A 46,922-nucleotide genomic window follows, 5' to 3' on the forward strand; every position below is an offset into this window, starting at 1 on the left:
GCATCGGTCCGACGGTGTGGGAGGAAGAGGGACCGATGCCGATCGAGAAGAGATCGAAGACGGAGATGGCCACGGTTGCGGACTCCTATGTCTGCTCGTGGGTGGGAAGCGTGGGCAGGAGGGGTGGAGAGGGGTGATCGGGTTGATCGGTGGTGATCTGCGGATTTTGTCCGGCAGCCGAGCTTAACGCGGTGAGGTGAACAGCTTGGCCGCCGGACGGGTCGGGAAGGGGATGCTCAGGCGTGGCTCAGTTCGCGCTCCGGTGCGTCGGCCGCGTCGGCCTCCTCGGCGGGAGCGGCGTCCAGGACCGGGTCCGGGCCCGGCAGGCCCGCGTAGTGGGCCTTGACCCCGGACCGTACGGCCCAGAAGTAGAAGCCCAGGGCCGAGAGGCCCACGAGGGCGATGTCCACACCGCCCGGGATGAGGCCGTGACCGCCGAATTCCTTGCTGCCGAGCGCCGACAGGGTGCCCAGCCACAGCAGGAAGGCGATCATCCACCAGGCCGGGGCGAACTGCCTGGCCAGGTTCTTCTCGCCCTTGCGCTTGAGTACGACGGCCGCGATCGGGGCGGCGACCAGGGTGAGCAGCACCACCTTGCCGGTGTCCGGCCACTTGGACCAGTACAGGGCGCAGGCGGCGAAGGCGAAGGTGATCGGGCACAGGATGCTGGCCGCCGGGAGGCGGAAGGGGCGCGGCAGCTCGGGCTTGGTCTTGCGGAAGACGCCGACCGCGATCGGGCCGATCAGGTACGAGACCACCATCGCGGCGGAGACCACGCTGGCCAGGGCCTCCCAGCTGTGACCCACGGTGACCAGCAGCAGGATCGAGAAGCCGAGGTTCAGCCACATCGCGGGGCGCGCGGTGCCGTACTTGGGGTGGACCTCGCGGATCTTCTTCGGGAAGAAGCCGGTGTCCGCGAGGTTCTGCGCCATGTACGAGGCCGAGGCGACGTTGCCGATGTTGGCACCGGACGGGGAGATGAAGGCGCCGAACTGGAGCATCGTGACGACCCAGTGGAGCATCAGCATCTTGGCGAGGTCGGCGAACGGAGAGGAGAAGTTGATGCCGCTCCAGCCGCCGGCCTCGGCCAGCTTCTCCGGCGGGACACCGCCGATGAAGGCGATCTGCAGGGCCAGGTAGATGACCAGGCCGAGGGAGAGCGCGCCGACCAGGGCGAGCGGGATGGCGCGGCCGGGGTTCTTGGCGGCGCCGCCGAGGTTGACGACGGCCTGGAAGCCGTTGAAGGCGAAGACCACGCCGGAGGTGGTGACGGCGGTCATGACCGCGGACCAGCCGTTGGGCGCGAAGCCGCCGTGGTCGGTGAAGTTGCCCGTGTGGAAGCCGGAGGCGATCAGGGCGATCACGGCGAGCACCGGGATGGCGAACTTGACCAGGGTGAGCAGGTTGTTCGCCTTGGCGAGCAGCGCGACCGACCAGTAGCAGGCCAGCCACAGCGCCACGGTCAGGAACAGCGCCATCGCCATGCCGGAGGTGGTCAGGCCGCCGTTCTCGACCAGGCCCTTGGCCCAGCCGAAGTTCCAGGAGGACATGTACTGCGTACCGGCGATGGACTCGATCGGGATCAGCGCGGCGATGGCGATCCAGACCGCCCAGCCGGTGATGAAGCCCAGCACCGGCCCGTGCGAGATGGTGCCGAAGCGGGCCATCGAGCCGGGCAGCGGGTAGGCCGCGCCCACCTCGGCGTAGGACATGGCGATCATGCCGATGAAGACGGCACCGATGACCCAGGCGATGATCGCCGCCGGTCCCGCGACCGCGGCCGCCTGGCCCGCCCCGAAGAGCCAGCCCGATCCGAAGATCGAGCCGAGCCCGATCATGATCAGGGCGAAGAGACTGAGTCCCTTCTTGTTCGCTGCGCTCATGTCCATGAGGTCTGCTGTCCGTCCTGCCAGGGGGTGCGGTCGTTCCTTATTCGGAGCCTATTTGCCATTTATTGGAAGAATCAGCGGCAATAGGTCGCATCCGCCTGGGGCTTTGGTCATGAAAGGGGCCCGGCCCTGTGCACAACAAGGCCGGGCCCTCCCAAGCCGGTGCCTAGAGCGTCGGGTACAGCGGGAACTTCGCGGCGAGCGCCGAGACGCGCGCCTTCAGGTCCTCCGCGTCGTAGGCGGGCTTCAGCGCCTGCGCGATGATCTCGGCGACCTCGGTGAAGGCCTCGGCGTCGAAACCGCGGGTGGCCAGCGCCGGCGTACCGATCCGCAGACCCGAGGTGACCATCGGCGGCCGCGGGTCGTTCGGGATGGCGTTGCGGTTGACCGTGATGCCGACCTCGTGGAGGCGGTCCTCGGCCTGCTGGCCGTCCAGCTCGGAGTTGCGCAGGTCGACCAGGACCAGGTGCACGTCGGTGCCGCCGGTGAGGACGTCCACGCCCACGGCCTTGACGTCGTCCTGGACCAGGCGGGCGGCGAGGATCTTCGCACCCTCCAGCGTGCGCTCCTGGCGCTCCTTGAACTCGGGCGAGGCCGCCACGAGGAAGGAGACGGCCTTGGCCGCGATCACGTGCTCCAGCGGGCCGCCCTGCTGACCCGGGAAGACCGCGGAGTTGATCTTCTTGGCCAGCTCCTGCGTCGACAGGATGACACCGCCGCGCGGACCGCCGAGGGTCTTGTGCGTGGTGGTGGTCACGACGTGGGCGTGCGGCACCGGGTTCGGGTGCAGACCCGCGGCGACCAGGCCGGCGAAGTGCGCCATGTCGACCATCAGGTACGCGCCGACCTCGTCCGCGATGCGGCGGAAGGCGGCGAAGTCGAGCTGGCGCGGGTAGGCGGACCAGCCCGCGACGATCAGCTGCGGCTTGGACTCCTTGGCGAGGCGCTCGACCTCGGCCATGTCGACCTCGCCGGTCTCGTCGACGTGGTACGGGACCACGTTGTAGAGCTTGCCGGAGAAGTTGATCTTCATGCCGTGGGTCAGGTGACCGCCGTGGGCCAGGTTCAGGCCCATGATCGTGTCGCCCGGCTTGATCAGCGCGAACATCGCGGCCGCGTTCGCCTGCGCACCGGAGTGCGGCTGGACGTTCGCGTGCTCGGCACCGAAGAGCGCCTTGATGCGGTCGATCGCGATCTGCTCGACCACGTCGACGTGCTCACAGCCGCCGTAGTAGCGGCGGCCGGGGTAGCCCTCGGCGTACTTGTTGGTCAGGACCGAGCCCTGGGCCTCCATGACGGCGACCGGAGCGAAGTTCTCCGACGCGATCATTTCCAGGGTGGACTGCTGGCGCACGAGTTCGGCGTCGACGGCGGCGGCGACGTCGGGGTCGAGCTCGTGGAGGGGAGTGTTCAGTACAGACATCAGGGTTCCCTGGGTCAGTTGCCGGCGGTGAGCTTGGCGTACTCGTCCTCGGAGAGCAGGTCGGCCGGCTCCTCCGTGACGCGCACCTTGAAGAGCCAGCCACCCTCGAACGGAGCCGAGTTCACCAGGGCCGGGTCGTCGATGACGTCCTGGTTGGACTCGACGATCTCGCCGGTGACGGGGGAGTACAGGTCGCTGACCGACTTGGTCGACTCCAGCTCGCCGCAGGTCTCGCCCGCGGTCACCGTGTCGCCCACCTCGGGAAGCTGGGCGTAGACGACGTCACCGAGCGCGTTGGCCGCGAACTCCGTGATGCCGACCGTCGAGACGCCGTCCTCGGCGACCGACAGCCACTCGTGCTCCTTGCTGTAACGCAGCTGCTGGGGGTTGCTCATGACCTGATTCTCCTGGATGCGGGGGAGTGGATACGAACGGTGGTCCTGCGGACCGGCGCGACGCGCCGATGAGCAGTGCGGTGCGGTGCGGTGCGGTACGGGGCTACTTCTGCCGCTTGTAGAACGGCAGGGCCACGACCTCGTACGCCTCATGCGTACCGCGAATGTCCACGCCGACGCCGGAGGTGCCGGGCGCGGCGTGCGCCGCGTCGACATAGGCCATCGCGATCGGCTTGCCCAGCGTCGGGGACGGGGCGCCGGAGGTGACCTCGCCGACGACCTGGCCGTCGAAGGTCACGGAGAAGCCGGCGCGCGGAACGCGGCGGCCTTCGGCGATCAGGCCGACCAGCTTGCGCGGCGGGTTGGAGGCGGCGCGCTCGGCGGCGGCCTCCAGGGCGGCGCGGCCGACGAAGTCGCCCTCCTTCTCGAACTTCACGACCCGGCCCAGACCCGCGTCGAACGGGGTGAGGGAGGTGGTCAGCTCGTGCCCGTACAGCGGCATGCCCGCTTCCAGGCGCAGGGTGTCGCGGCAGGACAGGCCGGCCGGGACCAGGCCGACGCCCTCGCCCGCCTTGGTCAGCGCCTGCCACAGCTCCACGGCGTGCTCGGGGGCGACGAACAGCTCGAAGCCGTCCTCGCCGGTGTAGCCGGTACGCGCGATCAGCGCGGGCACCCCGGCGACGGTCCCGGGAAGGCCGGCGTAGTACTTCAGCCCGTCCAGGTCGGCGTCGGTGAGGGAGGCGAGGATGCCGGGGGACTCCGGGCCCTGCACCGCGAGCAGCGCGTACGCGTCGCGGTCGTCGCGGACCTCGGTGTCGAAGCCGGCGGCGCGCTCGGTGATCGCGTCCAGGACGACCTGGGCGTTGGAGGCGTTCGCGACGATCATGTACTCGGTCTCGCCGAGACGGTAGACGATCAGGTCGTCGACGATGCCGCCGTCTTCCCGGCAGATGTGCGTGTAGCGGGCGCGGCCGACGCCGACGGTGGAGATGTTGCCGACCAGGGCGTAGTCCAGGGCCTTGACGGCCTCGGGGCCGGTCAGGGTGATCTCGCCCATGTGGGAGAGGTCGAACAGACCGGCCTTGGTGCGGACGGCGTTGTGCTCGTCGCGCTCGCTGGCGTACCGCAGGGGCATGTCCCAGCCCGCGAAATCGGTCATGGTCGCACCGAGGGAACGGTGCAGCGCATCGAGGGCGGTCAGGCGGGGGGCAGTGCTCATGGGTGTGGCTCCCGGGTCCCAGGGCATGACATGACGAGGAGGAGTTCCTCCCCATCTGTCATCGGAACCTGAGAGGTTCGCCGAGAGTTCCCCCCTTCCAGGGGAAGGCCATCGACTTGCACCTTGGGTGGAACCGTCGCCGGGGCCCTTACGGGCGGTGGCGCGGCTCGCTTTTCAGATCTGCCTCATCCACGCGGTACGGGGCCTGAGAGATTCAAGGGAGGTACTTGCTCCTTCGGCGCCCGGGCACCGCCTTGCGGCGTACCCCGGGACTCTCCCGCGCGGATTCAAGCGGCCGGTATGCAGTTAGGTGTCCAGATGGCGCACATCATTGCACGACGTGCGGCCGAATGGGGGAGGGGGTCCACAAGGGGAGCGGACCCGGAGCGGACCGCAGCGGACCGGGAGCGGAACCGGAGACCCCGGATTACCGTCTCTTTACACTCAGGGGGACAGGGTCCAGGCGACCCGTCGCGGGGGAGGCGAACACTGTGCGGAGATTCGGACTACTGGCGGCGACGAGCACCGGCACCGTCGAGGAGGCGGTGGCAGGGGTGCCGTCCCAGCGCGGCGTCGTACGGGATCCCGCGGCGGGCGGAGCCGCGGGGGAGCCCGCGGCGGTACGGGACCTGCGCGGGGCCGAGGGCCCGCGGCGGCTGCGCTTCGCCGAGGGCGACGTCGTGGTGGTCTCCGGACTGCCCGGCGGCGGCAAGAGCACCCTGATCAAGCGGGCCGCGGAGGGCGGCGGCATCGACTCCCAGGACGCCCGCGAGCGGTGGGAGCGCCGGATGCCGGCCGCCCTGCCCTACGCGGTGTACCGCCCGGCGGTCCGGATCGCGCACTACTGGGGCCTGTGGCGGGTGCTCCGCTCCGGGGCCCCGGCCGTCGTCCACGACTGCGGTACGCAGAGCTGGGTACGGGCGCTGCTGGCCTCGGCCGCCCGGCGGCGCGGCCGCGCGCTGCACCTGGTGCTGCTGGACACCACCCCGGAGGAAGCGCGGGCCGGTCAGGCGGCGCGGGGCCGGGGCGTCTCCGCGTACGCCTTCGCCCGGCACCGGGGCGCGGTGGCCCGGCTGCTGCGCGAGGCCGAGGCGGGCCGCCCGCCGGCCGGCTGCGCGTCGGTGACGCTGCTGGACCGCCCGGCGGCGTCCCGGCTGACCTCGATCGGCTTCCACTAGCGGCGGCGGGCGGCGGCGGCCGGCAGCGGCGGCGGGCCCCCGTGCGGGCGGCCCCCGGCCGCGGTGTCGCAGGCGCCCGTTAACCTCGGGGCGAGACCAAGCGCAAGCGAGCGGAGACGTACATGTGGCCGGGTAACGAGCTGGAGCAGGTGCTCGGGGCGGCGCTCGGGCAGGCGGACGCCGGGGGGCGGATCGTCGAGGTCCTCGGGCGGAGCCACCTGTGGATCCCGCTGCCCGGCGGGGTGAACAGCCTGAGCCTGCCCACCATGGAGATCGACGGCGCCGCGTACGTGCCCGTCTACAGCTCCGAGGAGCAGTTCCGCGCCTGCGCCGGACCCGCCATGGACTTCGCCGTCGCCCCCGCCGTGGACTTCGCCCGGGGCCTGCCCCCGCAGCTCGGCCTCGCGGTCAATCCCGAGGGCTCCGTCGGCGTGCCCCTGCCCCCGCCGGCCGTCGCGGAGCTCTGCCGCGCCGGCCGCGGCCCGCTCGACGGCCCCGCCACCGGGGGCCGGGTCCGGCTCTTCGAGCCCGACTGGCAGGAGGACCCGGTCGAGTTCCTGACCGCCGCCGCGGAGGAGTTCCGGGCGACCGGAGTCGTCGCGGCCGCGCACCGCTGCCTCGCCAGCGTCGAGGGCGGCTCGCCGGAGCTCTACGTCGGCGTCCGAATGGTGGGATGGGAGCCCGGGATGCGAAACGCCCCGATGGAGGCGCTGGGCCGGGCCCTGACCCGCGTACCGCCGCCCTGGCCGGTGCAGTTGATCCTGCTCGACGCCGCGGAAGACCCGGTCGTCGACTTCATCACCACGCGCGTACGCCCCTTCTACCTGCCGTAGTGACGCTTAAGCTGGTGGCCGACACGCGTGGACGACGGGCGGACGAACAGACGAAGAGGGGTACCGGGTGAGTGCGTCAGGCACGGCCGCGGTCGGGCAGGTCGAGCACATGCTGCGCCAGGTGACTCCCGGGCGCTACGAGAGCTACGAGTCCCTCCTGCACGCCCTGGCCGAGGGACGGCTGTGGATGCTCCTCTGGCAGGGGCAGCCCGGTTCCCCCGAGGCGCAGTACGGCGGCATGGAGGTCGAGGGCCTCGGGTACGCGCCCTGCGTGACCTCCCCGCAGGAGCTGGCCGCCAGCGGCTGGAACCGCGGGTACGAGGTGGTCACCGGCCGGGACATCGCCCGCGCCCTCTACCCCGACCGCTGGGGGCTGTGGCTCAATCCGCACGCCCAGGGCGGCGGCGTCGGCCTTCCCTGGGCCGATCTGCGCCGGATCGCCACCGGGCTGGACCGGATGCCGGCCGGCCCGCTGCGGCTGTCCGAGCCCGCCATCGAGCTGCCGCAGTTCTACGGGCTGCTCACGCAGCACGCGCACCGCACGCCCGCCGTCCGCTCGCTGCGCCGCGCCTGGGTGCAGCCCGCCCTGGGGTCCCCGTACCTCGCCGTCGGGCTCGACCTGTACGACGCTTCCGCGCACGCGCTGGAATCCGTACGGGAGATGATGCGCCAGTCGGTCGGCGCGGTCCCCGAGGGAGTGCCCGTCTGCACGGTCGCGCTCGCGGACGAACACGACCCGGTGGCGATGTGGCTGCGGGCGCGGACCCGCCCCTTCTACGACCGCGAGGGACAGGCGCCCGCCTACTGAGACGTCCCGCTCGCCGGGACGTCCCGCTCGTTGAGGCATCCCGCTCGTTGAGACATAGGGGCCAAGCCACCCGAGGCCGCACGGAACAGTCGTTCCGTGCGGCCTTTGCGTTGTCCTGATTTCGACGCTGATGTACGCCCAATAGACATGCTCGTAGGCCGAGTTGGGTGCCATGTCCGATTCCGTACCGAACGGGATGTCTTGCTCCGCTGAGACGACAGTGAAGTCCGGATAACGGGAACTCTGCCCTCAGATCACGGTTGCGCATCCATTCACCTGCGGGTCTGGCGGCTGATCGAGCGCCCGATGAAGACTCCCCACCCAAGAGCGGGTCAGTCCTCCAAGGGCGAGCCCGTCACAGGAACTTCGCCTGTTGTTTCGTACAGCACCATGCGCACCACCAGCACTGCCCGTTCCGCAGCACCTCGCACTCCGAGCGCCACTCCGCACCAACGCCGCCACAGCGGCGGGCATGGGCCGACCCACCCGTCGGCCGAGAGGGGTCCCCACCACGATGACGGCACCACTGCACGACATGAGCGCGGAGACACCCGCACCCGTGTCCGTAGCCGACGTCCCCGCCAAGGCCATCGAAGGCCGCTCACCCGGTCGGATCGCCTGGACGCGGCTCAAGCGCGACAAGGTCGCGCTGACGGGCGGCGTGATCGTGATCCTCCTGATCCTCGTGGCGGTCTTCGCCCCGCTGATCGTGAGCCTGCTGGGCCACCCGCCCAACGAGTTCCACGAGGATCTGCTCGACCCGGAATTCGGCACGCCGCTCGGATCCTTCGGCGGCATCAGCTCCGACTTCCTGCTGGGCGTGGAGCCGACCAACGGTCGCGACGTGTTCAGCCGGATCGTCTACGGCGCCCGCATATCCCTGGTCGTCGCCTTCCTCGCCGCTTTCGTCTCCGTCGTCCTCGGCAGCCTGCTGGGCGCGCTGGCCGGCTTCCTCGGCGGCTGGGTCGACGGCATCATCAGCCGCACCATGGACCTGCTGCTGGCCTTCCCGCAGCTGCTCTTCACCATCTCGCTGGTCTCGGTCGTTCCCAACTCCCTGTGGGGATTCACGGGTTCGGGCGTTCGGATGGGTGTCCTCGTCGTCGTCATCGGCTTCTTCGGCTGGCCGTACATCGGCCGCATCGTGCGGGGCCAGACGATCTCGCTGCGCGAGCGGGAGTACGTCGAGGCCGCGCGCAGCCTCGGCGCCGGCCGCGGCTACATCCTGATCAAGGAGCTCCTGCCGAACCTGATCGCGCCGATCCTCGTCTACACGACGCTGATCATCCCGACCAACATCCTGACGGAGGCGGCCCTCAGCTTCCTCGGCGCCGGTGTCAAGCCGCCCACCGCCTCCTGGGGAAAGATGCTGTCCGACGCCATCCCCATCTACCAGGACGACCCCATGTTCATGGTCGTCCCCGGTATGGCGATCTTCATCACCGTCCTGGCGTTCAACCTCTTCGGGGACGGGCTGCGTGACGCACTCGACCCCAAGGGCAGCTGAACCACTTCAACGATTCACCCACCAACGGAGGTTGAACAACGTGATCCGCAGAAAGAAGGCGCTCGCGATCACCGCGGTGGTCGCTGCCCTGTCGATGTCCGCCGTGGCGTGCAGCAAGGACGAGGCCAAGACCCCGTCCAAGGGCAAGCCGGCCGCCGGCGCCGCCGGCTTCGACGCCGCGACCACCGGTGTCGTGAACCCGTCGACCACCAAGGGCGGAGAGCTCAAGCTCTGGTCCCCCCAGGACGTCGACTACCTCGACCCGGCGCGCGCCTACTACGGCTTCGTCTGGAACCTGCAGCGCCTCTACGTCCGCCAGCTGTTCGCTTACGACAGCAAGCCGGGCGCCGCGGGCACCAAGTTGGTCCCGGACCTCGCCGCGGGCGACCCGGTCCTGAGCAACGACGGCAAGACGTACACCGTCAAGATCAAGGACGGGGTGAAGTTCGAGGACGGTACGCCGATCACCTCGAAGGACTTCAAGTACGGCATCGAGCGCGTCTTCGCGCAGGACGTGCTGTCCGGCGGTCCCACGTACCTGATCGACATCCTCGACCAGGGCCAGAAGTACCCCGGCCCGTACAAGGACACCGACCCGGACAAGATGGGTCTGAAGTCCGTCCAGACGCCGGACGACAAGACGATCGTCTTCAACCTGGCGAGCGCCAACTCCGACTTCAAGTACCTGCTGGCCATGCCCTCCTCCTCCCCGGTCCCCGCCGGCAAGGACACGGGCGCCACCTACACCAACAAGCCGGTCTCCACCGGTCCTTACAAGGTGTCGGAGTTCACGGCGAGCAAGGGCGCGACCTTCGTCCGCAACGAGAACTGGGACCCGAAGACGGACACGATCCGCACGGGCCTGCCGGACAAGGTCTCCTTCACGGTGACGACCAACCCGGACGACATGGACGCGCGTCTGCTCTCCGGTGACATCGACCTCGCGGTCGACGGCACGGGCATGCAGGCGGCCGGCAAGAACAAGGTCCTCAAGGACGAGGCGCTCAAGGCCAACGCGGACAACCCGTTCACGGGCTACATCCGCTACTTCGTCTTCCCGACGACCGTCGCGCCGTTCGACAACATCGAGTGCCGCAAGGCCGTCATCTACGCGGCCGACCCCAAGTCCCTGCAGACCGCTCGCGGCGGCCCGACCAGCGGTGACCTCGGTGCGAACATGCTGCCGCCCGGCATCCCCGGCGCCGACAAGAAGTACGACCCGTTCAACCTGACCAAGGGCGAGCCCCAGATCGAGAAGGCCAAGGAGGCCCTCAAGGCCTGCGGCAAGCCGGACGGGTTCACGACCACCATCGCGGTCCGCAACAACCGTGCCCCCGAGGTGAAGACCGCCGAGTCCCTGCAGGCGGCGCTCGACAAGGTCGGCATCAAGGTCACGATCGACCAGTACGACGGCAAGCTCTCCTCCTCCGTCATCGGCTCGCCCGAGAACGTGAAGAACAAGGGCTACGGCATCATCGTCATGGGCTGGGGCGCCGACTACAACTCCGGTTCGGGCTTCCTGCAGCCGCTGGTCGACGGAAAGTTCATCGCGCCGAACGCCAACAACAACTTCAGCATGATCAACGACCCTGAGATCAACGGGCTGTTCAAGACCGCCGCTGCCGCCGCCACCCCGGAAGCCGCAGCGCCGTTCTACACCCAGATCAACCAGAAGGTCATGGAGAAGGCCCTCTACCTGCCGATCAACTTCGACAAGGCCTTCGTCTACCACAACCCGCGCCTGACCAACGTCTACTTCAACGACTCGATGGGCAAGATCGACCTTGCCACCATCGGCGTCATGAAGTAGTCGCGACCGTCGCGGAGCCCGGGCCGCCCGGCCGAGCCGGGCGGCCCCGGGCCCGCGACCCGTCAGATCCAGCTGGTTCGCCTTCACCGCACATGCGCTAGTCCGAAGGGCAGGTGAAGGCCGCAGGCGGCGACTGCCGTCCCCACAAGGGGCGGTGGGCGCCGGCCCGAGCGGCCGACTGCAGTGCTCGTCTACCTCATACGGCGACTTTTCAACGTCGCCGCAACACTGTTGGTGGTCTCCGCGGTCACCTTCGCCATCTTCTTCGCGGTCCCGAAGCTGACCGGCAGCGACCCGGCGCTCATGTACGCCGGACGCGAGACCAACGCGACCGCCCTGGCGGGCATCCGGGTGAAGATGGGCTTCGACAAGCCCATCTCCGAGCAGTACCTGATCTTCATGAAGGGCATCTTCACCGGGCGGGACTACGACGGCGGCGCCGAGATCACGCACTGCGCGGCGCCGTGCTTCGGCTACTCGTTCAAGACCGAGGTCCCCGTCTGGGACACCATGGTGGACCGCATGCCGGTCACCCTCTCGCTCGCCCTCGGCGCGGCCGTCATCTGGCTGATCGCGGGCGTGGCGACCGGTGTGATCTCGGCGCTCAAGCGCCGCACCGTCGTCGACCGCACCGTCATGATCGGCGCGCTCGCCGGTGTCTCGCTGCCGATCTTCTTCACCGGCATGGTGGCCCCCGCGGTCTTCGTCTACAGCCTCGGCTGGCTGGACGTCTCCAACTACAAACCGCTCACCGAGGATCCGCTGGCCTGGCTCAACGCCCTGATCCTGCCCTGGGTGACCCTGGCCTTCCTCTTCGCCGCCACCTACGCCCGCATCACCCGCGCCACGATGCTGGAGGTGCTCGGCGAGGACTACATCCGCACCGCCCGCGCCAAGGGGCTCAAGGAGGGCGTGGTCATCCGCAAGCACGCCCTGCGCTCCACCCTCACCCCTGTCGTCACGATGTTCGGCCTCGACCTCGGCGGACTCCTCGGCGGCGCGGTGCTCACCGAGACGACCTTCAACTTCCAGGGCCTGGGGACGGCCGCCGTCGCCGCGATCGGCGCGGGCGACCTCCCGGTGATCATGGGCGTCACCCTGCTGGCCGCGCTCTTCGTGGTGCTGGCCAACCTGATCGTGGACCTGCTGTACGCCGTCATCGACCCGCGCGTGAGGCTGACGTGACCGAGAACCACACCACCGACGCCGCCGCCGCATCCGCCTCGGCCCCGCTCTTCGTGCCCGAGCAGGGCGGGGTGCGGGACCGGGCCTTCCTCTCGGTGCGCGACCTCAAGGTGCACTTCCCGACCGACGACGGACTGGTCAAGTCCGTCGACGGGCTCTCCTTCGACCTGGAGCGCGGCAAGACCCTCGGCATCGTCGGCGAGTCCGGCTCCGGCAAGTCCGTGACCTCGCTCGCCATCATGGGCCTGCACCGCACCGGCCAGGCCCGCAACCGCCCGCAGATCTCGGGCGAGGTCGTGCTCGACGGCGAGGACCTCGTCCAGGCCGACGCGGACCACGTCCGCACCTTGCGCGGGCGCAAGATGGCGATGGTCTTCCAGGACCCGCTCTCCGCGATGCACCCGTACTACTCGGTGGGCAAGCAGATCGTCGAGGCCTACCGGACCCACCACGACGTCGACAAGAAGACCGCGCGCAAGCGGGCGGTCGAGATGCTCGACCGCGTGGGCATCCCGGAGCCGCAGCAGCGCGTGGACTCGTACCCGCACGAGTTCTCCGGCGGTATGCGCCAGCGCGCGATGATCGCGATGTCGCTGGTCAACAACCCCGAACTGCTCATCGCCGACGAGCCGACGACCGCCCTGGACGTCACCGTCCAGGCGCAGATCCTGGACCTCATCCGGGACCTGCAGAAGGAGTTCGGCTCCGCGGTCATCATGATCACGCACGACCTCGGCGTGGTCGCCGAAATGGCCGACGACATCCTCGTGATGTACGGAGGCCGGTGCGTCGAGCGCGGCAGCGCCGAGAAGGTCTTCTACGAGCCCCGGCACCCCTACACCTGGGGTCTGCTCGGCTCGATGCCCCGCATCGACCGCGAACAGACCGACCGGCTCATCCCGGTCAAGGGCTCGCCGCCCAGCCTCATCAACATCCCGAGCGGCTGCGCCTTCCACCCGCGCTGCCCGTACGCCGACCTGCCCAAGGGCAACGTCACCCGGACCGTGCGGCCCGAGCTGGCCCTGGTCGACGGGTCCGCGGAGGGGGACGGCCGGCACTGGGCCGCCTGTCACCTGTCCCCGGAGCAGCGGGACCGGATCTGGACCGAAGAGATTGCGCCGAAGCTGTGACCGATATGAAGAAGACGGACACGGTCGCGGTCCCCGCCCAGGCCGTGGACTCCCCGGAGCCGCTGCTGAGGGTGACCGGACTGGTCAAGCACTTCCCGATCACCAAGGGGCTGCTGCGCCGCCAGTCCGGGGCCGTGAAGGCCGTCGACGGCATCGACTTCGACGTCCGGCGCGGTGAGACCCTCGGCATCGTGGGAGAGTCCGGCTGCGGCAAGTCGACCATGGGCCGGCTGATCACCCGGCTGCTCGAACCGACCGGCGGAAAGGTCGAGTTCGAGGGCAAGGACATCACGCACCTGAGCGTGTCGGGCATGCGCCCGCTGCGCCGCGACGTGCAGATGATCTTCCAGGACCCGTACGGCTCGCTGAACCCGCGGCACACGGTCGGCACCATCGTCGGCGCCCCGTTCAAGCTCCAGGGCGTCAAGCCCGAGGGCGGCCTCAAGGCGGAGGTCCAGCGCCTCCTCTCCCTCGTGGGCCTGAACCCGGAGCACTACAACCGCTACCCGCACGAGTTCTCCGGCGGCCAGCGCCAGCGCATCGGCATCGCCCGGGCCCTCGCCCTCAAGCCGAAGCTGGTCGTCGCGGACGAGCCGGTGTCCGCGCTGGACGTGTCGATCCAGGCCCAGGTGGTCAACCTGCTGGACGACCTCCAGGAGGAGCTCGGCCTCACCTACGTGATCATCGCGCACGACCTGTCGGTCATCCGGCACGTCTCGGACCGCATCGCGGTGATGTACCTGGGCAAGATCGTCGAGCTGGCCGACAACAAGTCGTTGTACACGGCGCCGATGCACCCGTACACGACGGCCCTGATGTCGGCGGTCCCGGTCCCGGACCCGCGGCGACGCGGCGCGAAGAGCGGTCGCATCCTGCTCAAGGGCGATGTCCCGTCGCCGATCTCACCGCCGAGCGGCTGCCGGTTCCACACGCGGTGCTGGAAGGCGACGCAGATCTGCACCACGCAGGACCCCCCGCTGGTCGCGCTGAAGACCGGGCACCAGGTGGCCTGCCACCACCCGGAGAACGCCCCCGACCAGGCCCCGGGCGACCCGGCCCTCCCGGGCGCGGCGGAGGCGACGGCGACGCCGACGGACTGACGGACGCCGGCGGGGCAGGATCGGCCCCGCCGGCACCCGTCGCCTCTTCGCGGCGCCGCCGGGCAACATCAGCCCCGCCGGCGTTCGAGGCGCGGGGGTTCGGGGGCGGAGCCCCTGACGGCGGCGCCGCACCCGGCCACGGTCCGCAGCCCCACGGGGTGCAGTCCCGACCTGGCAGGCTCTGCCGCCCGTCGGCGCCGGGGCCGCGCCGCACCCGTCCGGGCACGCCGCAGGCGACCGGCAGAATGTTCCCGTGATCCACGATCTCTTCCCGCCCGGAGTCCAGCACACCCTGGACCTCATGGGCATCTTCGTCTTCGCCACGGCCGGCGCCCTGCTCGCCGTACGCAAGAACTTCGACGTCTTCGGCATCGTCGTCCTCGCGCTCGTCACCGCCCTCGGCGGCGGCCTGTTCCGCGACATCGTCATCGGCGCCACCCCCGCCGCCGCCTTCAGCGATCTCGGGTTCTTCGTCACGCCGCTGGTCGCCGCCGCGTTCGTCTTCTTCCTGCACCCCGAGGTCCAGCGGATCAACCGCGCCATCAACGTCTTCGACGCGGCCGGCCTCGGGCTGTTCTGCGTGACGGGCACGACCAAGGCGTACGAGTACGGCCTCGGCCTCACCGCATCCGCCGCGCTCGGCCTGGCGACCGCCGTCGGCGGGGGCGTGCTGCGCGACGTCCTCGTCAACGAGGTGCCCTCGCTGCTGCGGGACCGCGAGATGTACGCCGTGCCGGCCGTCATCGGCGCCTCGATGGTGGCGCTCTTCATCAGCTTCGACAACCTGAACGCCATCACGACGGGCCTGGCGATCGTCACCACCTTCGTGCTGCGGCTGCTGGCCATCCGCTACCACTGGCGGGCGCCCCTCGCGTGGAACCGCCGCTCGTCGGTGGCGGAGGAGCCGTAGCCCGGGTCGCCTCGCCGCGCCTCGCCTTGCCGCGCCTCGCCCAAAGCAAAGCTACCGCTTAGTAGGTAGTGGGTGTACGGTCGTTCCATGTCACACGCAGCTGCCAAGGCCTCCATCGGCGACAGCGAGTTCGACCGCGACACCACCGTCACCGCCCGTGCGGGCGAGCCCGGGGTGTACGACGCGGACCTCTCCGCCGGGTGGACGATCATCACCGCCGTCAACGGCGGCTACCTCCTGGCCCTCGTCGGCCGCGCCCTGTCGTCGGCCTTGCCGCACCCGGACCCCCTCACGGTCTCCGCTCACTACCTGACCGCGTCGGTCCCCGGCCCCGCCGTGATCCGCACCGAGGTCGTACGTGTCGGCCGCACGCTCTCCACCGGGCAGGCCTCCCTGTTCCAGTTCGACGAGAGCGGCGCCGAGATCGAGCGGATCCGCGTCCTGGCCTCCTACGGAGACCTCGCGGCGCTCCCGGACTCCGTCCACACCACGGCCCTCCCGCCCGTCATCCCCGCCTACGAGGACTGCCTCGGCCCCGAGGCCGGCCCGGCCCCGATCCCCGGCAGCTCGGCGATCGTGGACCGGCTCCGGCTGCGCCTGGACCCGGCGACCGCCGGCTGGGCCGTCGGGCAGCCCTCGGGCAAGGGGGAGATGCGCTCCTGGTTCGAGCTCGCGGACGGCCGCGACGCGGACCCCTTCTCCCTCCTCCTGGCGGTCGACGCGCTCCCGCCGACCTCCTTCGACCTCGGCCTGCTCGGCTGGACCCCGACGGTGGAACTCACCACCCACATCCGCCACCGCCCGGCGCCCGGTCCGCTCCGGGTGTCGATCACCACGCGGAACCTGGCGGGCGGCTTCCTGGAGGAGGACGCGGAGGTCTGGGACTCGGCGGACCGCCTGGTGGCCCAGTCCCGCCAACTGGCGAGGGCTCCGCGCGTGGCGGCCAAGCCCTCCTGACGCACCGGGGACGGAGCGCCCGCCGGCCCCGGCGGGCGATTCCCGGGCCCCGGCGGGGGACCGGGGGTGTGGGGGACTCGTAGAATCGGGGGATCATGGCCTACCTCGACCACGCCGCCACCACCCCGATGCTGCCGGAGGCCGCTGCGGCGATGACCGCGCAGTTCGCCGTGACGGGCAACGCATCCTCCCTGCACGCCGCCGGCCGCCGCGCCCGCCGCACCGTCGAGGAGGCCCGCGAGGCCCTCGCCGACGCGCTCGGGGCCCGTCCGAGCGAGGTGGTCTTCACCGCCGGCGGCACGGAGGCCGACAACCTCGCCGTCAAGGGGCTCTACTGGGCCCGCCGCGACGCCGATCCCGCCCGGACCCGCGTCCTGGCCAGCCCCGTGGAGCACCACGCCGTCCTCGACGCCGTGCACTGGCTCGCCGAACACGAGGGCGCGCAGGTCGAGTACCTGCCCGTGGACCGCCACGGGCGCGTGCACCCCGAGGCCTTCCGCGAGGCGATCGAGCGCAACCCCGCGGACGTCGCCCTCGCCACCGTCATGTGGGCCAACAACGAGATCGGCACGGTCATGCCGATCGCCGAACTGGCCGCCGTCGCACGCGAGTCCGGCATCCCGCTGCACTCCGACGCCGTCCAGGCCTTCGGCCAGCTCGACGTCCGCTTCGGCGACAGCGGACTCGCCGCCATGACCGTGAGCGGCCACAAGGTCGGCGGACCGTACGGGATCGGCGCGCTGCTGCTCGGCCGCGACCAGAGCCCCGTACCCGTCCTGCACGGCGGGGGCCAGGAACGGCACGTCCGCTCCGGCACCCTCGACGTCCCGGCCATCGCCGCCTTCGCGGTGGCCGCCGTCCTCGCCGCCGAGCGGCGCGAACGGTTCGCCACCGAGATCGGCGCCCTGCGCGACCGGCTCGTCGCCGCGGTGCTCCGCGAGGTCCCCGACGCGGTCCTGGGCGGAGACCCGGACGGCCGGCTGCCCGCCAACGCCCACTTCAGCTTCCCCGGCTGTGAGGGGGACTCCCTGCTGCTCCTGCTCGACGCCCAGGGCATCGAGTGCTCCACCGGCTCCGCCTGCACGGCCGGTGTGGCGCAGCCCAGCCACGTGCTGCTGGCCACCGGCACCGACCCGCGCCTGGCCCGGGGGACCCTGCGCTTCTCCCTCGGCCACACCTCCACGCAGGCCGACGTGGACGCGGTCGCCGCCGCCATCGGCCCGGCCGTGGCCCGCGCCCGCACGGCGGGCCTGAGCTAAGACTTGATCCGCAATTCACCAGAGGGTGAGCTGTGGATTGCAGCCGGGGCGGTCATCGGGCTTTCCGGCGTGGTCACGCACGGGGCGTGTCTCATCCGGGGTCGCTCGGTGCCGTCGTCCGGCGGTTCGGTGAGCAGAGGTTCCGCGCTGGGGCGGAACTGCCACGCGACCAGCACCCCGAGGGGTGTTCTGGCACGGTGTGGTTGACTCACGCAGGGCTTCTTGTAGCCCTTCGGAAAACGTGATCTGTGCGTGCCGGGACATGGTGGTGTCCAGGTACGCGGTCTTGGGGTCGTCCACGTCGGTGAGGCGGACGAACGCGGCCAGCGCGGCGGACACAAGGTCGCGCTTGCCTGCGAGGCCGCAGGCGAGGCACTTGTGTTCCCGGTCGCGGAGAGTCTTGTTGACGCGCTCGCCGCACAAGCAGTGCTGCGACAGGGCGGTGGACCAGGTCGAGGCCCTGATCAGCCGTCCGCCCGCAGCCGAGCATTCACGGTCGAGGGCGGCAATGAGCAGGCCAGGTGTGGTCTGGGAGAGGCGCTTGCCCCACAGCCGGTACCAGGTCCGGATGTCGCAGTCTTCCACCACGAGTACGGGGCCGTGGATGGCGATGATCTGCCGGGCCAGGTTCCGGGCGCGCTGGCGGCGGTGTTCGCCCGCGCCGGCTGCGTGTTCGGCCTGGCGGGCACGCGTGTGCCGGTAGGCCGTGGACAACTTGTCCCGGCGGAATGCCTGCTTGGGCACCCCGTCAGACCGGGCAACGCGGGCACCACCGGGCACCGTGACGGTCTTCTCCGGCAGGCCCTTGGCGGCGCGGCGTTCGGCACGTCGGGTCTGTTTCTTCGACGTCCCGTACTGTGCGGTGTTCGTGGCACGTCGGGATCGTTCCAGTGCCCGCGCCCGGCCCCGCATCTTCTTCGCATGCTTCTCCAGCAAGACGCGCTCGGAGTCGGTCAGGACGATCTCGGTTGAGGCCGGGGCGCCCGCGGCGGGGACGAGATTGGCTGGGAAGGAGACGACGGACAGGTTGGAGACGTTGCCGTCCACGCCGCCGATACGGTCCAGCGCGGCGGCCTGGTCCCGCATCTGGCGGACAGCGGGGGCGGCGTAACCAGGGCCGAGGATCATCAGGTGCGCCTCATACATCCAGCCACCCGGCGCAGACGCCTTGCGGCGGCGCACGAGATCGACCTTGTGCCAGCGGCCCGGGTTGGCGAGAAAATGCTCGGCGCGGGCGTACTGGCCGGGGTGCTGCGGCACCCGTACGGGCAGCACCAGGTCACCTGCGCTGGAGTCGGGTCCGCCCGCGAACACGACGGCGAGGGGGCCGGTGTGGTCCCACCACGTGGCCTTCCGCATCAGCGGCTTTCCGGATGGGGAGGTCTTGCCGGTGGGCACACTGCTGGTCGGCAGTGCGGGCTTGGGCATATGGCGGGGCTGCATAAGGGGGTGCTGGCCGCCGTCGGTGTAGACCATGGCGTGACCGTGGAGAGTGCCGACGAGCCGGAAGGTCTCCCACTTCTTCTCGGCGGTGTGGGAGCGGGCGCGGCCGGGGATACGGGTGAAGTCGTGCCAGCGGCCGCTCTTCGGGCGGCCGTGCCGCTGTCCTGTGGCGTCGGGGAACAGGTGCCGCTGGACGCCGTTCCACACCTCGTCGGCCATGTGCATCGCGAGGGCTTTGGAGGCGTGGTGCTTGAGGTGCCCGGCGTCTTCGAGATGGCGGTAAGCGGAGCGTTCCAGGGCTTCGCGGGACAGGCCGAGGCGCTGCCGGACGACCTTCATGCCGTCGCGGTCACGCTCATGCTTCGCAGCCCGCAACGCGTCGACCTTGCTACAGGCGTCGCGCAGCACCGCCCGCTTGATGGTCCACATCGCCCCGTACAGCTTGTTCAGCCGGGCAAGGTCGCCGGGGTCGGTGACGGCCAGCGGCAGCACCATCACCGACACCATCCCGTCATCGGGCTTGGTCCACTTCGGAGCCTTGCTCTTCCCCCGAAACTTCCGCGTCTGGGCAGCCCACATTGCCATCACCCCCCGTCACTAATTAGCTGACCTAAGAAATGCTAGGGGATGATGTGAGCTATGACAAGCGAGGTAGAATGTAGTGCATGGCAGCAATGATTCCTGGATATGCAGACGCACGGCAGGCAGCGGAACAGCTCGGGGTGACGGTCCAGCACGTCTACAACCTCAACAGCAGCCGCGATGATTTCCCCGCCCCGGTCTACGTCGGCCGTACTCCGCTGTGGCCCATCGACCGCCTGAACGCCTGGCGGGAAGCCCACCCGAAACGTGGGGATTAAAGTGACTTATTCCAGAACGGGAAGTAATTGACCTAATGGGTCGTTCTGCCTGTTCGCGTCGAAGATCAACATCATCGGCCTGCGCCCCTGGTCCCTGCCGCGTTAGACCGGCTCCCCGTCAAAGCGTTCCTCGCCCTGGTCGCCCACGTCGCCGTGCTCCTGCCGGCATCAGGGCGAGGGTTCCCATGGGTGCTGCTGGACAACCGGGTCCTCTTGGCGGCCATCGCGTGGCGCACCAACCTCACCCACCGTCAGCTCGCCGACCTCTTCGATATCGGCGTGGCCACCGTGCGCCGCGTCCTAGACCATCTCACGCCGCTGATCGCCGGACTCCTCGAACCACCCGAAGGGCGGCGGTCGGACCTGTGGGTGGTGGACGGAACGCTCATCCCCGTGGAAGACCAGACGATGACCTCCTGCTCCAAGAACTACCGCCGCAGCGTCAACGTCCAGATCGCCTTCCGTGTCCGTGACCGGCGCGTCGTCGCCGTCGGCCGCCTGGCCCGGCAACCGCAACGACATCGTCGTCTTCCGTGCCACCATGGCCCAGCAGGTTGCCGGACATAGCCTCACCATGGGAGACGGCGCATACCGCAACGCCCCCGAGATCACCACCAGCCGGAACAAGAGCAAGCTGTTCGCCAAGCGGCGGGCACGAGCCGAACACGGCATCCCGCCTTGCCCCGCGCCAGCACCGCCGACGCGGCACCGCGATCAACGCCCCGACCCGTGCCGTCGCCGACCTCCACAACCTCAAGATCGACAACCCGTAATTACCGATCAAGTCTTAAGACACGGGCCCCGTCACGAGGGCAGGGCTTCACCGATCATGCGGATGTACCGGTTCCAGTCCCAGTGGCGCCCCGGGTCCGTGTGGTCGGCGCCCGGCACCTCGGAGTGGCCCACGATGTGTTTGCGGTCGGCGGGTATGCGGTACCTCGCGCAGATGCCGGCGGCGAGCCGCGCCGAAGCCTCGTACATCGCGTCCGTGAAATCCTGCGGCCGGTGCACGAACCCGACGTGCTCGATACCGACGCTGCGCTCGTTCATGGAGCGGTTGCCCGCGTGGAAGGCGACGTCGAGCTCGCGCACCATCTGCTCGATGTGGCCGTCCTGGCCGACTATGTAGTGCGCCGACGCCCGGTGGAACGGATTCTTGAAGGCGTCCACCGAGGACTTGAAGCCGCCCTGGGTGACATGGACCACGATCCGGTCCACCCGGTAGTCGGCGGGCCGGTCCGCCATCCGCCAGTTCGCCGGCGAGGCGGACGTCCACCTCGCCCCCGAGTGGTCCAGCGCACCCTCCTGCCGCGGCTTGTTCACCCCGGGTACCAGCCACCAGGCCCGCCCGAGCTCCTCGCGCCCGGCGACCGCCGCCACCCCGAAGATCCCCAGCCCGCCGAAAAGGACCGCCCGGCGGGTCCGCCCGGGCCGTTTGCTCCCCGTACTACCGCCCCTGTCGCCCTTGCTTCCCAAGGTGATCCACCCCCTGCCACCGAGAACGCGCTGTGACCCCGCGCGGTTCCCCCGTACCCTGGACGGTGCTATGACTGAGAACCTGCCGAGCGTCCCCCGCCCCCTCCGCGTCCTGGCCGCCATGTCCGGCGGTGTGGACTCCGCCGTCGCCGCGGCCCGCGCCGTCGAAGCCGGGCACGACGTGACCGGCGTCCACCTCGCCCTCTCCGCGAACCCGCAGTCCTTCCGGACCGGAGCCCGCGGCTGCTGCACGATCGAGGACTCCCGCGACGCCCGCCGCGCCGCCGACGTCATCGGCATCCCGTTCTACGTCTGGGACCTCGCCGAGCGCTTCCGCGAGGACGTCGTCGAGGACTTCATCGCCGAGTACGAGGCCGGGCGCACCCCGAACCCCTGCCTGCGCTGCAACGAGAAGATCAAGTTCGCCGCGCTGCTCGACAAGGCCCTCGCCCTCGGCTTCGACGCCGTCTGCACCGGCCACTACGCCACCGTCGTCCTGAACGAGGACGGCACGCGCGAGCTGCACCGTGCCTCCGACATGGCCAAGGACCAGTCCTACGTCCTCGGCGTGCTCGACGAGAAGCAGCTCGCCCACGCCCTCTTCCCGCTCGGCGACACCCTCACCACCAAGGAAGAGATCCGCGCCGAGGCCGAGGAGCGGGGCCTGGCCGTCGCGAAGAAGCCCGACAGTCACGACATCTGCTTCATCGCCGACGGCGACACCCAGGGCTTCCTGGCGAACCGCCTCGGCAAGGCCGAGGGCGACATCGTCGACGAGGCCACCGGCGAGAAGGTCGGCACCCACGAGGGCGCCTTCGGGTTCACCATCGGCCAGCGCAAGGGCCTGCGGATCGGCCACCCGGCCCCCGACGGCAAGCCGCGCTACGTCCTCGACATCTCCCCGGTGAACAACACCGTCACCGTCGGCCCCGTCGAGGCCCTCGACGTCACCGGCCTCACCGCGATCCGCCCCCGCTGGTGCGGATCCACCGCCGCCGCCCCGGGTACGTACACCGCGCAGCTGCGCGCCCACGGCGGCGAGACGGAGGTCTTCGCCGAGCTGGTGGACGGCGAACTGCGCGTCCGCTTCACCGAGCCCGTCCGCGGTGTGGCCCCCGGCCAGGCGATCGTCCTCTACGACGGCACCCGCGTGGTCGGCTCCGCCACGATCTCCGCGACGACCCGGGCGACGGCGGCCGCCTCCGCCTAGCCGGGCCGCCTTCCCGGTCAGACCACCGTCAGGACGATCTTGCCGGTGGTGCGGCCCCGCTCGCCGATCTCGTGGGCCTTCGCGGCCTCCGCCAGGGGCAGGACCGTGTCGATCAGCGGGCGGAGCTTGCCCTCTGCGACCAGGGCGGCGATCGCCTTCAGGCCCGCGTGGTCCGGCTCGACGAGGGTCCAGCCGGTGCGGAAGCCCTCCGTGCCGGCGGCCGGGACCTCGTCGGGGCCGTTCAGGGTGATCAGGTGACCGCCGGGGCGCAGCACCTTCAGCGAGCGCGTCCCGTAGTCGCCGCCGATGGCGTCGATCACCACGTCGACTTCGGACACCGCGTCCTCGAACGCGGTGGTCCGGTAGTCGATCAGCTCGTCCGCCCCGAGCGAGCGGAGCACCTCGTGCTTGGCGGCGCTGGCCGTGCCGATCACGTACGCCCCGAGCGCCTTGGCGATCTGGACGGCGAAGTGTCCGACGCCCCCGGCCGCCGCGTGTACGAGCACCCGCTGGCCCGGCCGCACGCCGGCGGTGTCGGTCAGCGCCTGCCACGCGGTGAGCGCGGCCAGCGGCAGGGCCGCCGCCTGGACGTGGTCGAGCGTCTCCGGCTTGCGGGCGAAGTGCCGGGCCGTGGCCGTCACGTACTCGGCGTAGCCGCCCGCCTGGACCGGGAACCGCGGCAGGCCGAAGACCTCGTCGCCCGGCTGGAACACCGTCACGCCGGGTCCGACGGCCTCGACCGTGCCGGACACGTCCCAGCCGACGGCCGGGACCGGCCCCCAAGGGATGAGGGCGCCTGAGGCCCGGGTCTTCCAGTCGACGGGGTTCACCCCGGCCGCGTGGACCCGTACCAGGATCTCGCCCATGCCCGGCTCCGGCCGGTCCAGCTCGGTCTCGGTCAGTACCTCGGGCCCGCCCCACTGGCTGACGACGATGGCGCGCATGTGTTTCTCCTCAGGTGTGTCCGGTGTTGCTGCTGGACCAGCTTCGGCTCCGGAGCGAGGCCGCGGTATTGGCCGTACGGCCACCATGTGACAGGATCTGGCCATGCACCGGATCGCCGTACTCGCCCTCGAAGGCGTCCCTCCGTTCGAGCTCGGGATGCCGTCCCGGGTGTTCGGCAACGCCGTGGACGACTCCTGGAAGCCGCTCTACGAGGTGACCGTCTGCACCGTCGACGGGCAGCCCGTGACCAGCGACGCGGGCTTCACGGTCGGGGTCTCGGCGGGGCCCGAGGCCCTCGCGGCCGCCGATACGGTGATCATCCCGCCGGCCAACGTCATGATGGCGCTGGAGCAGGGCGTACCCCTGCCCCGGCCGCTCGCCGACGCCCTCGCCGCGATCCGTCCCGGCACCCGGCTGGTGTCGATCTGCACCGGCACCTACGTGCTCGCCGCCGCCGGCCTGCTCGACGGCCGGCCCGCGACCACGCACTGGATCAAGGCGCCGGCCTTCCAGCGGGCCTTCCCGCGCGTCAAGCTCGACGAGGACGTGCTCTTCGTCGACGACGGGGACATCCTGACCTCCGCCGGGGTCGCCGCCGGCGTGGACCTCTGCCTCTACATGATCCGCCAGGACCACGGCACGGCCGTCGCCAACCGTGCCGCGCGGCTGTGCGTCGTACCGCCGTGGCGGGACGGCGGTCAGGCCCAGTACATCGACCGGCCCGTCCCCGAACCCACCGTCGCCACCACCACCGCCACCCGGGCCTGGGCCCTGGAACGCCTCGCCGAGCCGATCGCCCTGGCCGAGCTGGCCGCCCACGCCCGGATGAGCCTGCGCACCTTCACCCGCCGCTTCCGTGATGAGGTCGGCATGACCCCGGTCCAGTGGCTCACCGGTCAACGCCTCGAAGTCGCCCGCCAGTTGCTTGAGTCCAGCGACCTCCCCGTCGACCTGGTCGCCCACCGCTCCGGCTTCGGCTCCGCGAACTCGCTGCGCCAGCACATGCGTTCCGCACTCGGTATCTCCCCGATTGCCTACCGGCGCACCTTCCAGCCCAACTCCTCTTTCCCTGCGCATCATTGATGCCCCGTCAGGACATCGGCATACTGCGTGGCCCTGCACTCTTCTTCTCAGGGGGAACCACGTGCGCAACCATCACAGCAGGGCGGGGGCGGCGGCCTCGGTCGCGGCGGCCGCCGCCCTCGCGCTCGCGGCGGGGCTGACCACCCCGGCCGCCGCAGCGCCGCCCGGGACCGGCTCGTCGGACACCCCCGGCCGGCGCGAGATCGGCCGCCCGGCCCGCCCCGACCACCCGGATCACCCTCGTCACCGGCGACCGCGTCGTCCTCGCCGCTGACGGCAGGCCCGTCTCCCTCGAACGCGGCGAGGGCCGCGCGCACATACCGTTCTCGGTGCGCACCGAGAACGGCCGCACCAGCGTCGTGCCGTACGACGCCCAACGCCGCGACGGCGTCGCAGCGGGCCGCAGTGACGCCCCGCTGGAGTCGAGCGCCCCCTTCCCGGTCCCGCCGGGCGAAGCCTCCTACGAGCTCACCACGACCACCCGGCTGAGCCCGGAGCTCTCCGCCACCTCCTCCGAGACCACGGCCACCTGGTGGTTCCGCTCCAAGGAGACGGCCGGACCGACCCCGCTCCCCGTCTCGGTGGTCCGCTTCGACGCCCGCCCGGCCCTGGACGGCACCCTGCCCGCGGGCCGCACGGCGAACTTCCCGGTAACCGTCCAGGGCCCGGCGGCCACCGCCCCGGCCACCCTGCGGGTCCAGGTCTCCTACGACGAGGGCCGCACCTGGCGCCCGCTCCACGTCCGCCACGGCAGGGTCGAGGTCCGTACCCCCGCGAAGGGCGGCACGGTCTCCCTGCGCGGCACCGTCACGGACCGGTCGGGCAACAAGTCGGAGGTGACCGTCCTGCGCGCCTACCTCGCGGGCTGACGCCCGACCCGCCGCCCGACCCGCCGCCTGCCCGCCGCCCGCCCGCCGCCCGCCGATGACCCGGGAGGTAATCGCCTCCGGGGCCACCGGCGGGCAGGATCGGAGCAACAAGCCGATCCCGCAGGGAAGAAGAGGCCCGAGATGACCGCCTACGCCATCGCCCACATACGCCCCGAGACCATGAACGAGGACATCCTCCGCTACATCGAGGAGATCCCGTCCACCATGGACCCCTTCGAGGGCCGCTTCCTCGTCCACGGCAAGGAGGTCGAGGTCGTGGAGGGCAGCTGGCCCGGTACGATCGTGATGATCGGCTTCCCTGACCTCGAGCGCGCGCGGGGATGGTACGCGTCGGAGGCCTACCAGACGCTGATCCCGCTCCGCGCGGATCACATCGCGGGAGACATCATCCTGGTCGACGGCGTCCCCGAGGGCTACGACGCCTCGAAGACGGCGGCAACCCTCCGCGAGGCCGCCGGCCTCTGACGCGGCCCCCGGGCGGGGACGGTGATTGCCCTGCGGGGCGGGTCCCCTACCCGCCCTTCCACGGTTCCCAGGGCTCCGCCCTGACCCGGCGGGGCTGAGTTCGCGGCCGCGTCGCCGGAGCCGGATGCGGGCGCGGCGTGGGCGGGGTGGGGTACCTGCGAGCATGGGAGGCATGGCCACTCACCTCATCACCGGCGCCGGCTCCGGCATCGGTGCCGCCGTCGCGGCGCGGCTCCACGCCCGCGGCGACGACCTCGTCCTGCTCGCCCGCGACGCCGCCCGCGCCCGGCAGCTCACCGACCGGTTCCCCGGATCCGGCGCGCTCGTCGGGGACCTCGCCGACCCCGACCGGCTGTCGTGGGCCTTCTCCAAGCAGGCCATCCCGGAGCGGATCGACTCGCTCCTGCACATCGCCGGCATCGTGGACCTCGGCCCGGTGGGGGAGCTGCGCCCCAAGACCTGGCACCAGCAGCTCAACGTCAACCTCATCGCCCCCGCCGAGGTCACCCGGCTCCTGCTGCCCACCCTGCGCGCCTCCCACGCCACCATCGTCTTCGTGAACTCCGGCGCCGGCCTCGCCGCCCACGCCGACTGGAGCGCGTACGCCGCCTCCAAGCACGGGCTGAAGGCCCTCGCCGACTCGCTCCGGGCGGAGGAGAAGGAGAACGGCATCCGCGTCACCTCCGTCTACCCCGGCCGCACCGCCACCCCCATGCAGGCCAAGGTCCGCTCGCAGGAGGGCGAGTCCTACGACGCCGCCGACTGGATCGACGCCGAGTCCGTCGCGACCACCATCGTGATGGCCGTCGACCTGCCCCGCGACGCCGTGGTCACAGACCTCACCGTCAGGCCCGGCCGATGAGCGCGAGCCGCACCGGCGGAGCCACCGGAGTCGGCTCGCTCCCCGGCGGCGACGCCCGCGAGGCCGCCAAGACCGTTACCGGCTCCTTCGAGGAGTTCCCGTACCTCGCCGAGCTGCCCGCCCGCGGCCCCGGCTCGGACATGATCGGCCGTTCCCTCGGGCTGCTCGTGGACATGTACGCGCACGTCGAGCCCAGCGGCTGGCGGATCAGCGACCGCCCCGGCCGCGACAGCAAGCGGGCCCGCTCCTGGCTCGGCGAAGACCTGGACGCCCTGGAGGAGTTCACCCAGGGATACCAGGGCCGGCTGAAGGTCCAGGCCGTCGGGCCGTGGACGCTGGCCTCCGCCCTGGAACTGCACGGCGGCGAAGCCGTCCTCCAGGACCCGGGCGCCTGCCGGGACCTGGCCGGGTCGCTCGCGGAGGGCGTCCGCGAGCACCTGGCCGACGTACGCAAGCGGATCCCCGGCGCCGAGATCGTCCTCCAGTACGACGAGCCCTCGCTCACCGCGGTCCTGCTCGGCCGGGTGCGCTCCGCCAGCGGCTACCGCACCTACCGCGCCGTCGACCGGCAGGTCGTCGAGGGGACGCTGCGCGAGCTGTTCGCCGTCCACGACGGTGAGGTGATCGTCCACTCCTGCGCCCCCGAGGTGCCCTTCGGGCTGCTGCGACGCGCCGGGGTCTCGGGCGTGTCGTTCGATTTCTCCTTGCTCACCGAGCGCGAGGATGACGCCATCGGGGAAGCGGTCGAAGCCGGTACGAAACTCTTCGCCGGAGTGGTGCCCGGGACCGACGGCCCGTTGTCAGACCCGGGCGGTAGCGTCATGGGTGTCAGGAAGCTTTGGCGCAGGCTGGGGCTGACCCCGGGGACTCTGGCGGAGTCCGTCGTGGTCACCCCGGCGTGCGGTCTGGCGGGCGCTTCGCCCGCCTACGCACGGGCGGTTCAGGCGCACTGCGTCAGGGCGGCGAGGTCGCTCGCCGACAACCCTGAGTGATGGATCGAGACGGGTCACGGGAGGACACGGCATGGCAGCCGAACAGAAGCAGGGCAGCGATACGGCCGTACCGGCGGAACTGCGCGAGCAGCACGCGCTGATCGCCGAGCAGGTCGAGGAGCACCGCTTCCGGTACTACGTGAACGACCAGCCGGTCGTCAGCGACGCCGAGTTCGACAAGCTGCTGCGCTCGCTGGAGGCGCTGGAGGAGCAGTACCCGGAGCTGCGCACGCCCGATTCGCCCACCCAGAAGGTGGCCGGGGCGTACGAGACGGACTTCGCCTCCGTGGAGCACCGCGAGCGGATGCTCTCCCTCGACAACGCCTTCGACGACGAGGAACTGGCGGCCTGGGCCGAGCGCGTGGCCCGGGACGCCAACACTTCCGACTACCACTACCTGTGCGAGCTGAAGGTGGACGGCCTCGCCGTCAACCTCACCTACGAGAACGGTCGCCTGACCCGCGCCGCCACCCGCGGCGACGGCCGCACGGGCGAGGACATCACGCCCAACGTCCGCACCATCGCCGACATCCCCGACCGGCTGAAGGGCGACCGGATCCCGGCCCTTGTCGAGATCCGCGGCGAGGTCTACTTCCCGATGGAGAAGTTCGAGGAGCTCAACGCCCGGCTCGTCGAGGCCGAGGGCAAGCCCTTCGCCAACCCGCGCAACGCGGCGGCCGGTTCGCTGCGCCAGAAGGACCCCAAGGTCACCGCGAGCCGCCCGCTGCACATGGTCGTCCACGGCATCGGCGCCCGCGAGGGCTTCGAGATCGAGAACCAGTCGCAGGCGTACGGGCTGCTGAACGAGTGGGGCCTGCCCACCGCCCAGCACAACAAGGTGGTCTCCACGCTCGCCGAGGTCCGGGAGTTCATCGCGTACTTCGGAGAGAACCGCCACTCGGTGGAGCACGAGATCGACGGCGTCGTCGTCAAGCTCGACGAGATCGCCCTTCAGGGCCGGCTCGGCTCCACCGCGCGCGCCCCGCGCTGGGCCATCGCCTGGAAGTACGCCCCCGAAGAGGTCAACTCCAAGCTGATCGACATCAAGGTCGGCGTGGGCCGCACCGGGCGCGTGACCCCGTACGCCCAGGTGGAGCCGGTGACGGTGGCGGGCTCGGAGGTCGAGTTCGCGACCCTGCACAACCAGGAGGTCGTCAAGGCCAAGGGCGTGCTCATCGGGGACACCGTCGTCCTGCGCAAGGCCGGCGATGTCATCCCCGAGATCCTCGGGCCGGTGGTCGACCTGCGGGACGGCAGCGAGCGGGAGTTCGTCATGCCCGCCGAGTGCCCGGAGTGCGGGACGCCGCTGCGGCCGATGAAGGAGGGCGACATCGACCTGCGCTGCCCCAACGGGCAGACGTGTCCCGCGCAGTTGCGCGAGCGGCTCTTCTACCTCGGCGGCCGCCAGTGCCTGGACATCGAGAACTTCGGTGCGGTGGCCGCGGCCGCGCTGACCCACCCGCTGGAGCCGGCCGAGCCGCCGCTGCGGGACGAGGGCGACCTCTTCGACCTCACCATCGAGCAGCTCCTGCCCATCAAGGCGTACGTGCTCGACCCGGACAGCGGGCTGCCCAAGCGGGACCCGAAGACGGGCGAGGAGAAGATCGTCACGGTCTTCGCGAACCAGAAGGGCGAGCCGAAGAAGAACGCCCTGTCGATGCTGGAGAACATCGCGGCCGCCAAGGACCGCCCCCTGGCCCGCATCATCAACGGCCTGTCGATCCGGCACGTCGGGCCGGTCGCGGCGGAGGCACTGGCCCGGGAGTTCCGCTCCATCGAGCGGATCGAGCAGGCGACGGAGGAGGAGCTGGCCGCCACCGACGGGGTCGGCGCGATCATCGCCGCCTCCCTCAAGGAATGGTTCGCCGTCGACTGGCACCAGGAGATCCTGCGCAAGTGGCGGGCGGCCGGTGTCCGGATGGAGGAGGAAGGTTCCGGCGAGGACGAGGGGCCGCGCCCGCTGGAGGGGCTGACCGTCGTCGTCACCGGAACTTTGCAGAGCCACACGCGGGACGGCGCGAAGGAGGCCCTGCAGAGCCGCGGAGCCAAGGTGACCGGGTCCGTCTCGAAGAAGACCTCCTTCGTCGTGGTCGGCGACAACCCCGGCTCGAAGTACGACAAGGCCGTGCAGTTGAAGCTCTCGATCCTCGACGACGCCGGATTCGCCGTCCTGCTGGAGGAGGGCCCGGACGCGGCGCGCGCGGCCGCGCTCCCGGTGGACGGCGACGCCGCAGCGGAGTAGCGAAGGCGAACGGATGCGTGGCGGGCGGCCGTACGAGCGGGCGCGCGCCGGGCGCGGACGGCGGTGGCACCCGCGGGGGCACGGCTGGTACCGGGCCCCCGCGAGGCCGGTACAAGGCTGGTGGCGGGCCCATGACCTGTCGGATCATCGGACGGGCGGCCGGGGGGGCCTGGTCCAAACTCACCCGTTCGGCGGATACCGTACTGATGAGGATGGCTGGGTCGTATTCGGGCAACCGCCGCCGACCGCTGCCCCTGGGTGCCTCCCGCGTCCTACTGTTGAGGGGTGCGCCTGTCGTGCACGGCTGCTTGACGCGCTTCCAGCCGTGATGGCATGACATCGGGGCCATCGCGTGGCATCGGCATCGCCGGCTGTGAGAGGGACGGGCATGAAACCCACCGAAAGCGCCGACCCGTCACCAGACTTCGGCGGGGAGTTCCCGTCCATGCGGACGGGCCGGCTCGGTGTCCTGGGGTCCAGGACACCGCAATCGCGACCGCTCGACACCGGAGCGGGCACGGGCCGGGCGGGCCGCAGCGCCGTGCTGCCCTCTCTCATCGTGGGGCTCGCCGCCGTCGTGCTCGGCGTCGGCGTCATCACCGCGCTGACCAGCCGTCACGCCCTGTTCCCCGGCGGCCCGGTCGGCTGGGCGCTCGCCCTGCTCACCGGCATCATCGTCGGCCACCTCGTCGCCCTCGGCCGCGACCGGTGGTGGGGCGGCACCGGATCGGGCGCGGCCCTCACCCTCGGCGTCCTCATCCTCTACGGATGGGTCCCCGCCGGCCTGGTCTCCCTCGCCGTGGTCTCCCTCGTCGGCGCCGCCCGCCGGCACCGCTGGCGCCAGGGCCTGCTGCACGGAGCCACCGACATCCTCGGCATCGGCGCGGGCGCCCTCGTCCTCGCCGCGTTCGGCGAGTCGCCCTCCGTCGAGCACCCGTGGCAGCCCACCGGCTGGGAGCTCGACGCGGTCCCCGAGGTCATCCTGGTCGCCCTCGCCTACCTGCTCGTCACCCGCGTCCTGCTGTGGCTCGCCCTCGCCCCGAGCGGCGGGGGACTGCCCACGGTCGCCCGTACCGCACTGCTGCGCCAGGCCCTGGTCGCCGTCGCCCTCCTCGGCATCGCCCCGCTGATCTGCGTGGTCGCCGAATCGCAGCCGGTGCTGCTGCCGCTGTTCGCCGTACCGCTGATCGCCCTGGACTCCACGCTGTGGATCGCCCGCGCCCGCGCCGAGGAGCAGCTGCGGGACCCGCTCACCGGACTGCCCAACCGGCAGTGGCTGCTGGAGCGGGCCTGGAGCGCGCTCGACCAGGCCGAACGTTCCGGCACCCGCGCGGCGCTGGTGCTGATCGACCTGGACCGCTTCCGCGCGGTCAACGACACCCTCGGCCACCTCGCGGGCGACCGGCTGCTCCTGCAGATAGCGGACCGGCTGCGCCAGGCCCTGCCCCCGGACGCCGAGGCGGCCCGCCTGGGCGGCGACGAGTTCGCCGTCCTGCTGCCCGTCGCCGACTCCACCACCAGCGCCCAGCGGATCGCCCGCAACCTCGTCGCCGAACTCAGCTCCCCCCTCGACCTGGACGGCCTGACCCTGGTGCTGGAAGCCAGCGCCGGCCTCGCCGTCTTCCCCGACCACGCGCTGGACGCGGAGGGACTCCTGCGCCGCGCCGACGTCGCCATGTACCAGGCGAAGCGGGACCGGACCGGAGTCGAGGTCTACGAGTCCAAGCGCGACAGCAACACCCCCGACCGGCTCGGCCTGCTGGGCGACCTGCGCCGGGCGCTGGACGCGGGCGAGGTGGAACTGCACTACCAGCCGAAGGTCCGGTTCGACGGCAAGGTCGCCGGGCTGGAGGCGCTGGTGCGCTGGGTGCACCCGGAGCGCGGGCGGGTCCCGCCGGACGAGTTCATCGCGATCGCGGAGACCTCCGGGCTGATGCCCCACCTGACCGAGTACGTACTGGAGACCGCGCTCGCGCAGGTCGCCCGGTGGCGGGCCCAGGGCCTCAAGGTCCCGGTCGCCGTCAACGTGTCGCCGCGCGACGTCCACACCCCCGGCTTCGCCGGCGCCGTGGCCGCGCGCCTCGCCCGGCACGGGGTCCCGGCAAGCGGGCTCCAGCTGGAGATAACCGAACACGTCCTGCTGGAGGACCCGCAGCGGGCCGCCGACACCATGGCCGGGCTGACCGGCCACGGCGTGAAGATGTCCCTGGACGACTTCGGTACGGGCTACTCCTCCCTCGTCCACCTGCGGCGGCTGCCGGTCAGCGAACTGAAGATCGACCGCTCGTTCGTGGCGCGGCTCGCGGTGGACGCCCAGGACGCGGAGATCGTCCGCTGCACGGTCGACCTCGCCCACTCGCTGGGCCTGCTGGTCGTCGCGGAGGGCGTCGAGGACGACGAAACGTGGGAGCGGCTGCGCGACCTGGGCTGCGACGCCGTCCAGGGCTGGCTGGTCGCCGCCGCGATGCCTCCGCAGGAGGCGACGGCCTGGCTGCTGGCCCGCGGCGAGCGCGGCTGGCGGCGGCCCGCGGACATCACGGCGGAGCTGGCGGCGGAGACCGCCGCGGCGGCGGCGTCCCAGACGCCGTGAGGTACGTCGAGGCACCGGCGCGGTACCGCCCCGCGCCGGGGGACCCGCCGTCCGTCTTCCTCGCGGGCGGCATCACGCACTGCCCGCCCTGGCAGCCGCAGGCTGCGCGGGAGCTGGCCGACTTCGTCGTGCTCAACCCGCGGCGGGCGGACTTCGACGTGTCCGACCCGTCGCAGACGGACGTCCAGATCGCGTGGGAGTACGCGCACCTGCTGCGGGCGGAGCTCACTCTGTTCTGGTTCCCGGCATGCGATGCGGCCCTCACGGTCCAGCCGATCACCCTGTACGAACTCGGCGCGGCCGTGGCCACCCCGGGCCGGCGCCTGGTCGTCGGCGCCGACCCCGGCTATCCGCGCCGTGCGGACGTCGTGACGCAGCTGGGGCTGTCCCGCCCGGACCTCACGGTCCACTCGACTCTCCCCGAAGCGGTGGCTGCAGCCCGCGCCGAGCTGACCGTTCCGGCCTGACGACTGCCCTGCGGGGCTGTCCCCTACCCACCCTTCCACCGTTCCCTGGGGCTCCGCCCCAGACCCCGCGCCTCAAACGCCGGCGAGGCTGGTTTTTGCCGCGCAGCGGCAAATCCAGCCCGTCCGGCGTTTGAGGACCGGGTCCGGGCGGAGCCCGGGGAACGGGCGAAGGGTGGGTAGGGGACTTCGCCCCGCGCAGCGGCAAAGGGTGCTGCGGGGACTTCGCCCCGCGCAGCGGCAAGGGTCGCAGCTGGGCGCGGGCTCCGCGCAAGCCGCCGCGGACGGCCCCGCCGCACGGTGGAATCGGCCCGCGCGGGGGCTTCGTACCGCCCCCGGGGGAAACCGGGGCGCCGGGCGGGGGCGGGGCCCCATAGGATTGGGGCCGAAACCTACACACTCGAACCCCCAGAGGATCGCTGCATGCCTGGCATCACGCGCGAGGAGGTCGCCCACCTCGCTCGGCTGGCACGTCTGGAGCTGAAGAGCGAAGAGCTCGACCACTTCGCTGGACAGCTCGACGACATCATCGGCGCGGTCGCCCGCGTTTCCGAGGTCGCCGACCAAGACGTCCCGCCGACCTCCCACCCGCTGCCGCTGACGAACGTCATGCGCGCGGACGAGGTCCGTCCGTCGCTCACCCCCGAGCAGGCGCTTTCCGGCGCTCCCGCCCAGGAGCAGCAGCGTTTCAAGGTGCCGCAGATCCTGGGGGAGGACTAATCACCATGGCTGACATCAACAGCACCATCGACATCATCAGGCTCACGGCCGCCCAGACCGCCGAGAAGATCGCTTCCGGCGAGCTCACGGCCGTCGAGGTCACCGAGGCCCACCTGGCCCGCATCGGGGCGACCGACGAGAAGGTCAACGCCTTCCTGCACGTCGACCGCGAAGGCGCCCTCGCCCAGGCCGCGGCCGTCGACGCCAAGCGCGAGCGCGGCGAGAAGCTCGGCCCGCTGGCCGGCGTACCGCTCGCCCTCAAGGACATCTTCACCACCGTCGGGATCCCCACCACCGTCGGTTCGAAGATCCTCGAAGGCTGGATCCCGCCGTACGACGCCACCCTGACGCGCAAGCTGAAGGAAGCCGACGTCGTCATCCTCGGCAAGACCAACATGGACGAGTTCGCCATGGGGTCCTCCACCGAGAACAGCGCCTACGGTCCCACCGGCAACCCCTGGGACCTCACCCGGGTCCCCGGCGGCTCCGGCGGCGGCTCCGCGGCCGCGCTGGCCGCCTTCCAGGCGCCGCTGGCCATCGGCACGGACACCGGCGGTTCCATCCGCCAGCCTGCCGCCCTCACCGGCACCGTCGGCGTGAAGCCCACGTACGGCGGCGTCTCCCGCTACGGCATGGTGGCCTTCTCCTCCTCCCTCGACCAGGGCGGCCCCTGCGCCCGTACGGTCCTGGACGCGGCCCTGCTCCACGAGGTCATCGCCGGTCACGACCCGATGGACTCGACCTCCATCGACGCCCCGGTCCCGCCGGTCGTCGAGGCGGCCCGCAGCGGCTCCGTCGCCGGCATGCGCGTCGGTGTCGTCAAGCAGTTCGCCGGTGAGGGTTACCAGGCCGGCGTCGTCCAGCGGTTCAACGAGTCCGTCGCCCTCCTCAAGGAGCTCGGCGCCGAGATCGTGGAGCTGGACTGCCCGTCCTTCGACCTCGCGATGGCCGCGTACTACCTCATCGCGCCGTCCGAGTGCTCCTCGAACCTGGCCCGCTTCGACGCCATGCGCTACGGCCTGCGCGTCGGCGACGACGGCACCAAGTCCGCCGAGGACGTCACCGCCCTGACCCGCGAAGCCGGGTTCGGCGACGAGGTCAAGCGCCGCATCATCCTCGGTACGTACGCGCTCAGCTCGGGCTACTACGACGCGTACTACGGCTCCGCCCAGAAGGTCCGCACGCTCATCACGCGGGACTTCGAGAAGGCCTTCGAGCAGGTCGACGTGATCGTCTCCCCGACCACGCCCACCACCGCCTTCGCGATCGGTGAGCGCACCGACGACCCGCTGGCGATGTACCTCGCGGACCTGTGCACCATCCCGACCAACCTGGCCGGCAACTCCGCCATGTCGCTGCCCTGCGGCCTGGCCCCGGAGGACGGTCTCCCGGTCGGGCTCCAGATCATCGCCCCGGCGATGAAGGACGACCGCCTGTACAAGGTGGGTGCCGCAGTCGAGGCCGCCTTCGTCGAGCGCTGGGGTCACCCGCTGCTTGAGGAGGCTCCGTCGCTGTGAGTTCGAGTACGAGTGCGCTGTCCAAGGCCAAGGGCTTCAAGAAGTCCAAGTCCGGTACGTACCTGTCGATCGGCACCACCGCATTCGGTGCCTTCAGCGTGGTCAAGCAGGCCAAGAAGGCCCGCACCGAGCACGACACGCTGAAGCTGATCGACGCCGTCGTGTCCGCCGCCGCCATCGTCACCGGCCTCGCGATCCTGTACCGCGAGCTGAAGCGTCTCGGCGACGACGACGTCCTGCTGGGCTGAGAGGGAATTTCCACTGTGACTGCCATTGAACTGCTGTCGTACGAGGACGCCCTCGCGTCGTACGACCCCGTCATGGGCCTCGAGGTCCATGTCGAGCTCGGCACGAAGACCAAGATGTTCTGCGGCTGCTCGACCGAGCTGGGCGCCGAGCCCAACTCGCAGACCTGCCCGGTCTGTCTCGGCATGCCCGGCGCGCTGCCGGTCGTCAACGAGATCGGCATCGAGTCCGCCATCAAGATCGGTCTCGCGCTGAACTGCGAGATCGCCGAGTGGTGCCGCTTCGCCCGGAAGAACTACTTCTACCCGGACATGCCGAAGAACTTCCAGACCTCCCAGTACGACGAGCCGATCGCCTTCAACGGCTTCCTCGACGTCCAGCTGGAGGACGGCGAGATCTTCCGCGTGGAGATCGAGCGCGCCCACATGGAGGAGGACACCGGCAAGTCGCTGCACGTCGGCGGCGCCACCGGCCGCATCCACGGCGCGTCCCACTCGCTGCTGGACTACAACCGCGCCGGCATCCCCCTCATCGAGATCGTCACCAAGCCGATCGAGGGCGCCGGCGAGCGCGCCCCCGAGGTTGCCAAGGCGTACGTCGCCGAGCTGCGCGAGGTCATCAAGGCGCTCGGCGTCTCCGAGGCCCGCATGGACAAGGGCCAGATGCGCTGCGACGTCAACCTGTCGCTGCGCCCGACCCCCGAGTCCGAGTTCGGCACCCGCAGCGAGACGAAGAACGTCAACTCGCTGCGCTCCGTCGAGCGCGCCGCCCGCTTCGAGATCCAGCGCCACGCGGCGGTGCTCTCCTCCGGCGGCTCGATCGTGCAGGAGACCCGGCACTTCCACGAGGAGGACGGCTCCACCACGGCCGGCCGCATCAAGGACAACGCCGAGGACTACCGGTACTTCCCGGAGCCCGACCTGGTCCCGATCGCCCCGGCCCGCACCTGGGTCGAGGAGCTGCGCTCCGGCCTGCCGGAGATGCCGCGCGTGCGCCGCAACCGCCTCCTGGAGGAGTGGGGCGTCACCGAGCACGACATGCAGTCGATCCTCAACGCGGGCGCGGTGGACTCCATCGTCGCCACCATCGAGGCCGGCGCCGACTCCACGGCCGCCCGCAAGTGGTGGATGGGCGAGCTGGCGCGCAACGCGAACGAGCAGGGCGTCGTCGTCGACGAGCTGCCCATCACCCCCGTCCAGGTCGCGCGCGTCGCGGCCCTGGTGGCGGCCGGTGAGCTCAACGACAAGCTGGCCCGCCAGGTCCTCGAAGGCGTGCTCGCCGGCGAGGGCACCCCGGACGAGGTCGTCGAGAAGCGCGGCCTGAAGGTCGTCTCGGACGAGGGCGCGCTCGGCGCGGCCGTCGACGAGGCCATCGTGGGCAACGCGGGCATCGCCGACAAGATCCGCGGTGGCAAGATCGCCGCCGTCGGCGCACTGGTCGGAGCGGTCATGAAGACCACCCGCGGCCAGGCCGACGCGGCGCGCGTCAAGGAGCTCATCCTGGAGCGCCTGGGCGTCTCGGAGTAGTCGACGGAGTAGTCGGCGGAGTCGATCTGCGCATGCCTGAAGGCCCCGTACCGGTGGATCCGGTACGGGGCCTTCGTGGTCTCAGCGCCCCAGTACAGGGGCGGCGATGACGACGGTGCCGTTGTCGCAGCCCTTGTCGACCTTGATCCGCAGCCGCAGGGCGCCGCTCACGTCAAGGGTGTGGGTGATCGGCTTGCCCAGTTGCACGAGCTCGGAGAAGCCTGCGGGCCGGCCGTCGAGGGAGAAGCTGATCCGCCCCTTCTCGTTGGTCGAGCCGTCGTCGATGCCCACGATGAAGTCGAGCTTCTTCCAGGCGCGGTTGAGGTCGAACTCGGTGTACGTGTCGCTGTAGCAGCGGCGTTCGGCGACGAACGCCGCCCCGTACTCCTTGGTGTCGATCTTGGCCGGCCGGACCTCGAACCCGCCCAGGTCCGTGACCGGGCTCATGACGGTCAGATCGGCGGCATTGACTCCCGGAGCGACCCCCGACGGGGGCTGGGAGCCGGTCGCCGTCGGCTGGGCCGTCGGGTCGTCGGACGCGGACGCGGACTCGGACGGGCTCGGCGTCGGCGTCGGGGTGGGGGCCGGGTTGCCGGGGGCCGAGGGGGACGAGGCCGCCTTGTCCCCGCCGGACGCCGTGTTCGAGCCGTCCGCGTCCTTCTTGTCCCCGAGCAGCTTTACGCCGACCACGGCGCCGCCCGCCACCACCAGAACGGCGAGCAGCGCCCCGAGCGCCAGCCCGGTCCGCCGCTTCTTGCGCGGGGGCGGCGCAGGCGCCGGTGCCGGTTCCGTGGGGGACACGGCCACGGGCGCCGGACCGTACCCCTGCGGCACGCTCGCCTGGACCGGCGGCGGGGTGTACGCGGGCTCGGTGGGCGGCGCGGAGTACACGGGCTGTGCGGGCGGCGGTGCGTACGCCGGCTGCGCCGGGGGACCGGCCGGGGGACCGGCCGGGGGACCGGCCGGGGGACCGGCCGGGGGGCCGGTGGGAGCCGCCACCACGGGAGCCGCCACCGGAGCCGCCGGGGCCACCGGTGGCTGCTGGGGCGGGGCCACGGGCTTCGGCGGGGCCGCTGCCGGAGCGGGGACGGGGGCCGCGGCCGGGGGAGTCGCCGGTGGTGCCGGCACCGCGTCCTGGACCACCCGCTGGGAGGTGGACGTGGTGGTGGACACCACCGCGCGGCGGATGTCCTTCATCCAGCCCGCCAGGTTCAACGGCCGCTTCAGCGGGTCCGCGGCGTAGATGGAGGCGATCCGCTCCCGCTGCTCCGCGTCCAGCACGGCGAACTGCGGCAGCCGTACGAGGGCCCCCGCCAGCAGTTCGGGCGTCGAGGGCGGGGACTCTCCGCTCAGCAGGAAGTACGCGATGGCCCCGAAGGCGTACCGGTCCGCGCCCGGGGTCCGCTTCCCCTCGAAGACCTCCGGCGCCGCGTAGCCCTGGGTGAACCACACCTCCGCCGTCTGGTGGTCCGCGGTCAGCTTGCTGAGGCCGAAGTCCACCAGGGTGGCCTGCCCGTGCACGTCGACCATGACATTGCCGGGGGACAGGTCACCGTGGATCACCTGACGCCCGGAGGGGGTGGCCTTCCCCGAGTGCAGCCAGTCCAGTACGTCGGCCAACTGCTCCAGCGTGCGCATCACTTCGCGCCGCTCGGCGGCCGTGGCGAGGGTCCGCTCGGCCCGCCAGTCCCGCAGGTCGAGACCGTCGACGTGGTTCATGACCAGGACCAGCGCCCGCCCGGTCAGCGTTGAGGACTCCCCGGGCCGGTGGATCGGCGGCCCCTCGAAATGCTCCCGTACGCCCACGACGCCGGGCCGGTGGACGAAGCGCAGCAGTTCCGCCTGCTCGTTCCACTTCTGGCTGATCCGGTCGAAGACGTCCGGGGTGATCGTGGTCTTGGAGTCGAGGACCTTCACGACGACGGGCTCGGATCCTCCCGCGAGCTCGATCTCCGCGAGATAGAGCACGGCCTCCCCGCCGCGCCCGATGGACCGGAGCAAGCGGTAGCGGTCCGCTGCCGCGTCCGGCCCGATGTGCAGATTCTGGCTGGTCAATTTCCCCCCAGCGCCGGTTGTTTGAGTGGGGGTCAGCTTCCCGGCGCGGGAGGGTGGTGGTCAAGCTGCGGAGGTTACGAATGCGGACCAAGCGGAGGGGGCCACGGTCAGGACGGGGCCTTCGGTGACCTTGGAGTCGCGGACGTGCACGGCGGCGGGGTGGGCGGCCACCTCTACGCAGTCGCCACCCTCGCTACCGCTGTAGCTGGACTTCCGCCAGTGGTAGGCGACTTCGAGGCAGTTGCCGCCCTCGCTACCGCTGTAGCTCGACTTGAACCAGGTCAGTGCGCGGGTCATGACTCTCCTAGCAGGTCGTCCAGCAGGCGCTTGCTGTCCTCCATGGACAGCGCCTGGTTCCGCAGGATCCCATATTTGAGGGTCAGCGGATGGACCTCCTCGGGGTCGTCCAGCAGGAAGCTCACGCCCTGCCCCTCGATGTACGCGAGCTGGTCGTGGTCGCCCGTTTCCAGCAGCACCATCGGTCCGTCGAGCGCAGCGTGGGTCTCCCGGGCGGTAGCCATGATCTGGAGTCCCAGAAACGGGAGTTCGGCCATCTCCCGCATGTGGCGGAGCTGGGCCAGGAGGACTTCCCGCCCTCCGACGGGACGTTCGAGGACGGACTGTTCCAGGATGAAGTGCATCATCGGCGGCCAGGGTTTGCGGGCCAGCATCGACTGGCGGCCCAGTCGGGTAGCCGTCTGGACCTCGACCTCCTCAGGGGTGAGCGGGGGGTACAGCGAGCCGAAGACGGCCGCCGCGTACTCCGGTGTCTGGAGCAGCCCCGGAATAACCGAGTTCTCGTACGAGAACAGACTCTCCGCGTCCCGCTCGTGCGTAATGAAGTCGATCGCGAACGCCGGGTACCGCTCCCGCTTCGGGATCTTGTCGAGCGAGCTGCTCAACAGCCCGCCCGTTCCGAACAGTTCGTCGAGCGTCGCCGCCATGCGCGGCTGGAGCAGGCGACGGCCCTGCTCCATGGAGGCGATCGTCTCCGGGTCGGTGTGCAGCCCCTCGGCCAGGGCCGCTTGCGTGTAGCCCGCCTGCTTGCGGAAATGCGCGGCCATCGCGCCCAGGACGCGCCAGGAGACGTTCCGCTGGGGCTTGTTGTTGTCTGCCATGACTGCGACATCCCCGTGCGGAACGGAGCTGACGCACCGTCGACCCGTACAGCACCCGTACAAAACCGGCCCGACCCGGTGGCCGGGGCCGAGCGGCCGGTCTCAGGCGCCCGTGGCGCCGTCGACGGCCTCGCGGAGGAAGTCCGCGTGGCCGTTGTGGCGGGCGTACTCGTGGATCATGTGCAGCATGAGCAGGCGCAGCGAGGCGTCCTCCTCCCACTTCTCGACGCGCACCGTCGCGTCGAGGGACTCGGCGGCCGCCTCCACCGCACGGGCGTGCTCGACCTCCGCGCGCCAGGCCGCGAAGGCCTCGGCGCGGGTTGAGCCGGAGGCGTCGTAGGCGGCCTGGAAGTCGTGGGTGTCCGACCACAGGTGGGGGACCTCGGCCCCGCCGAAGGTGCGCCGGAACCAGTGCCTCTCCACCTCCGCCATGTGCCGGACCAGCCCGAGCAGGGACAGGGTGGAGGGCGGGGACGACTGGCGGCGCAGCTCCTCGTCGGTGAGGCCCTCGCACTTCCAGGCGAGGGTGGCCCGGTGGAAGTCGAGGTACGCGCGGAGCGTCTCGCGCTCGCCCCCGGCGAGGGGAGGGGCGACGCGGTGGGCGGATTCTGGTGTTGCTGCCATGGCTGAGATCTTGCCCCGTTGGTCCCGGTCGGTGGAAGGCGTTCGCCCCTATCTGGGCACCCTTCTTTGATCGGGGCGACAGAGCTGCTGTCCGGCCACGCCGACTACGCGGCCGCCGGCCACGCCGCGCACCCCGGCGCACGCCTCCTCGGCCCGTACTTCGTCCTGCTTGCCCTCGCCTCCGTCACGGCCTGCGCCATCGCCCGCGCGGTCTTCGGAGACCGGCCGTTCCTGGTCCTCGAGGCGATGCGGGTGGGGCAGGCCGGGCAGTACCTGCTCTTCGCGGCCCTCGGAGTCCTCGCGGGCACCGTCGGGATCGGCTTCATGCGCTTCCTGTACGCGGCCGAGGACCTGTGCGACCGGCTGTGGCGCGGCCCGCAATGGCTGCGCCCGGCGGTGGGCGGGCTGCTTGCCGGCACTGCCCCAGATGTACGGAGTCGGCTACCCCGTCCTTGAGGGCGCGGTCCACGGGAAGTACGCCCTGGGCCTGCTGCTGCTCCTGATGCTGGGCAAGATCCTGGCGACGAGCACACGGTGTACACGCTGAAGCTGGCGCGCAGGGGGATCGAGCTGGCGGCGTAGGGGGTCGGGGGCTACCCCTCCCAGACCCAGGGCACGGTCACGCCCAGGACATCGAAGCCCAGCCGTTCCAGGATCGGGCGGCTGTCCTGCGATGCGTCGACCTGGAGGTAGCGGATGCCCCGGTCCGCCGCTACGCGGGCGCGGTGGGCCACCAGGAGGCGGTAGATGCCGTGACCTCGCCATTCCGGGACGGTGCCGCCGCCCCACAGGCCGGCGAAGGGGCTTCCCGGGCGCATCTCCATCCGGGCCGCGCTCACCGGGGTGTCGCCCGCCATGGCGACGACGGCTTCGATCGTGTCCGGCTCGTCCCTCAGCAGGTTCAGCATCAGGTCTTTGATGCGCGGGCGATCCGCGCCGAAGGCGCGGCGGTGGGCCTCCATCATCAGGTCCACTCCCACCTCGTCGGTCACCACCCGCAGCGTGATGCCCTCCGGTGGTTCCACCGACAGCGTGGCGAGGTCCTCCACCCGCCCCACCAGCAGTGTTTCCGCGGGCTCCGCCACGAAGCCGGCCGCGCGCAGCCGGTCCCCGAGGTCGGCGGGGCGGTCGTGGCCGTACAGCTTCCACTCGAACTCCGCCGACGGGACCTCGCCCCGATCGGCCAGCTCCGTGAAGAACGCCACCTGCTCCGCGATCGCCGCGTCCGCCGTGTGCTCGTCGAGGTCCGACCAGAGCACCATGTTCCCTCCGGGGCCGGGCACGATCTGCCGTACGACCGCGCCCGCCCGTTCCACGCGCGCGTCACTGGTGTCGGGCCGCGCATCCCGCCGCATCACGGAGTCGAACTCGGCGCGCACCTTCAGCAGGTCATCCGGATCCATCGTCATCCGGCCAGCTCACCAGCCGCCGACGGGTCCGACAACTGCATTAACCTCAGCCCGTGAGCGACCACAGGCCCCCCATCCACCCCTCCGCACACTCCTCCGCACCCCCCATCCACCCCTCCGTCTACACCGGCAAGGCCGCCCCCGACGCCGCCGTCGACCGGGGCTGGCTGCTGGGCCACTTCAAGGAGTCCGGCGATCCCCGCCACAGCGAGGACGTGGAGATCAAGTGGGGCGTCCACCCCAAGGGCGAGGAGCGGGCGAGCTGGGTGCGCGGAGAGTCCCGTACGGCGTTGCAGGTGCTGATCAGCGGACGGTTCCGGCTGGAGTTCCCCGGCCGGAGCGTCGTACTGGCCGACCAAGGGGACTACGTCGTGTGGGGGCGCGGAGTCGACCACTCCTGGTACGCGGAGGAGGACTCGGTGGTGCTCACCGTGCGCTGGCCCTCGCTGCCGGGCTACCGCACCGACGAAGAGCCCGACGACCGCCCCCACGACCTCCCGGCCGACCACCCCCAAGACCGCCCCCACGGCCACCCGGCCGACCACCCCCACGACCAGTCCGGACGGACCTCCGCTCCGAACCCCCTGTGACCATGGTCCCGGACCTGCCCGAACACCTGTGACGCTGCCCACGATGGCCGCCAACGATCACGCGACGCTGCGATCGTGGAGGTGTAGACCAACCGCCCCACTAAAATTCCAGACGCCAATTCCAGACGCCCAGCGTTCAGTTTTCAGTGTTCACACGTTCTTTGCGACGGGCCCTTCCCCGGTAAAGATCCGAACCACCAGGGAGCCCGTCCGTTGTCAGCCCTCGCACGCTGGTGCATGCGGCACCGACTCGTCGCCGTCCTGCTCTGGCTCCTCGCCTTCGGCGGGACCGCGGCTGCCGCGGTCGGCGCCGGGACGGCGTTCTCCAACGACTACGAGGTCCCCGGCACCGAGTCCGCCAAGGCGCACGCCCTGCTGCGGGAAGGCTTCCACGGGCAGGGCGGCGACACCGACACCATCGTGTGGCGGGCCCCGGACGGGCAGAGCGTGCGGACGCCGGCCGTGCAGGAGCGCATGACGCGGGCCCTCGACTCCATAGCCGGGCTGCCCGGTGTCGGATCGGTTGCCGGCCCCTACGGTCCCGGGCCCGACAGCGGGGCCCGGATCAGCCGCGACGGGCGTACCGCCTACGCCGTGGTCACCTTCGACCGGCAGGCCGACTCGGTGCCCAAGGGCGAGGCGAAGGCCGTCGTGGACGCCGCGCGGAACCCCACGACCCAGGCCGACGGGCTCCAGGTCGAGCTCGGCGGGCGCGCCATCGGCCTCACCGAGGCCCCCTCCGCGCACCTCGCCGAGGTCATCGGCGTGGCCATCGCCGCGTTGGTGCTGTTCCTGGCCTTCGGGTCACTGGCCGCCAGCCTGCTGCCCATCGCGACCGCCCTGGTCAGCGTGGGCACCGCCTACTTCGGCATCGCCCTGCTCGGTCACGCGATGCCGGTCGCCGACTTCGCCCCGATGCTCGGCAGCCTCGTGGGCCTCGGGGTGGGCATCGACTACGCGCTGTTCATCGTCACCCGCCACCGCAAGGGCCTCAAACGCGGACTCCCGGTCGCGGAGGCCGCCGAGAGCGCCGTCGCCACCACCGGCCGGGCCGTGGTCTTCGCCGGGGCGACCGTCTGCATCGCGCTGCTCGGCATGCTGGTGCTCCGGCTGAACTTCCTGAACGGCGTCGCCATCGCCGCCTCCCTCACCGTGGTCCTGACCGTCGCCGCCTCGGTGACCCTGCTGCCCGCGCTCCTCTCGTACATCGGCATGCGCGCGCTGTCCCGCCGCGAGCGCCGCAAGCTGGCCGCCGAAGGTCCGCAGCCCGACGCGGTCACCGGCTTCGCCGCCCGCTGGTCCGCCTTCGTCGAGCGGTACCCGAAGCTGCTCGGCCTGGTCGCCACGGTGGTCATGGTGGTGCTGGCACTGCCCACGCTCTCCCTGCACCTCGGCACCTCCGACCAGGGCAACAACCCGGCTACGTCCACCACCCGCAAGGCCTACGACCTGCTCGCGGAGGGCTTCGGCCCGGGGATGAACGGCCCGCTGACCGTGGTCGCCCGCCTCGGCGGGGCCGGCGACCGGGTCGCCGTGGACGCGCTGGCCGAGTCGCTCCGTACGGCCAGGGGCGTGGCCGCGGCCGGACCGGCGGTCTTCAACCGCAGCGGCGACACCGCCGTCGTCAACGTCGTACCGGACTCCTCCCCGCAGTCCCGGGCCACGAGCGAGCTGGTCGACAGGCTGCGCGAGGACGTCATCCCGCGCGCCGGACACGACAACTCGATGCAGGTGCACGTCGGCGGCGTGACCGCCGGGTACGACGACTTCGCCGAGGTCATCGTCGGCAAACTGCCGCTCTTCGTCGGGGTGGTCATCGCACTCGGCTGCGTGCTCCTGCTGCTGGCCTTCCGCTCCATCGGCATCCCGGTCAAAGCGGCCGCCATGAACGTCGCCGCCGTCGCCTCCTCCTTCGGAGTCGTCGTCGCGATCTTCCAGTGGGGCTGGGGCAGCGAGGCGCTGGGGCTGGGCAGCGCGGGGCCGATCGAGCCCTTCCTCCCGGTGATCATGGTCTCGGTGCTCTTCGGGCTGTCCATGGACTACCAGGTCTTCCTCGTCAGCCGGATGTACGAGGAGTGGCTGGAGACGGGGGACAACCAGCGGGCGGTGCGCGTCGGCCTCGCCGAGACCAGCCGGGTGATCAACTCGGCGGCCGTCATCATGATCTCCGTCTTCCTGGCCTTCGTACTCAGCGGCGACCGGCTCATCGCCATGTTCGGCATCGCGCTCGCCGCGGCCGTCGCCCTCGACGCCTTCGTCCTGCGGACCCTCCTCGTCCCGGCCCTGATGCACCTGCTCGGCGGAGCCAACTGGTGGCTGCCGGCCTGGCTGGACCGCCGGCTCCCGAAGATCAGCATCGAGCCCCCGGAGCGCCGTCCGCATGCGAAACTTCCCCTGCAGCGGCCCGGCGCGGACCCCGTCACGAGCGAGGACGCGGCCGAGCCCGCGACCAGCTCCCGGTGATCCGGCCACCCGCCACCCGCCGCTCGACAGCCAAGGAAGAACGCGCATGTTCTCGATAGACCTCGCCGACGACGCCCAGCTGTTCCCGCTGGAGGCCCGGCACGCTGAGGAGTTCTTCGCCCACATCGAACGCGGACGCGAGTTCATCGGCCAGTACGTCGGCTTCCCGGACCGGTCGTCCGACCTTGAGTCCGCCCGGGCCCTGCTGGCCAAGTACGCGCTCACGGCGGGGGAGGACGGCGCGCGGTTCTTCGGCATCCGGCTCGGCGGCACCCTCGTGGGCGGCGTGCTCTTCCCGGCGTTCGACGCGGGGACGGGCAACTGCGAGATCGGCTGCTGGCTGGAGCCCGCCGCGGCCGGCCGCGGTCTGGTGACGAAGGCCTGCCGCGTCCTGATCGACTACGCATTCGGCGAGCGCGGCATGCACCGCGTCGAGTGGCACGCAGCCTCCGGCAACAAGAAGAGCCTCGCCGTGGCCGAGCGCCTCGGCATGACCCGTGAAGGCGTCATGCGCCAGAACCACCTCCACCGGGGGGTCCGTCAGGACACCGAGATCTGGGCGCTCCTCGCCCACGAGTGGTCCGCGGCCCGCCCCGCCTGACCACCCCGCGCACCCGCCCGCTCCCGCGCCGCGCACCCGCCCGCTCCCGCGCCGCGCACCCGCCCGTTCCCGCGCCGCGCACCTGCCCGTTCCCACCCCGCGCACCCGCCCGTTCCCGCCCCGCCCCGAGCATCCCGGGGGGCCGGGGCGGGGCGCTGGCCGCTGCCCGGCCGGATTCTCAGGAACCTCTCAGAAAAGCCGCCTACGGTGCCCCGCATGGACACCACCAAGACCCCCGCCCCGACCGCTCCCGAGGCGGACTCCCCGGCCGACCTGAAGAAGGCCGCCACCGACGAGACGACCGCCCCGGCCGCCGCGGACACCGCCGCCACCGAGGAGGTCACGGGCGAGGAGCTCGCCACCGACCTCGACGACGAGCTCGACGAGTTCGACGCCACGGCCGACGAGCAGCAGAGCAGTGGTGTCGCCTCCGGAGCCTCCGCGATCGTCGCCGCCGGTCTCGGCCTGATCGCCCTCAGCGGCAGCTGGACCTCCCGCGTCATCGGCGAGCGCGAGACCCTCAAGGGCCAGATCAGCTCGGCCACCGCCACCACCACCGAGGACAAGATCGAGGCGCTGTACGGCAACGCCTGGCACATGACCGCCCTGGTCAACGGCGTCCTGTCGACGATCGCGCTGCTCATCGCCGTCTTCGTGCTCGCCCGCCCGGCCTTCGGCGCCCCCGGCCGCACCCTCCCGGCCTGGGTCCGCTCCGTGTCCTGGGCCGCCGTCGTCATCGCGGCCATCGGCGTGCTCGCCTTCGCGTTCATGTACGTCCTCGCCCTCCCGACGGCCCCCGACGGCGCCGCCTAGGCCGTTCGCTGTCCGTTCGCTGCCGCCCGGCGGCCCGCCTAGATGATTGATTCCAAGGGGTAGCTGTACGGACGCGAGGGTGCCCACTCTCAGTTTGTGACGACCGAGATAGACA

General features: G+C 71.2%; 43 protein-coding genes, 1 pseudogene and 1 riboswitch (1 of these 45 only partly in view). Of the genes and pseudogenes, 31 read left to right on the top strand and 13 right to left on the bottom strand.

Features of this window, described 5'->3' with window-relative positions:
• The 5 genes from MTF69_RS20265 to gcvT form a co-directional block, all read right to left on the bottom strand.
• On the bottom strand, positions 1-73 hold the beginning of the coding sequence (locus MTF69_RS20265; RefSeq protein WP_243336323.1) for an L-serine ammonia-lyase. Its footprint begins 1,310 nt before the window's first position; only the first 73 of its 1,383 coding nucleotides appear in the window; it begins with the start codon at positions 71-73; its stop codon lies off the left edge, out of view.
• A 163-nt stretch (positions 74-236) separates the two neighbouring features.
• Entirely contained in the window at positions 237-1,889 is a 1,653-nt protein-coding gene (locus tag MTF69_RS20270) for an APC family permease (protein WP_243336324.1), read from the bottom strand.
• Between the two features lie 166 nt (positions 1,890-2,055).
• Entirely contained in the window at positions 2,056-3,312 is a 1,257-nt protein-coding gene (glyA, locus tag MTF69_RS20275; protein WP_243336325.1) for a serine hydroxymethyltransferase, read from the bottom strand.
• Positions 3,313-3,326: 14 nt separating this feature from the next.
• A complete protein-coding gene (gcvH, locus tag MTF69_RS20280; protein ID WP_243336326.1) occupies positions 3,327-3,707 on the bottom strand; it encodes a glycine cleavage system protein GcvH in 381 nt (126 codons plus the stop codon).
• A 103-nt stretch (positions 3,708-3,810) separates the two neighbouring features.
• Positions 3,811-4,926 carry a glycine cleavage system aminomethyltransferase GcvT gene (gene gcvT, locus MTF69_RS20285; protein WP_243336327.1) on the bottom strand — a complete coding sequence of 372 codons (1,116 nt, stop codon included), beginning with the start codon at positions 4,924-4,926 and terminating at the stop codon, positions 3,811-3,813.
• A 184-nt stretch (positions 4,927-5,110) separates the two neighbouring features.
• Positions 5,111-5,216: riboswitch (glycine riboswitch) on the bottom strand.
• Between the two features lie 201 nt (positions 5,217-5,417).
• Here gcvT and MTF69_RS20290 point away from each other — a divergent pair.
• The 11 genes from MTF69_RS20290 to MTF69_RS20340 all read left to right on the top strand — a co-directional run bounded on the left by MTF69_RS20290 (position 5,418) and on the right by MTF69_RS20340 (position 17,603).
• A complete protein-coding gene (locus MTF69_RS20290; protein ID WP_243336328.1) occupies positions 5,418-6,104 on the top strand; it encodes an AAA family ATPase in 687 nt (228 codons plus the stop codon).
• A 122-nt stretch (positions 6,105-6,226) separates the two neighbouring features.
• The gene (locus tag MTF69_RS20295) at positions 6,227-6,937 is read left to right on the top strand and encodes an enhanced serine sensitivity protein SseB (protein ID WP_243336329.1); all 711 of its coding nucleotides are present in this window, start codon (positions 6,227-6,229) and stop codon (positions 6,935-6,937) included.
• A gap of 67 nt (positions 6,938-7,004) precedes the next feature.
• A complete protein-coding gene (locus MTF69_RS20300) occupies positions 7,005-7,745 on the top strand; it encodes an enhanced serine sensitivity protein SseB C-terminal domain-containing protein (protein WP_243336330.1) in 741 nt (246 codons plus the stop codon).
• 514 nt (positions 7,746-8,259) lie between these two features.
• Positions 8,260-9,252, top strand: a complete 993-nt coding sequence (locus MTF69_RS20305) for an ABC transporter permease (RefSeq protein ID WP_243336331.1) — start codon at positions 8,260-8,262, stop codon at positions 9,250-9,252.
• A gap of 94 nt (positions 9,253-9,346) precedes the next feature.
• The gene (locus MTF69_RS20310) at positions 9,347-11,062 is read left to right on the top strand and encodes an ABC transporter substrate-binding protein (RefSeq protein WP_374323438.1); all 1,716 of its coding nucleotides are present in this window, start codon (positions 9,347-9,349) and stop codon (positions 11,060-11,062) included.
• Between the two features lie 183 nt (positions 11,063-11,245).
• Positions 11,246-12,247 carry an ABC transporter permease gene (locus MTF69_RS20315; protein ID WP_243336333.1) on the top strand — a complete coding sequence of 334 codons (1,002 nt, stop codon included), beginning with the start codon at positions 11,246-11,248 and terminating at the stop codon, positions 12,245-12,247.
• 53 nt (positions 12,248-12,300) lie between these two features.
• Positions 12,301-13,377, top strand: a complete 1,077-nt coding sequence (locus tag MTF69_RS20320; protein WP_243336381.1) for an ABC transporter ATP-binding protein — start codon at positions 12,301-12,303, stop codon at positions 13,375-13,377.
• Positions 13,374-14,477 (top strand): ABC transporter ATP-binding protein, encoded by a 1,104-nt coding sequence (locus MTF69_RS20325; protein WP_374323422.1) that lies wholly within the window; start codon positions 13,374-13,376, stop codon positions 14,475-14,477. Before MTF69_RS20320 ends, MTF69_RS20325 begins: the two co-directional genes overlap by 4 nt.
• 301 nt (positions 14,478-14,778) lie before the next feature.
• Entirely contained in the window at positions 14,779-15,387 is a 609-nt protein-coding gene (locus tag MTF69_RS20330) for a trimeric intracellular cation channel family protein (protein WP_279346021.1), read from the top strand.
• An 87-nt stretch (positions 15,388-15,474) separates the two neighbouring features.
• Positions 15,475-16,344, top strand: a complete 870-nt coding sequence (locus MTF69_RS20335) for a thioesterase family protein (protein WP_243336335.1) — start codon at positions 15,475-15,477, stop codon at positions 16,342-16,344.
• Positions 16,345-16,439: 95 nt separating this feature from the next.
• The gene (locus tag MTF69_RS20340; RefSeq protein WP_243336336.1) at positions 16,440-17,603 is read left to right on the top strand and encodes a cysteine desulfurase family protein; all 1,164 of its coding nucleotides are present in this window, start codon (positions 16,440-16,442) and stop codon (positions 17,601-17,603) included.
• Positions 17,604-17,618: 15 nt separating this feature from the next.
• Here the strand turns inward: MTF69_RS20340 and MTF69_RS20345 are convergent, their stop codons facing one another.
• Complete coding sequence (locus tag MTF69_RS20345; protein WP_243336337.1) at positions 17,619-19,553, bottom strand: transposase; 1,935 nt, start codon at positions 19,551-19,553, stop codon at positions 17,619-17,621.
• A 158-nt stretch (positions 19,554-19,711) separates the two neighbouring features.
• On the opposite strand from MTF69_RS20345, the gene MTF69_RS20350 reads away from it, so the two are divergent.
• Positions 19,712-19,906 carry an AlpA family transcriptional regulator gene (locus tag MTF69_RS20350; protein ID WP_243336338.1) on the top strand — a complete coding sequence of 65 codons (195 nt, stop codon included), beginning with the start codon at positions 19,712-19,714 and terminating at the stop codon, positions 19,904-19,906.
• Between the two features lie 189 nt (positions 19,907-20,095).
• Positions 20,096-20,473 (top strand): transposase family protein, encoded by a 378-nt coding sequence (locus MTF69_RS20355; RefSeq protein WP_243336339.1) that lies wholly within the window; start codon positions 20,096-20,098, stop codon positions 20,471-20,473.
• A 237-nt stretch (positions 20,474-20,710) separates the two neighbouring features.
• Here the strand turns inward: MTF69_RS20355 and MTF69_RS20360 are convergent, their stop codons facing one another.
• On the bottom strand, positions 20,711-21,382 hold the full coding sequence (locus tag MTF69_RS20360) for an N-acetylmuramoyl-L-alanine amidase (protein WP_243336340.1): 672 nt from the start codon (positions 21,380-21,382) through the stop codon (positions 20,711-20,713).
• 70 nt (positions 21,383-21,452) lie between these two features.
• Here MTF69_RS20360 and mnmA point away from each other — a divergent pair, with 70 nt between their 5' ends.
• Positions 21,453-22,592, top strand: coding sequence for a tRNA 2-thiouridine(34) synthase MnmA (mnmA, locus tag MTF69_RS20365; RefSeq protein ID WP_243336341.1), 1,140 nt, complete (start codon positions 21,453-21,455; stop codon positions 22,590-22,592).
• A gap of 17 nt (positions 22,593-22,609) precedes the next feature.
• Here the strand turns inward: mnmA and MTF69_RS20370 are convergent, their stop codons facing one another.
• Entirely contained in the window at positions 22,610-23,536 is a 927-nt protein-coding gene (locus MTF69_RS20370; protein WP_243336342.1) for an NADP-dependent oxidoreductase, read from the bottom strand.
• 103 nt (positions 23,537-23,639) lie between these two features.
• On the opposite strand from MTF69_RS20370, the gene MTF69_RS20375 reads away from it, so the two are divergent.
• The 12 genes from MTF69_RS20375 (at position 23,640) to gatB (ending at position 37,134) form a co-directional block, all read left to right on the top strand.
• Positions 23,640-24,620 (top strand): GlxA family transcriptional regulator, encoded by a 981-nt coding sequence (locus tag MTF69_RS20375; RefSeq protein WP_243336343.1) that lies wholly within the window; start codon positions 23,640-23,642, stop codon positions 24,618-24,620.
• A 329-nt stretch (positions 24,621-24,949) separates the two neighbouring features.
• Positions 24,950-25,489, top strand: a complete 540-nt coding sequence (locus tag MTF69_RS20380) for a hypothetical protein (RefSeq protein ID WP_243336344.1) — start codon at positions 24,950-24,952, stop codon at positions 25,487-25,489.
• A gap of 141 nt (positions 25,490-25,630) precedes the next feature.
• Positions 25,631-25,975, top strand: coding sequence for a DUF1330 domain-containing protein (locus MTF69_RS20385; protein ID WP_243336345.1), 345 nt, complete (start codon positions 25,631-25,633; stop codon positions 25,973-25,975).
• Positions 25,976-26,147: 172 nt separating this feature from the next.
• On the top strand, positions 26,148-26,837 hold the full coding sequence (locus MTF69_RS20390) for an SDR family oxidoreductase (RefSeq protein ID WP_243336346.1): 690 nt from the start codon (positions 26,148-26,150) through the stop codon (positions 26,835-26,837).
• Positions 26,834-27,829: a methionine synthase gene (locus MTF69_RS20395; RefSeq protein WP_243336347.1), complete on the top strand. Its 996-nt coding sequence runs from the start codon at positions 26,834-26,836 to the stop codon at positions 27,827-27,829. Before MTF69_RS20390 ends, MTF69_RS20395 begins: the two co-directional genes overlap by 4 nt.
• A gap of 31 nt (positions 27,830-27,860) precedes the next feature.
• Positions 27,861-30,071, top strand: coding sequence for an NAD-dependent DNA ligase LigA (gene ligA / locus MTF69_RS20400; protein ID WP_243336348.1), 2,211 nt, complete (start codon positions 27,861-27,863; stop codon positions 30,069-30,071).
• 445 nt (positions 30,072-30,516) lie between these two features.
• Positions 30,517-32,661 carry a putative bifunctional diguanylate cyclase/phosphodiesterase gene (locus MTF69_RS20405; RefSeq protein ID WP_374323440.1) on the top strand — a complete coding sequence of 715 codons (2,145 nt, stop codon included), beginning with the start codon at positions 30,517-30,519 and terminating at the stop codon, positions 32,659-32,661.
• A complete protein-coding gene (locus MTF69_RS20410; RefSeq protein WP_243336350.1) occupies positions 32,658-33,128 on the top strand; it encodes a nucleoside 2-deoxyribosyltransferase domain-containing protein in 471 nt (156 codons plus the stop codon). The genes MTF69_RS20405 and MTF69_RS20410 overlap by 4 nt, the downstream gene beginning before the upstream one ends.
• 420 nt (positions 33,129-33,548) lie before the next feature.
• On the top strand, positions 33,549-33,845 hold the full coding sequence (gene gatC, locus MTF69_RS20415; protein WP_007266718.1) for an Asp-tRNA(Asn)/Glu-tRNA(Gln) amidotransferase subunit GatC: 297 nt from the start codon (positions 33,549-33,551) through the stop codon (positions 33,843-33,845).
• A gap of 5 nt (positions 33,846-33,850) precedes the next feature.
• On the top strand, positions 33,851-35,362 hold the full coding sequence (gatA, locus tag MTF69_RS20420) for an Asp-tRNA(Asn)/Glu-tRNA(Gln) amidotransferase subunit GatA (RefSeq protein WP_243336351.1): 1,512 nt from the start codon (positions 33,851-33,853) through the stop codon (positions 35,360-35,362).
• Complete coding sequence (locus MTF69_RS20425) at positions 35,359-35,610, top strand: hypothetical protein (protein WP_243336352.1); 252 nt, start codon at positions 35,359-35,361, stop codon at positions 35,608-35,610. Before gatA ends, MTF69_RS20425 begins: the two co-directional genes overlap by 4 nt.
• 15 nt (positions 35,611-35,625) lie before the next feature.
• Complete coding sequence (gene gatB, locus MTF69_RS20430; protein WP_308401431.1) at positions 35,626-37,134, top strand: Asp-tRNA(Asn)/Glu-tRNA(Gln) amidotransferase subunit GatB; 1,509 nt, start codon at positions 35,626-35,628, stop codon at positions 37,132-37,134.
• A gap of 81 nt (positions 37,135-37,215) precedes the next feature.
• Here the strand turns inward: gatB and MTF69_RS42930 are convergent, their stop codons facing one another.
• The 4 genes from MTF69_RS42930 to MTF69_RS20450 form a co-directional block, all read right to left on the bottom strand.
• The gene (locus MTF69_RS42930) at positions 37,216-39,189 is read right to left on the bottom strand and encodes a protein kinase (protein WP_279345989.1); all 1,974 of its coding nucleotides are present in this window, start codon (positions 39,187-39,189) and stop codon (positions 37,216-37,218) included.
• Between the two features lie 60 nt (positions 39,190-39,249).
• Entirely contained in the window at positions 39,250-39,486 is a 237-nt protein-coding gene (locus tag MTF69_RS20440; protein WP_243336353.1) for a DUF397 domain-containing protein, read from the bottom strand.
• The gene (locus tag MTF69_RS20445) at positions 39,483-40,307 is read right to left on the bottom strand and encodes a helix-turn-helix transcriptional regulator (protein WP_243336354.1); all 825 of its coding nucleotides are present in this window, start codon (positions 40,305-40,307) and stop codon (positions 39,483-39,485) included. Before MTF69_RS20445 ends, MTF69_RS20440 begins: the two co-directional genes overlap by 4 nt.
• 102 nt (positions 40,308-40,409) lie before the next feature.
• The gene (locus MTF69_RS20450; RefSeq protein ID WP_243336355.1) at positions 40,410-40,931 is read right to left on the bottom strand and encodes a DinB family protein; all 522 of its coding nucleotides are present in this window, start codon (positions 40,929-40,931) and stop codon (positions 40,410-40,412) included.
• 66 nt (positions 40,932-40,997) lie between these two features.
• Between MTF69_RS20450 and MTF69_RS20455 the strand changes: the two genes are divergently transcribed.
• On the top strand, positions 40,998-41,387 hold the full coding sequence (locus MTF69_RS20455; protein WP_374323430.1) for a chloride channel protein: 390 nt from the start codon (positions 40,998-41,000) through the stop codon (positions 41,385-41,387).
• A 137-nt stretch (positions 41,388-41,524) separates the two neighbouring features.
• Here MTF69_RS20455 and MTF69_RS20460 read toward each other — a convergent pair whose 3' ends face one another.
• Positions 41,525-42,334: a GNAT family N-acetyltransferase gene (locus tag MTF69_RS20460; protein ID WP_243336384.1), complete on the bottom strand. Its 810-nt coding sequence runs from the start codon at positions 42,332-42,334 to the stop codon at positions 41,525-41,527.
• A gap of 113 nt (positions 42,335-42,447) precedes the next feature.
• Between MTF69_RS20460 and MTF69_RS20465 the strand changes: the two are divergent.
• From MTF69_RS20465 to MTF69_RS20480, 4 genes and pseudogenes are all read left to right on the top strand, one after another.
• A pseudogene (locus MTF69_RS20465) lies at positions 42,448-42,810 on the top strand (signal peptidase I); the annotation flags it as partial.
• A 333-nt stretch (positions 42,811-43,143) separates the two neighbouring features.
• Positions 43,144-45,393 carry an MMPL family transporter gene (locus MTF69_RS20470; RefSeq protein ID WP_243336356.1) on the top strand — a complete coding sequence of 750 codons (2,250 nt, stop codon included), beginning with the start codon at positions 43,144-43,146 and terminating at the stop codon, positions 45,391-45,393.
• 46 nt (positions 45,394-45,439) lie between these two features.
• Positions 45,440-45,994 carry a GNAT family N-acetyltransferase gene (locus tag MTF69_RS20475; protein ID WP_243336357.1) on the top strand — a complete coding sequence of 185 codons (555 nt, stop codon included), beginning with the start codon at positions 45,440-45,442 and terminating at the stop codon, positions 45,992-45,994.
• 216 nt (positions 45,995-46,210) lie between these two features.
• Entirely contained in the window at positions 46,211-46,807 is a 597-nt protein-coding gene (locus tag MTF69_RS20480; protein WP_243336358.1) for a hypothetical protein, read from the top strand.
• Positions 46,808-46,922: the final 115 nt, after the last annotated feature.

Origin of the sequence: Streptomyces sp. AP-93 (assembly GCF_022808175.1) — a bacterium.
Taxonomy (GTDB): domain Bacteria; phylum Actinomycetota; class Actinomycetes; order Streptomycetales; family Streptomycetaceae; genus Streptomyces.

Excerpts from the sequence above, each read along its gene's own strand:
- MTF69_RS20335 (WP_243336335.1), top strand. The coding sequence starts at position 15,475 with ATGTCACACGCAGCTGCCAAGGCCTCCATCGGCGACAGCGAGTTCGAC.
- MTF69_RS20480 (WP_243336358.1), top strand. The coding sequence starts at position 46,211 with ATGGACACCACCAAGACCCCCGCCCCGACCGCTCCCGAGGCGGACTCC.
- MTF69_RS20305 (WP_243336331.1), top strand. The coding sequence starts at position 8,260 with ATGACGGCACCACTGCACGACATGAGCGCGGAGACACCCGCACCCGTG.
- glyA (WP_243336325.1), bottom strand. The coding sequence starts at position 3,312 with ATGTCTGTACTGAACACTCCCCTCCACGAGCTCGACCCCGACGTCGCC.
- MTF69_RS20310 (WP_374323438.1), top strand. The coding sequence starts at position 9,347 with ATGTCCGCCGTGGCGTGCAGCAAGGACGAGGCCAAGACCCCGTCCAAG.
- MTF69_RS20375 (WP_243336343.1), top strand. The coding sequence starts at position 23,640 with ATGCACCGGATCGCCGTACTCGCCCTCGAAGGCGTCCCTCCGTTCGAG.
- mnmA (WP_243336341.1), top strand. The coding sequence starts at position 21,453 with ATGACTGAGAACCTGCCGAGCGTCCCCCGCCCCCTCCGCGTCCTGGCC.
- gatA (WP_243336351.1), top strand. The coding sequence starts at position 33,851 with ATGGCTGACATCAACAGCACCATCGACATCATCAGGCTCACGGCCGCC.
- MTF69_RS20475 (WP_243336357.1), top strand. The coding sequence starts at position 45,440 with ATGTTCTCGATAGACCTCGCCGACGACGCCCAGCTGTTCCCGCTGGAG.
- MTF69_RS20445 (WP_243336354.1), bottom strand. The coding sequence starts at position 40,307 with ATGGCAGACAACAACAAGCCCCAGCGGAACGTCTCCTGGCGCGTCCTG.
- MTF69_RS20460 (WP_243336384.1), bottom strand. The coding sequence starts at position 42,334 with ATGGATCCGGATGACCTGCTGAAGGTGCGCGCCGAGTTCGACTCCGTG.
- MTF69_RS20440 (WP_243336353.1), bottom strand. The coding sequence starts at position 39,486 with ATGACCCGCGCACTGACCTGGTTCAAGTCGAGCTACAGCGGTAGCGAG.
- MTF69_RS20390 (WP_243336346.1), top strand. The coding sequence starts at position 26,148 with ATGGCCACTCACCTCATCACCGGCGCCGGCTCCGGCATCGGTGCCGCC.
- gcvH (WP_243336326.1), bottom strand. The coding sequence starts at position 3,707 with ATGAGCAACCCCCAGCAGCTGCGTTACAGCAAGGAGCACGAGTGGCTG.
- MTF69_RS20395 (WP_243336347.1), top strand. The coding sequence starts at position 26,834 with ATGAGCGCGAGCCGCACCGGCGGAGCCACCGGAGTCGGCTCGCTCCCC.
- MTF69_RS20270 (WP_243336324.1), bottom strand. The coding sequence starts at position 1,889 with ATGGACATGAGCGCAGCGAACAAGAAGGGACTCAGTCTCTTCGCCCTG.
- gcvT (WP_243336327.1), bottom strand. The coding sequence starts at position 4,926 with ATGAGCACTGCCCCCCGCCTGACCGCCCTCGATGCGCTGCACCGTTCC.
- MTF69_RS20405 (WP_374323440.1), top strand. The coding sequence starts at position 30,517 with ATGCGGACGGGCCGGCTCGGTGTCCTGGGGTCCAGGACACCGCAATCG.
- MTF69_RS20295 (WP_243336329.1), top strand. The coding sequence starts at position 6,227 with ATGTGGCCGGGTAACGAGCTGGAGCAGGTGCTCGGGGCGGCGCTCGGG.
- gatC (WP_007266718.1), top strand. The coding sequence starts at position 33,549 with ATGCCTGGCATCACGCGCGAGGAGGTCGCCCACCTCGCTCGGCTGGCA.
- ligA (WP_243336348.1), top strand. The coding sequence starts at position 27,861 with ATGGCAGCCGAACAGAAGCAGGGCAGCGATACGGCCGTACCGGCGGAA.
- MTF69_RS20350 (WP_243336338.1), top strand. The coding sequence starts at position 19,712 with ATGGCAGCAATGATTCCTGGATATGCAGACGCACGGCAGGCAGCGGAA.
- MTF69_RS20345 (WP_243336337.1), bottom strand. The coding sequence starts at position 19,553 with ATGGTGTCGGTGATGGTGCTGCCGCTGGCCGTCACCGACCCCGGCGAC.
- MTF69_RS20385 (WP_243336345.1), top strand. The coding sequence starts at position 25,631 with ATGACCGCCTACGCCATCGCCCACATACGCCCCGAGACCATGAACGAG.
- MTF69_RS20370 (WP_243336342.1), bottom strand. The coding sequence starts at position 23,536 with ATGCGCGCCATCGTCGTCAGCCAGTGGGGCGGGCCCGAGGTACTGACC.
- MTF69_RS20340 (WP_243336336.1), top strand. The coding sequence starts at position 16,440 with ATGGCCTACCTCGACCACGCCGCCACCACCCCGATGCTGCCGGAGGCC.
- MTF69_RS20330 (WP_279346021.1), top strand. The coding sequence starts at position 14,779 with ATGGGCATCTTCGTCTTCGCCACGGCCGGCGCCCTGCTCGCCGTACGC.
- MTF69_RS20450 (WP_243336355.1), bottom strand. The coding sequence starts at position 40,931 with ATGGCAGCAACACCAGAATCCGCCCACCGCGTCGCCCCTCCCCTCGCC.